Below are 42,043 nucleotides of genomic sequence, written 5' to 3' on the forward strand. Positions count from 1 at the left end.
CAACATGATGCTCATCAAACGGATGGCGATGTGGAGCGTGATTGGTGCAATGGTGGCCAGTATCGCGGCGTGTGCGCCGCTCACGCGCAGCCAGAAGGGCGCTGCGATTGGCGGCGCTGCTGGCGGCGCATTGGGTTACGTCCTGACGGGCGGGCCTATCGGGACGATCGCCGGTGCGGCGGCGGGTGGCTTGATCGGTGCCGGGGCCGGCCGCTGATGACGCGCCGCACTGACCTACTATCGTTGTCTTCCGACCACCGACCGCCATTCCGGCGGGATATCCGTGGTGTCCTGTCGCGGCGGCGGGGCGGCGTGCGGTGGATGGCTGTCGTCGGGATCGCGACGGCAGGTTTGCTGACATTGGCCAGTTCTGGCCAGGCTTGGGCCAAGCGTGCGCCACCGCCGACGTTGTTCGATAGCGCCGCGGTGGCCGTGCCTAACGCATACGCCGCCTCGGCCGCCGAGCAGATGCTCAGGCAAGGAGGCAATGCTGTCGACGCGGCAGTGGCCGTTGGTTTTGTGCTTGCCGTGACGTCGCCTGCAACGGCGGGATTGGGCGGCGGCGGCTTCATGACGCTTTACGTCGATAATCAACCCTATTTTCTGGACTTCCGTGAGCGCGCCCCGCAAGGGGCCATCGCTGGCATGTATCTGGATGCGAAGGGAAAACCGGTGCCACATGCCAGCACGGTGGGAGGTCGAGCGGTGGCGGTGCCCGGCAGCGTCGCGGGGCTATGGGAAGCACAGAAGCGATTCGGCAAGCTGAAGTGGGCGCAGGTACTTGCGCCGGCGATCCAACTTGCCCGCGACGGATTTGATGTCGATAAGTCGCTCTCGCAGCTTGCAGCCAAGGCCGCGCCGCGATTTAATGGCAAGACCAATTTTCCGTTATTTTGCTGGCCTGCATGACGGTGCGCGTTTGCGGCAGCCGGAACTGGCGGTCACGCTACAGCGCATCGCCGACGACGGGGCAGACGCGTTTTATTCCGGTCGCACCGGTGGCTTGCTGGCGGATGCAATGCGGGGGCACGGCTTGATCTCCTCCTCCGACCTTGCCGACTACCGTGCCAAATGGCGTGCGCCGTTGGTTGCGCCATGGCACGGGTATCAGGTCATCACTGCGTCGCCGCCGAGCATTGGCGGTATTGCGCTGGTGCAGATGCTACGCCTGCGTGATGGGTTGGACCACGCCTTCACTGGCGTTTCCGCCGATTCGCCGCAGTATGCGAGGCTGACGGCCGCGATCGCAAAGCGTGCGGAAAATGATCTGAAGGGCTATCCAGGTGATCCGGACAGCCCTGGCGGGCTGAATGGCGGTGGCAACCCGGACGTCGCGCAGTGGATCGGCGCCGACGCGGTGCAGCGTCGCGCCACGGAAATCGCCTCCGCAGCCGATACCGATTCCGGCAATGGCACATCCACGTCCGGTGCCGTTTCCGATGCCGCGAACGCGTCGGCCAACGTATCGCCTGCATCAAGCGCTTCAAGCGCTTCAAGTGCATCAAGTGCTTCAAGTGCTTCAAGTGCTTCAAGTGCCGCGTCTGCATCAAGTGCGTCGGGCGCATTGCCTGCTTCAAGCGCCTCGGCGACAAGCCTTGCCGCATCGACTCCCACGACGCTGTCGGAGCGCGCACTCTCCACGCAGTACGTGGTTGTCGACAAAGGGGGGAACGCCGTGGCAGTCTCCATGACGATGGATGCGTCGTTTGGCTCCGGCGTTGTCGTTCCGGGCGCGGGCTTTCTTATGAATGACGCGATGGACACCTTCGACTCGGCCCCCCCGGGTGCGCCATCGTCCAATGGGAGTAGCGGTGCATCCGGTAGCACGTCGTCCGGGAAGACGATCGCGGGCGGCCGACGTCCGGTCTCGCCGATGGCGCCGACGATCTTGACCGAGGGCGGCAAGGTTATTCTGGTGCTGGGGGCTGGTGGTTCGGGCCAGCCGGACAGTCTGGCTGGCCCGCTCGCGCAGTACCACGTCATTACTTCGATCGTGCATGAAGGCCGTCCGTTGGCCCAGGCGATGTCGGCGCCGGCTTCCGGCGTTGCTGTTCAAGCGGTCCAGGTGCGAGGCAATACGCCGGTGCCGCAGGCGGATCTCCATGGTCAGGGGGTCGCCGCTGTCGTCAAATAACGAGGAGGTGGCACGCGTTTTCGGGAGGCGCCCGCACGCGGCTGGCATGCGGGTGTCACAGTGCAGGGGGCAAACGGTATAATCAGCCGTTTGGGGCGTCTGTTGCCGCCGCCTGCTACTTACCTGATACGTCATGAAAGCCGCCGATATTCGTAGCAAGTTCCTGGGTTTCTTCGAATCGAAGGGGCATACTGTCGTCCGTTCGTCCAGTCTGGTGCCTGCCAATGACCCCACGCTGCTGTTCACGAACTCCGGAATGGTGCAGTTCAAGGACGTCTTCCTGGGCAATGACCCGCGCCCCTATACCCGTGCCACCACGGCGCAGCGCAGCGTGCGTGCGGGAGGCAAGCACAACGACCTCGAAAACGTGGGCTATACGGCCCGTCACCATACGTTTTTCGAAATGCTCGGCAATTTCTCTTTCGGTGACTATTTCAAGCGCGATGCGATCCATTTCGCCTGGGAACTGTTGACGGATGTCTTCAAGCTGCCGAAGGGCAAGCTGACGGTCACCGTCTATTTCGAGGATGACGAGGCATTCGGCATTTGGGAAAAGGAAATCGGCGTGCCGGCCGAGCGGATTATCCGAATCGGTGACAACAAGGGGGCGCGCTACGCGTCGGACAACTTCTGGCAGATGGCCGATACCGGTCCGTGCGGCCCGTGCTCGGAAATCTTCTACGATCATGGTCCGGAAATCTGGGGTGGGCCGCCCGGGTCGCCGGAAGAGGATGGCGACCGCTTCATCGAAATCTGGAACCTGGTGTTCATGCAGTTCAACCGGGATGCGCAGGGCAATATGACGCCGCTGCCCAAGCCGTGCGTTGACACGGGCATGGGCTTGGAGCGGGTGGCGGCGGTGCTGCAGCACGTTCATAGCAACTACGAAATAGACCTCTTCCAGGCGCTGATCACCGCGGCCGGCCGGGAAACCGGTGTGGCAGACCTGGGCAATAACTCGCTGAAAGTCATCGCCGATCATATCCGTGCCTGCGCGTTCCTGATCGTCGACGGCGTGATTCCCGGCAACGAGGGGCGAGGCTATGTGCTGCGTCGTATCGTCCGCCGCGCGATTCGTCACGGCTACAAGCTGGGTCGCCGCGACGCATTTTTCCACAAGCTGGTGCCTGATCTGGTACTGCAGATGGGCGAGGCCTATCCCGAACTGGCCCAGGCGCGGGAACGCGTGATCGATATCTTGCGTCAGGAAGAAGCGCGCTTCTTCGAGACGATCGAAAACGGTATGACGATCCTGGAGGGCGCGATCGGTGCCCTGGAAGCGGCCCGCAAGTCGCCCGATGATGTGTTGACGTTGTCGGGCGAGTTGGCGTTCAAGCTGCATGATACCTATGGCTTTCCGTTGGACTTGACCGCGGATGTCTGTCGCGAACGGCGGATTACGGTGGACGAGCCCGCCTTCGATCAGGCGATGGAACGCCAGCGTAACCAGGCCCGTGCGGCGGGCAAGTTCAAGATGGCCGCCGGTCTCGAATACGCGGGCGAGAAGACCGCCTTCCTCGGTTACGACGCGATCGTCTCCGACGATGCCCGCGTGATTGCGTTGTATGTCGATGGCGCTCAGGTGGATCGGGTACAGGCCGGTCAGGATGCCGTGGTGGTACTTGACCATACGCCGTTTTACGCGGAGTCCGGTGGTCAGGTGGGGGACCAGGGTCTGTTGACGACCGATGCCGTTCGCTTCGCCGTGCATGACACGCAAAAGGTGCAGGCCGACGTATCGGGTCATCACGGCACGCTGGAGCAAGGCACGTTGAAAGTGGGCGACGTGGTCGCGGCGCAGGTGGATGGCGTGCGTCGTGCGCGTACCGGCCGGAATCACTCCGCCACCCACCTGATGCACAAGGCATTGCGTGAGGTGTTGGGCGAGCACGTGCAGCAGAAGGGCTCATTGGTCGATCCGGACAAGACGCGTTTCGATTTCGCGCACCATTCGCCGATGTCGTCGGACGAACTGCGTCGCGTGGAAGAGCGTGTCAATGCGGAAGTCCTGTCGAACGCGGCGGCGGTGGTGCGCACGATGGCGTATGACGATGCGGTCAAGGAAGGCGCGATGGCGTTGTTCGGCGAAAAGTACGGAGACGAAGTCCGCGTGTTGAAGCTCGGCAGTTCGATGGAATTGTGTGGCGGCACTCATGTGACGCGGACCGGGGACATCGGCCTGTTCAAGATTACGTCTGAAAGCGGGGTGGCGGCCGGCATCCGCCGTGTGGAAGCCATCACCGGCGACAATGCGCTGCGATTCGTCCAACATCTCGATGAGCGTTTGAATGCGGCGGCGCAGGCGCTCAAAGTGCAGCCGGCGGAGTTGACACAACGCATTGCTCAACAGCAGGAGCAGGTTCGGGCGTTGGAAAAGGAACTGGGCGCGCTTAAGTCGAAGCTGGCCTCGAGCCAGGGCGATGAATTGCTCGCACAGGCGGTGGACGTGCGAGGCGTGCAGGTGTTGGCCGCGGTGCTGGATGGCGCCGACGCGAAGGTGCTGCGCGAGTCCGTGGATCGCTTGAAGGACAAACTGAAGCACGCAGCCATCGTGCTGGCGGCGGTGGTCGATGGCCGCGTCAGCCTGGTTGCCGGCGTGACGCCGGATGCCTCGAAGCAGGTGAAGGCTGGTGAACTGGTCAATATGGTCGCGCAGCAGATTGGCGGCAAGGGTGGTGGGCGTCCCGACCTGGCGCAGGCGGGTGGCACCGATGCGGCGGCATTGCCTGCCGCGCTAGCTAGCGTGACAGCCTGGGTAGCGTCCAAGTTGCCGGCGTAATCATGGGCGGCGCGAAATGCACGCTTTTACAGTGACGCGTTGCGGGCATCGGTGGCGTGCGGATGGCGTGCCGGAATGCCAGCAATGACATGGCGCGCCGTGGCACCGTGCGCATGGAAAGGACCAAACAATGAGCATGCAAGATTTTGCGTCGGACAATTACGCCGGCGTATGCCCGGAAGCAATGCGTTACATGGTGAACGCAAATGACACCGGACACGAGGTGGCTTACGGCAACGATAGCTGGACGAAACAGGTGTGCGATCGTATCCGGACTCTTTTTGAGACGGACTGCGAAGTGTTTTTCGTATTCAACGGCACCGCGGCGAATTCGTTGGCACTGGCGTCGCTGTGTCAGTCGTATCAGTCGGTGATCTGCCATGAATTGTCTCATGTTGAGACCGATGAATGTGGTGGTCCGGAGTTTTTCTCGAACGGATCGAAGTTGATCACGTCGCGCGGACCGCTTGGCAAACTCGACCCGGTGGCGGTCGAGGCAGTGATCACCCGCCGCAACGACATTCACTGGCCTCGGCCGAAAGCAATGACGTTGACCCAATCCACCGAGGTGGGAACGGTCTACAGTATTGCCGAGATTCGCGCGTTGACGGATATTGCTCATCGACATGGCTTGGCGGTGCATATGGATGGCGCGCGTTTCGCGAATGCCGTGGCATCGCTGCAGGTCACTCCCGCGGAAATGACCTGGAAGGCGGGCGTCGATGTGCTGTGTTTTGGTGGTACGAAGAACGGGCTGCCCGTGGGCGAGGCCGTCGTCTTCTTCGACAAGGCGCGCGCCGAGGATTTTGCTTATCGCGTGAAGCAAGCCGGGCAATTGGCATCCAAGATGCGCTTTATTTCGGCACCGTGGCTCGGCTTGCTCGATAACGACGTCTGGTTGCGCAACGCTCGTCATGCGAACGAGATGGCACGGCGCCTTGCGCAGGAAGTAGCGTCAGCCGGTGTCAAGGTGGCGCACCCGGTGCAGGCCAATGCGGTCTTTGCCGATATGACGCCGGCAACGAGCGCGGCCATGCGTGCGAAGGGCTGGGTGTTCCACGATTTCATCGCGGCCGGAGGATGCCGGTTGATGTGCGCATGGGATACACCGGAAGCGCTGGTCGAGCGCTTTGGCACGGACCTGCGTGCGGCGACGGCCACGGCGTGAGCGTGTGAGTGGCGGCACGGAAAAAGACGGGTGGCCACGGCGGAGTTTGCCGAAGTGCCCGTAACGCAAGCGATATCACGGAGGCGCTGGAAACCCCATCCGGCCTGGACACATGACGGTAGCAGCAGATAAGGAAGTGGATGCAACGGGCCTGAACTGTCCGTTGCCGATCTTGCGGGCAAAAAAGGCTTTGTCCGATATGACCACCGGGCAGATCCTCAAGGTGACGGCCACGGACCCCGGCTCACAACGTGACTTCGCCGCATTCGCGAAGCAGACCGGCAACACGATTGTCGAGAGCACCGTGCATGAGAAGGTTTTCACCTTCCTGCTACGGCGCCGTTGACGTGGACTTTTTCCCGGCACCATGAAACCCGTTCTTTATCTCAATATTCCGATCGCTGGTGAGTACATGCCGTTGCTTACCGACGCATTCGATGTCGTCATGGCCACGAACAAGGAAGAACGGTTGCAGGCGGATGCGCGGCTTGCCGACGTGGACATCGTCTTGACGAACGGTTCACTTGGATTCTCGCCGGCGCAGATCGACGCCGCGCCGAGGCTGAAGCTGATCAGTGCCTTTGGGGTGGGCATCGAAAATCTCCCGGTGGATCACGCGAGGGCGAAAGGGATCTTGTTGAGCAGCGGTGCAGGCTCGAATGCGACCACGGTGGCGGACCATGCGTTGGCATTGATGCTTGCTGCCATGCGACGGGTGCCAGTGTTCGATCGCGCCGTGCATAAGGGCGAATGGCGCGACGCATATGCCTTGCCACCCATTCTGAGCGGCAAGCGAGTGGGCATTGTCGGCATGGGCCGTATCGGGGAAGGCGTTGCCAGGCGTGTGCTGGGATTCGATTGCGCTGTGGGCTATCACACCCGTAACAAGCGTGATGCATTACCGTACACGTATTTCGATAATGTGATGTCGCTGGCGACATGGTGCGACATTCTCGTGTTGGCGATGCCGGGTGGCGCGCAGACCCGACATATGGTGAACGCCGACGTGCTGGCGGCGTTGGGTGCGCACGGCTTTCTTGTCAATGTGGCGCGCGGTAGCGCGGTGGATACGTTGGCTTTGGCCGAAGCCCTGAAGAACAGGACGATTGCGGGCGCCGGGCTGGATGTGTACGAATCGGAGCCCGCCAAGCCAGAACCTTTGCTGGGCTTTGATACGTTGGTCATGTCGCCGCACGTGGCGGGATATTCCCATGAGGCGGTCCACGGTGCGGTCGTCTTGTTTCTTGATAACGCGCAACGCGTGTTGCGTGGTGAGCCCGTGACCTCGCCAGTCTGAGGACTTGCCCCAGGCGGGAAGGCAAAGTAATAGGGTGGCATAAAGCGGATGACCGTATAAAAAAAGGAATCCATGCGATTCCTTTTTTTATGCACCGTAACGATTTAGGCATAGTCACCCCAAAAGGGGCAATGGGGGCTGCCATTTTTCGTGAGATCGATCCGATTTTCGGGTATCCCTTCAATTCATATCAATCGTCATCGTTTTGTCCACTGAACCATGTAATAATTCGCGCCATTTGAGCAGTAACACGATGAATGGGTCTGGAGTTGGTGCGCGTGATGTCATCTCGCTTGTGATCCCTTTTCACAACGAAGCAGCGGTCGTGGCAGCATTGTTCCACGCGCTGGTGCCGGTGCTCCGGAATCTTTCGCATGCCGATTATGAGATCGTCTGCGTCAATGACGGCAGCACCGATGCCACCTTGCGCGAGTTACAGGCCATATGTGCAAGCGATGCACGCGTCAAGATTGTCGACCTGTCTCGGAATTTCGGCAAGGAAGCCGCGCTGACCGCAGGCATCGATGCCGCTTCGGGCAATGCGGTGATTCCGTTCGATGCTGATCTACAGGACCCACCTGAAGCGATTCCACTGTTATTGGCAAAGTGGCGTGAAGGCTTTGATGTCGTGCTGGCGAGACGCGCGGAAAGACCGACGGACTCTTTTGCCAAACGTATTACGGCAGCGCTCTTTTATCGCGTACATAACGCGATCTCCGATATCTCGATTCCTGAAAACGCTGGTGACTTTCGGCTGATGTCGCGGCAAGTGGTGGATGCGTTGAAGGCGTTGCCTGAAAATCGTCGCTTCATGAAAGGGCTGTTCGCATGGGTTGGTTTTCGAACGGCGGAGATCACCTACGCCCGTCGCCCACGCGCCGCCGGCAAGTCGACGTTCTCCGGCTGGCGGCTATGGAATTTCGCGCTGGACGGTATGACGAGCTTCGGCACGTTGCCGCTGCGCGTCTGGAGTTATCTTGGTGGCATGACTGCCGTTTTTGCCATCCTGTATGCGGTGTATCTGCTGTTTCGAACCGCCAGGCATGGCATCGACGTGCCCGGCTATGCATCCATCATCACTGCGATACTCTTCCTGGGTGGTGCACAGCTCATCGGAATCGGCGTGATTGGCGAGTATGTAGGCCGTATGTATATGGAGGCCAAACGCCGCCCCGTCTATATTGTCCGACAGGTATATCAGCATGATGGCTCGACGATTCGCGACCTGCCGTTGTCTGCGACACGGCCTGTGTTGCGAAGCGTGTCGGACCGGTCGCATCTGATCTGGCTGTTGCCCGTGCATGCCCTGGTCTGGACGATTGCCGCATGGTTGTCACGCGGTAATCTCGACATGCCAGGTGATATGGTCGAGAACTATGTATGGGGTATCGAATGGCAGGCGGGCTATCTTAAGCATCCGCCGCTGTTTGCGTGGATCGCCGCTGCGTGGTTTCGCGTGTTTCCGCATGTCGACATTGCGTATTTCGCGCTTTCCGCGGTCAATGCGATGGTGGGCCTGCTTGGGATTGTCGCGCTTGCCGGACGGTTCCTGCCGCGTCCGCTTGCGGTGGTCGCGGGCCTGGCGATGGCGGTGTCACCGCTATATTCGAACCTCGCGATCAAGTTCAATGCGAATGCGGTGCTTCTCTCCGTGTGGCCGTGGACCGCGTTTTTCTTCGTGCGTTTCATGCAGACCGGGACATGGCGACAGGCACTGGCGCTTGGCGTGCTGGCAGGGGCGTCACTGCTCGGGAAGTACTTTTCAGTCGTGCTGCTGCTCTCGTTGTCGCTGGCGGCACTCGTTCGTCCGGCATGGCGTGCACGGTTGTTTAGCACGAAGACGCTTGGTGCGGTGCTCGCATGCGGCGTTGTCCTGCTGCCGCATCTTCACTGGTTAGTGGTCAACGATTTCCCGACTTTTGGTTACGCCGAGGATCGTACGGGCGGAACGCTGTTGCCTGCTGTCATGCGACTCGGAAAGTACACCGCCGCCCAGCTCGCCTACCTGTTGCCAAGTGCCGTTTTCGTCGTGCTATTGCTTAGGGGAGAGAGACTGCAAGCGCTACGGTTGATCGCGTGCAGTTATCTTCGACCATCGACATCCACGGACCTCTGGTGGTTGGCAATGGGGCCGTTGATCGTTGTCGGCACGATTGCCTTCATCATGAAGACGCAGATGGCATCGGTATGGGGCATGGCGCAGTGGTTTGCCATCGTGCCGCTATGGCTGACCGTGATAGGTCGTGCTGGTGGGGTCGTGAGACCAGAGCGTGCGGTGCGCGTAATGGGTGGTTATTGGCTGATCGTGCTGGCGGCCACTGCCGCCGTCGGCTATATGGGGGTCGTGCGCAAGACCGACGATGCCACGGCGCCGCGCGCCGAACTGGCGGCAGCGGCGGATGCCCTTTGGCAGCAGCGTACCGGGAGCAGTATCCCGATTGTCGTCGGACCGATGGCGGATGCAGGATCGATCGCGTTTTATGGCAACCCCAACACACGGTATTGGAACGTGTTGACGCAGGCGGAAACGCCCTGGTTCAACGTTTCGTCGGTCCGCCGAGAAGGGGCGTTGTTCGTTTGCCAGAGTGATGAACCGGCATGCATCGACGATGCCGCGTCGTTTTCCGGCGTGGCGCCGGTGTCAATCTCCGTGTCCAAACAAGCATGGGGAATGACGTTGCCAGCACGGCGGTATGTGCTCTTTCCGATGTTGCCGCACGCGCGTGTCAGTCCGTAAAGAATGTGGCGACAGGCAACGAAAAGCAGGGCAAGAGCATTCCCTTTTCGTGATACTTGCGACGGTACGAGAGCGGGGCCCCGCCGTCCAAGGCAACTGGCAATACCGCGGGGGGCATCGTGACCGGTATTAGAAGTCGGTTGTCAGCGAGAGCCAGAACGTACGCGGATTGCCAAGGGTCAAATAGCCGCCATAGGTCGACGCCCAATAGGCACGATTGGCGACGTTCTGAACGGTTGCGCGTACCGTCACGTCCTTACCGAAGACTTGGGTCGCATAGCGCGCGCCGACGTCAAAGCGGCTCCAGGCACCAATCGACAGCGAATTCGCTTGATCGAGATACTGCCGACTCGTATAAACCCATTGTCCGGTGAACGTCAGGCCTCTCACGCGTGGAATGTCGTATTCAACACCGATGTTCGCCAACCAGCTTGGAACACCGACGGCCGTATTGCCGTCGTTCGCGGTGTCGCTGGCTTTGACCAGCTTGGCATTCGTGTAAGACGCACCGGCGATCAAGCGAACACCCTTGATCGGTTCGCCGTGTAGCCCCAGTTCGACGCCGCGATTACGTTGTTTGCCTGACTGACTGTAGATATTCGTCGTTGGGTCCGTATAGGCGCTCGGCTGCTCGATCTGGAACAGCGCGAAATCAGCCCCAAAGGCACCCAGGTCGTACTTGGTGCCGGCTTCCCATTGCTTTGAGCGATACGGCGCGAAGACCTGGCCAAAGTTCGCCGATGTCGAGCCAGCGGTGCCGCCTTGAACCAGTGCCTCGGTACGGTTGGCGTATATTGACCAGTTATTCGTCGGCTTCAACACGATGCCGAAAACAGGTGTCGTGATTGCCTGATCGTACGTGCTCGAGCGCACGCCATCATAGCCGTACGCATCCTGACGCAGCTCCTGGCGGCGCGCGCCTATGGTGAGCAATATGCGATCGTTCAGGAAGCCAACGGTGTCCGATATCGATACGCTGCGATTAACGACTTGCGAGGTCGTGCCTGGATTGCTCATGTCCCCACCGGACGACGTGGTCGCCGGATAAGGGACCGCGGCCGAATTCGACAACGTGGTCGTGTAGGCCCCATAGCCGAACGTGTAGGCTGCTGATTGATCGACACTGACGATCGAGCCGCCAACGTTGACTTGATGCGAGACTGGGCCCGTGTCGAACTTGCCCCGAATACCACCCATTGCCGAAGTTGAATCCTCCTTCAGTACGGTGTTCAAGCGATAGGCCGAAGACAATCCGGTGAGACCATCATAGGCCGGACTTGAAAAACTGCCCCATTCGTTGCCGTGATGCGCGCCACCCTTCACATAGGCGGTCCAGCCTGGCGCAAAATCATACTCCACGCCCACGATGCCGACGGTATCCTCGAGATTGGAATACGTCCATGGCTGGGCGAAGGTCGAGGTTGCCGATGGCGCGCTGGGTATGGCACCTGTTGCAGTGTATGTCGTACGGCCGGAATCGGTCTTCGCGCGTTGGTAGAGAAAGTCCGCGGTCAGGCGCAGCTTGTCGCCTCGCCAGTCGATGCCAACCGCTGTCGTTTTCCCATAACGCTTTTCCTTGTCGATCGCTGTTGGGCCATCGTCCACCGACTGGTTAAAGCGGATGCCGAATTGATCGTTGTCACCGAAACGCCGCCCGATATCCACTTGCGCGCCGACCTGGCCGGACCCCGAGACCTTCGTTGTCAGCTCGGTCAGCGGCTTGTCGTCAGCGTGCTTCAGCTCGACATTGACGCCGCCGCCCACGCCGGTTCCTGATGCGGGCGCGCCATTGATGAATGCATTCGCTCCCTTGAACAAATCGATCCGGCTGATGTCCACCGTCGACACCATCTGCCGCGGCGTTACACCGAAAAGACCGTTCATGGACACATCATCCGAATATAACTGGAAGCCTCGGATCGTATAGTTCTCAGCGAACTGGCCCGAGTTGAACGAAACACGTACATTCGGGTCGGTTGCCTGCAAGAATTCGCCAACTGTCTGCGACTGCTTGTCCTTGATGGCTTTCTCGGTATAGCTGCTGACGCTGAACGGAACGTCGATCAATTGCTGGGTCCCAAGCACACCCAGGGATGTCGCCTTGGCTACTTGTCCACCACCAAACGTTTGCTTTTCCGGTGCGACTGGCGCGCTCTTGGCGGACACCGAGACGGCGGGCAATGCAGTTTGTGCCCTTGTGTTTGTGGCCGTGGCGGAATCAATACTTTCCTGTGCGTTTGCGACGCCTGCCGCACCGAATGCCATCGGCATCGACAACAAAAATAATGCGTGCCGTATGGCGGAAGCGGATTTGGTCAGGACCGGTCTGACGTGCCGGTTCGAATCAATAGCAGCCATGAGATTTCGTGTGATAGTGCGTTCAGAAGGAGGGAAGATCGCGCCGCAGGATCCATGGCGGCTGAAAAAGAAGACTTCTTTTCCTCGCCAGGGAGACGGCAAGCAAATTGCTAAATGAGAATCGTTGTGATTATAGTTCGTGTTCTTTTAGAACAATAATTATTTGTGCTTGATTACGTGATCTTGAAACCGACTGTGGTACGTCGTTCACGTTGCATTGAGGGGGCTTGACGCAGCGCGTCGTCGCTACGGGACGCGGGATCAGTGGGGGAAATTCAGACGTTGCCGCGGGAAAGAGGGGGGATATCAGGAGGGCAACGATATGCCGGGGGGCGATACCGGGTTCGCTTCGTGTCGGTTTGGCGGGGTGACAACGGCGAATAAACGCGCGTCACCCCGCGTCATGCGGGAGACATCAACTTGCGGCAATCAGCTTTCCAGAACCGGCGAACGGGTCTTGAGGTATTCCGCGAACTGCTCGCGCACTTCCGGGTGTTGCAACGCGAATTCCACGGTTGCCTTCAGGTAACCCAGCTTGCTGCCGCAATCGAAGCGCGTGCCGTGGTAGCGGTAGGCCAGCACCTGCTCTTCACGCATCAGTGATTCGATAGCGTCCGTCAGTTGATATTCACCGCCGGCGCCGGGCTTCAACGCATGGAGGTGCTTGAAGATGGCCGGTTTCAACACATAACGTCCGACCACGCCTAACGTCGAAGGCGCGACTTCCGGCTTCGGCTTCTCGACGATACCCGACAGGGAGACGACATCGTCACCCAGTTGCTGGTCCGGTGTCACGATCCCGTACGACGCCGTTTCCGACGGCGGCACGTCTTCCACGCCGATGATGGAATTATGGAAGCGGTTGAATTTCTCGACCATCTGGGTCAGGACCGGGGGCTTGCCGTACAGCAAGTCATCCGCCAGGATCACGGCGAACGGGTGGTCGCCCACCAGTTTTTCCGCGCACATGACGGCGTGGCCTAGACCTAGCGCTTCGGGCTGGCGTACATAAAAGCAGTCGACGTTCGACGGCTTGATGCTGCGCACCAGCGCCAGCAGCTTGTCCTTGCCGCGCGCTTCCAGCTCGGCTTCCACTTCGTACGATTTGTCGAAATGATCCTCGATCGCACGCTTGCTGCGGCCGGTCACGAAAATCATCTCCGTGATGCCGGCAGCAACCGCTTCCTCGACCGCGTATTGGATCAATGGCTTGTCGACGATCGGCAGCATTTCCTTCGGGCTGGCTTTCGTCGCGGGCAGGAAGCGGGTTCCAAGGCCGGCGACGGGAAAAACAGCTTTTGTGACTTTTAGCATTCGTGAAACCCCCGCAGCTAATTTAAAAAGAACGATAAATACAATATCGCAAAACAAATGCGGCGGTGTTCGCGCTCACCTCGGGCGTCCGACCTTCCTAGGGTGTTCGAGGGCACTGCGGTGCGGCCCAATACGACACGGCGCGCGCCAGCGTCCATATCGACGTTGCGCGCGCGCCGAGGTGTCTCAGGTGATTCAGGAGGCGGTCAGACGACCCAACTGTGTCGCAAGCTTCGCCAACGTCGTTTCATATTCTGCCAGTCTTTTCCGCTCTTGTTCGACCACGGCTTCGGGCGCACGTGCAACAAAGCTATCGTTTTGTAACTTGGCGCGTGCTTTTTGTACTTCGTTTTCCAGCCGTGCCACTTCCTTGCCCAGCCGTTCCTTCTCGGCTGCCACGTCGATCTCGACCTCCAGCGCCAACTTGGTCGTGCCGCTCACGGTGACGGGCGCACCGTCGGCACGCGCGTCCAGGGCGGCGTCGCTGTCGAGCACCTGTACGTCCGACAGGCGGGCCAGCGCTTGCGCATACGGTGCAAAGCCGTGCAGTCGCTCGGCATTGCCGCTGGCTAACAGCGGCACGCGCTTGGACGGCGCAATCGTCATCTCGCCCCGCAAGTTACGGCACGCGTCGATCAGTCCCTTCAATTCGGCAACCCAGGCCACGGCGTCCGCATCGATCTTCTCCAACTGCGCCACTGGGTAGGCCTGCGTCATGATGGAGGCCTGCTCGGGCAGCGCACCTTCCGGATAGCGGCCGGCGAGCGGCGCGACCTTTTGCCATAACGCTTCGGTGATGAAAGGGATCACCGGATGTGCCAGCCGCAGAATCGTCTCCAATACGCGCAGTAGCGTACGACGCGTGCCGCGTTGCTGCGCCGGCGTGCCGGATTGCAGTTGGACCTTGGCAAACTCGACGTACCAGTCACAGTACTCGTCCCAGACGAAACGGTATATCGCGCTGGCGATGTTATCGAGCCGGAAATCGGCAAATCCTTTTTCAACGTCCGCTTCGGTCTGCTGCAGGGCCGAAACGATCCAGCGATCCGCCTGCGAAAAATCCAGATATCCGTCTGGCCCGCAGTCCGATTGGCAGCTATCCACGCCGCAGTCGTGTCCTTCACAATTCATCAGGACAAAGCGCGTGGCGTTCCACAATTTGTTACAAAAATTTCGATAACCTTCGCAGCGTGCCAGGTCGAAATTGATGTTTCGGCCGAGCGTCGCCATCGATGCAAACGTGAAACGCAAGGCGTCGGTGCCGGTGGCGGCAATGCCCTCCGGGAATTCCTTGCGCGTCTTCTTCTCGATCTGTTGCGCCTGCTTCGGGTTCATCAGGCCGGTAGTACGTTTCGCCACCAGCGCGTCGAGCCCGATGCCGTCGACGATATCAATGGGATCGAGGGTATTGCCCTTCGACTTCGACATCTTCTGACCTTCGGCATCGCGTACCAGGCCGTGCATGTAGACGGTTTCGAATGGCACCTTGCCGGTGAAGTGTGTGGTCATCATGACCATGCGCGCGACCCAGAAGAAAATGATGTCGAAGCCGCTCACGAGCACCGACGATGGCAGGAAATGCGTCAATTCCGGCGTTTTTTCCGGCCAGCCGAGCGAAGAGAAGGGCACCAGTGCCGAGGAGAACCAAGTGTCCAGCACGTCCTCGTCACGCCGCAACGGACCAGTCGCGCCAGCGGCGCGCGCCTGCGCCAAGGCTTCTTCCTCGGACGCGGCGACATAGACACCACCTTGGTCGTCATACCAGGCCGGAATCTGGTGGCCCCACCAGAGTTGTCGCGAGATACACCAGTCCTGGATGTTTTCGAGCCATTGGTAGTAGGTGGTTGTCCAGTTTTCCGGAATGAACTTGATCTGACCGTTACGGACGGCGTCCAGTGCGACTTCCGTGATCGATTTGCCCGGATGCAGCGTGTCGGCCGGTGCCGGCTTGGTCATGGCGACAAACCATTGGTCGGTCAGCATCGGCTCGATGACGGAATTCGTCCGGTCGCCACGCGGCACCATCAGGCGGTGCGGCTTGACGGATTCAAGGAAGCCGCTGGCGTCGAGATCGGCGACGATGCGCTTTCGCGCTTCGAAGCGTTCCAGGCCTCGATAGACCTCCGGCGCGTTATCGTTGACATGCGCATCCAGCGTCAGAATCTCGATCTGCGGCAACCGGTGACGCAGGCCCACCTGATAATCGTTGAAGTCGTGTGCCGGCGTGACCTTCACCACGCCCGTACCGAATTCGCGATCGACGTAATCGTCCGCGATGATTGGAATCTCGCGGCCGACCAGCGGCAACGTCACCGTCCGGCCGATCAGCGCCGCATAGCGCTCGTCTTCGGGATGGACCATCAACGCGACGTCGCCCAGCATCGTCTCGGGACGCGTCGTGGCAACGGTCAGCGTGCCACTGCCGTCGGTCAATGGATAGCGGATCTGCCACAGTGAGCCTTCCTCCTCCTCGGATACCACTTCGAGATCCGACACCGCCGTCAGCAGCTTCGGGTCCCAATTGACGAGGCGCTTGCCGCGATAGATCAAGCCTTGTCGATACAGTGTGACGAACACATCACGCACCGCGCGCGACATTTTCTCGTCCATCGTGAAGTATTCGCGCGACCAGTCGATTGAGGCGCCAAGGCGCCGGATCTGGCGCGTGATCGTCGAGCCCGACTGTTCCTTCCATTCATGTACGCGTTCGACGAACTTCTCGCGCCCGAGCGTATGGCGGCTCGCGCCTTGCGCATCCAGTTGCCGTTCGACGACGATCTGCGTGGCGATCCCGGCGTGGTCCGTGCCCGGTACCCACAGCGTGTTATGCCCGAGCATCCGGTGGTAGCGCGTCAGCGCGTCCATGATGGTCTGGTTGAACGCGTGGCCCATGTGCAGCGTGCCGGTCACGTTCGGCGGCGGCAACTGGATCGAGAAGTTCGGACGATCGGCGGCGAGCGTCGGGCGCGCGTAACCACGGCGTTCCCATTCCGGACCCCACGTGGATTCGATTCGTGCGGGATCGAAGCTCTTAGCCAACGCTTCCGGCGCTTCCGCCGGGCTTGCCGAGGGTGCCTGTACGGCCGCGTCGTCCGCGCGCGCGGCGCTCGGGGAGTCTGCTTGCGGTGGGCTGGCCGGCTGGCCGCTCTGCTGACCAAGGGTGTGGTCATTCGGGCGTTGATCGCTGTCGCTCATGGTGTGCCTGGAATCGGTTTACTGGTGCGGTAATGCAAAGGTAAACCGCCGATTATACGGCGTGAACAAGGTGTATAGCCGCTTCGGTGCAGCTTCGGCCCGAAAGCGGCGTCGCGCTTATAATGAAGGCCGTTTTTTCGCCGCCGTCCATCCGGCCGGTCCGCGTCCTTTTTCCGTTTCCCATCCCGCTCCGCCATGTCCGATCTGCTTGCCAACCTGAATCCCGAACAGCTCGCCGCGGTCACGCTGCCGAACGAGGCGGCCCTGATCCTGGCCGGCGCGGGGAGTGGCAAGACCCGCGTCCTGATTACCCGCATTGCGTGGTTGATCGGTCAACGTCATGCAAGCCCATCCGGCATCCTCGCGGTGACGTTCACGAACAAGGCTGCGCGCGAGATGACGTCGCGGCTGTCGACGATGCTGCCGATCAATACGCGAGGCATGTGGATCGGTACGTTCCATGGCCTTTGCAATCGGTTGCTGCGCACCCATCACCGCGAAGCGGGGCTGCCGCCGGCGTTCCAGATTCTGGATACGGCCGACCAGTTGTCGGCCATCAAACGGCTGCTGAAAGGTCTGAATGTGGATGAGGAAAAGTATCCACCGAAGAACCTCCAATACTTCATCAATGGGGCGAAGGAAGAGGCGCTGCGGCCATCTCAAGTAGAGGCGAACGATGCATTCAACCGCCGGTTCGTCGAGCTGTACGAGGCCTATGAAACGCAATGCCAGCGCGAAGGTGTGGTTGATTTCGCCGAGCTGTTGTTGCGCAGTTATGAACTGCTGCAGCGCGATCACACGTTGCGCAAGCATTACCAGAGCCGCTTCTCGCACATTCTGGTGGACGAGTTCCAGGATACGAACCGGCTGCAATATGCCTGGCTCAAGTTGCTGGCGGGAGAGCATAACGCGATCTTCGCCGTGGGCGACGACGATCAGAGCATCTACGCGTTTCGCGGTGCGAACGTCGGCAACATGCGCGACTTCGAGCGCGAATTCAATGTGCGGCATCTGATCAAGCTGGAACAGAACTATCGTTCACATGGTCATATCCTGGATTCGGCCAACATCCTGATCTCGAACAATTCGCAGCGGCTGGGCAAGGACTTGCGCACGGATGCAGGGCATGGCGAGCCCGTGCGCGTCTATGAAGCGGCGACGGACACACAGGAAGCAAACTGGATCGTCGAGGAAATACGGGCACTGATCAACCAGGGCCAGGCGCGCCAGGAAATCGCGGTGCTGTATCGGAGCAATGCGCAGTCTCGCGTGGTCGAGCATGCGCTGATGGCGGCCGGCGTGGCGTACCGGGTCTATGGTGGCTTGCGGTTTTTTGAACGCCAGGAAATCAAGCATGCGCTGGCTTACCTGCGCCTGATCGATAACCCGGGCGACGATACCGCTTTCCTGCGCGTGGTGAATTTTCCGGCACGCGGCATTGGTGCGCGATCGATCGAACAACTCAGCGACATGGCGCGGTTGTATAACTGTCCGCTGGCGGCCGCCGTGCCATATGTGACCGGCAAGGCCGGTACGGCACTGGGCAATTTCCTGCGAATGATCGCGCAGGTCCGTGCTGAGACGCAGCAGATGAATCTGCCGGATCTGGTTCGTCATCTGGTCAAGGCCAGCGGCCTGGAAACGCATTACCAGGCGGAGCGCGAGGGGCAGGAGCGGCTGGAGAACCTGGAGGAACTCGTCAATGCGGCGAGTGCCTTCATGGCGGAGGAAGGACTGCGCCGTGATGCGCCGGCGCGGATGGTGCCGTTGGCACCCGGCGCGAGCACCGCCGTGCCGCTTGCTGGTGTGCAAGAAGACGCTAGCGAGGTGTTGGATGCGCCCGTACCCGGTGCGCCGGAGCCGGTGGCAATGACCCCGCTTGCCGGTTTCCTCTCGCATGCGTCGCTCGAAGCGGGCGACAACCAGGCACAGGCGGGACAGGACGCGGTGCAGCTAATGACCGTGCATGCGGCGAAAGGGTTGGAATTCACTGCCGTCTTCATCACCGGGCTCGAAGAAGGTCTGTTCCCGCATGAGAACAGTGCGATGGAGCGGGAAGGGCTGGAGGAAGAGCGGCGACTGATGTACGTGGCCATCACCCGTGCGAAGGAACGTCTTTATCTCTCGTTCGCGCAGAGCCGGATGCTGCATGGCCAGACGCGATACAACTTGCGCTCCCGTTTCTTCGATGAACTGCCCGAGGGCGCGCTCAAGTGGCTGACGGCAAAAGTCGAGCCTGCGGCCCGATGGGGTGGACGTGCCGATAACGCGGGTTGGGGGCGGGATTGGTTTGGCCGCGGAGGCGGTGAAAAGCGTGGGGATGGGACCGAACGCATCCGTGATGACGACTATCCTGCCGACTCGGCACCGCTACCGTCGTACGCGACCAAGAACAAGGAGGCCGAGACGGGTTTTCGCGTGGGCGAGCCGGTATTTCACACGAAGTTCGGCGAAGGCAAGGTGATCGCGCTCGAAGGCGCTGGCACCGATGCGCGGGCCCAGGTCGACTTCAAGCGGCATGGCGCGAAATGGCTGGCATTGTCGGTCGCGAAATTGCAGCGAATCGACGACTGAGCGCGCGTTGTTACGGGGCCGGCTTCGCGGGGCGTCCGACCGGTGGCAAGGGCGGACCTTCGATGTCGAAACAACCGCGATACGTCGCGTACAGCGAGCAGTAGAACATCGTGATGAAGATGGCCACGATCGACATCATCAGCATGGTCATCGCGACCAGTCCGGCGCCCGACAGCGCGGACAGGATCATCGCGCCGATCCAGAGCAGAATCAGCGTTGCGAACCACAGCATGCCGTAGACGACAAAGGCCAGCTTGTTGCGCCAGATGGTATAGATGCTGAAAAACAGGGCTTTGTGTGGCGGCACGTCATGCCACGCCACCAGCACCGGCGCGAACCAGAACACGACGGCGACCAGCACATAACCCAGCATGACGATGGGCATCGCCTGCTGCGTGATCATCAATACGCCGCTGCGGATTTCCTGTTCGGACGGTGCATTGCCGAACAGCATCATCTGCGCCAACATGCCGTCGTCACCAATGGCCGAGGCCGCGAAAACGGCGCAAATGCAGGCAAAGTAGACAATTCCCAGGATCAGCAGTCGACGTACGACAACAGCCCCGCCCGCGAAGGCGCGCAGCAAAATCGTGGGGAACGCGGGTTTGCCGGACAGTACTTCGCGGCTCGCGGCAAAAAACCCGACCGTGACACCGGGGAGCATCAACAGCATGACAACCGTGCCGATGACCGGAGGCAGCGACACGATCCGCATCAACAGCAGATAGGCAAAGGACAGTGCGAGGAACAGCAGGGGACTGCGTCGGAACGTTCCCAAGCCCTGGCGGAACCAGAGTACGCCGTCCCTGGCGGTGACGTGTTTCAGTTGCATGACGTCGGGAATCAGCAAAAACAGGCGGTAATCGAGCGAAACCGGCGCGTATCGCATTCCCCTTTCAGCACAGGGGACAGGCCATCATCGCTCGGGCGGAAGACCGCACGTGAGACCTGGCATGGCGATCCGGGATGACACGGGGGATCACATGCCTTGGACAACGCTTCGGACGATCCGCAGCATAACAGGAACCGGCGCGTGATGGTCGCTTATCACGTGTACCGGCGGCGGATATGGATGCGCGCGGTCAAGCCAGTGGATCGTTGATCGTGGCATCTTGCGCGGCAATCCGGGCGCGCAACGTGCGCTCGAAGCGTTCCGGATCATGCGGTTCCAGCAGCGCCGCACTGCGCGGCAGGTGAAAATCGTACAGGCGCGAGACCCAGAAACGCAGCGCGCCGGCCCGCAACATGTCGCGCCAGTGGCGCAACTCGACCGGCGTCAACGGGCGTACCTGTTGATAGGCCCGTAGCAGGGCCGTCACGCGCGGCATATCGAGTTCACCGCTTTCCAGGTTGACGCACCAATCGTTGACCGTTACCGCGAGATCGAACAGCCACTTATCGTTGCCGGCAAAGTAAAAGTCGAAAAATCCCCCCAGCCGAGGCGTGGATGCGACAGGATCGTTGATAAACAGGACATTGTCCCGGAACAGGTCGCAGTGACAAGGACCGCCGGGTAGCGCGCGATAATCGTTCGACGCGAAGAATGCGCCTTGATGCGCAATCTCGTTCGCCAACAACTGCGCCTGGGATACGTTCAGGAATTGATGCAGCAGCGGCGTGACCTCGCGCCACCAAGGCAAGCTGCGCAGGTTCGACTGCTGGACGCCGAAGTCTTGTCCGGCCAAATGGCTGCGTGCGAGCATCGTCCCGACCTCGGCACAATGCGCCGGCGTTGGCGACAGTACGGCGCTGCCCGGCAAGCGTGTCACGATGGCGGCGGGCTTGCCGTGCAGCAAGCCGAACAATGTGCCATCCGCGCGCCGTACCGGATCGGGCACGCTGATGTCGTGGGCAGCCAAGTGACGCATCAAATTCAGATAATACGGCAGCTCGGCCGGACTCAGCTTTTCAAAAATAGTCAGCACGAACTCGCCCGCTGTCGTACTGAGGAAGAAGTTGCTGTTCTCAATACCCGACGTGATGCCGCGCAAACCCAATGACGCGCCTACCGGATAATCGGTGAGCCACGCGGCAAGATCGTGATCGGAAACAGACGTGAAGACGGCCATGCGTGTCAGAAAACCGGTGGCAGATAGAGAGGGGAGAATGCGTGTTTCGGAAACGACGTACAGCGTACCCTGTGGATCGCCCGCAAGCAATCATTGATCGGTACAGATCTCCATCGATTAGCGGTTCAGATCAATTTGGTGTGTGGAAATAAATCGGGAATCAGGCAAAACGGGATAGCGCTTCACCGTTGACACGGGAGCGTGCTAGCGCCAGAAACCCGGAATGTCAGGCTCGTTTTTAAATCAAACGATTGATCTTTCGTCGACCTATCGATGTGTATGCGAATCTCAGCGATATGTCGTGCGCCAGGCATGGCATATCGGCCGGGCAGGGCGCCCCGCCGGGATGAACACGGCACTGCCTTGGAAGCAGCGCGCGTCCATCCGCATGCTTAATACGATAAATGGATCGACGGTACGCGTCCGTTCGGCGCGCCGTTGTTTGGCACCCGCGGTGAGTTGTCGACAGGGTTCGACATCGAATAACGCGTGCCGAAATTCGAGCGGACATCGATTTCAGTGGGTTTGCCCTTGTCACGGTACTCCGTGATCTCGGTGCCCGAGCGGTCTCGCGTATGGAAGCTTGGCTCGCGGACCGTATTGAGCTCGACGCGCGACGATACCACGGCGCCCGGGCGGTTGATCTGTGCCAGATCAGGCAGGCCGGCCGCTTCGTTTGCCGACATCGGATGGGCTGCTGCTGCTTGACGCGCAGCGGCGGCGTTCTCGGCGGCCGCCGCGCGCTCGGCGGCGGAATCCGCTTGCAATGGGCTTTCAGAGAGCGTCGGTGGCGCATCGGAGACGCCCGATGTGACAGAGGTGGCGGGGGATTGTGCGAAAGCAGCACCTGAACACATCAAAGCGCCGACGATGAGGCCGGCCGCGAGGGATTTCATAGCGTATCTCCAGAAGCTTGCGGAATTCTAGCAAACTGTGGGCCTCTTGCGATGGCAGTCACGACAGCGATCAATGCCATCACGGTCAGATGTCGTGTTCGCGTCACGGTGCTACCCGGATAATGGATGGTTGGGGCTAGCACGATCTCAGTGGCTTCCGTGTTACTGTGGCGCCAGTGGGCGCCGGTGCGGGACGGTATGTCCGAGCCTGCGCAAGGCCCGCCGTGGTCGCGGGCCGGAACAAGCAAAAGCAAGGCAGAACAAGGATCATGAACCAATGAAGGAAGAGGCGCACAAGCATACGGCGATGCCCATGACATCGTCCCTCCCTGCCGTCGGCACGACCTCGAAGGGTGTCGACGCCGCTACGTCGCGAGAAACCGGCGGGGCACCACCGACCGGCGCTTGGGCACGTTTCGATGACCCGGCCAGTGCACTCGCGCGCCTGAGCGCGCTCTACGAGGAAAGCACGCACAGGCTGCAGTCTGCTTTTACGCGCTTCAAACGAGGGGAGGCGTTGCCGCCGGGCAAGATCCGGGCGTGCTATCCGATGCTGCGAGTGACCGTGGACGCGGCGAATGAGCTGGATTCGCGCCGGTCGTTCGGTTTTGTCGCCGGACCGGGTGTATTCGAGACCACGGTGACGCGCCCGGACCTGTTCGACCACTATTACACGCAGCAATTGTCATTGTTGCGACGTAATCATCCTGAAGGCCTCATCGAAGTGGGGATGTCGGATCAACCAATGCCGTTGCACTTCGCCTTCGCCGAGGGTATTCACCTCGAAGGCGAATTGGACCAGGCGCACTTGCGGACGCTGCGGCGGCATTTCGATACACCCGACCTGGCGCAACTCGACGATGCGATCGTCAACGGGACCTATGATCCAGGTCCCGACGCGCCGCGGCCACTGGCGTTGTTCACCGCGCCCCGCGTCGATTTCTCGTTGCATCGGCTGCGCCACTATACGGCCACGTCGCCAACGCATTTTCAGAACTACGTGCTGTACACGAACTATCAGTTCTATATCGACGAGTTCGTTCGCATGGGGCGCGCATTGATGGAGCGGGGCGACGATGCTGACGAGCGGTCAAGGCGTGCGGCCTACACGGCGTTTGTCGAGCCCGGCGATGTTGTTACGCCGAATGCGAACCGGATCGACGAATCCGTTCCGGCGGATTGCGAGGCGAGCGGCATGCCACCGCCGCGCTTGCCGCAGATGCCGGCCTATCACCTGAAGCGCCTGGATGGCAGCGGCATCACGATGGTCAATATCGGTGTCGGGCCATCGAATGCCAAGACCATTACTGATCATGTCGCGGTGCTGCGGCCTCATGCCTGGTTGATGCTTGGTCACTGCGCTGGACTACGCAACACGCAGCGCCTTGGGGACTACGTGCTGGCGCACGGCTACGTTCGAGAGGATCACGTTTTGGATGCTGACCTGCCGCTCTGGGTGCCGGTGCCGCCGCTCGCTGAAATCCAAGTGGCGTTGGAGCAAGCCGTGGCCGACGTGACGCGGCTCGAGGGACGAGAATTGAAGCGGGTGATGCGCACCGGGACCGTCGCAAGCGTCGACAATCGGAATTGGGAGTTACGCGATTATCGCGAGCCGGTGCAACGGCTGTCGCAAAGCCGTGCCATTGCACTGGATATGGAATCCGCGACGATCGCCGCCAATGGTTTTCGCTTCCGGGTGCCGTACGGCACCCTGCTTTGCGTCTCCGACAAGCCGTTACACGGCGAGTTGAAGTTGCCGGGGATGGCCGATTCCTTTTATCGCGAACAGGTGAATCAGCATTTGAAGATCGGCATGCGGGCAATGGAGTTGCTGCGCGAAAATGGCTTGGAAAAGCTGCACAGCCGCAAGCTGCGCAGCTTTGCCGAAGTCGCGTTTCAATAGATCAGAGATAGAACATCTGGTCGTCTTCGGACTTTGCTTTCGTGCGTTCGTTCTCGGCCTTGGCGTCCTTGCCGCTTTCGTAGAACTGCACGATGGCGGCCAGGATCTCGTCCGGCTCGTCGATGACCTGAATCAGCTCTTCCACGTCTTTTTCACCAATCAGCTTGCGTGTTTCCAACGTGTTCTTGAACCAGTCAAGCAGGCCTTGCCAGAACTCGGCACCCACCAGAATAATCGGCACGCGTCGTGATTTTTTTGTCTGAATCAGCGTCAGCACTTCGGCCAATTCATCGAGCGTGCCAAAGCCCCCCGGCATCACGATCACGGCGTCTGAATTCTTGACGAACGTCACCTTGCGCGTGAAGAAATGCCGGAAACGCAGCGAAATATCTTGAAAGGCATTGCCTGACTGCTCGTGCGGCAGTTCGATATTCAGTCCAACCGACGGCGATTTGCCGCGATGCGCACCACGATTCGCGGCTTCCATGATGCCCGGCCCGCCGCCCGAAATCACCGCGAAGCCGGCATCCGACAGCTTTTTCGCGATCTTCTCGGTGAGCTTGAAATAGGGGTCTTTCGCCTTGATGCGGGCGGAGCCGTAAATGCTGACGGCGGGACGCAATTCGGACAGGTATTCGGTGGCTTCCACGAACTCTGCCATAATCGTGAACATCTGCCAGGAGGCGCGTGCCTTCTTGGCCGTCGCGCGGTCGAGATCCGCGATGGAGCGCAGACTCGGAATCACTTTTCTATCGTTCATATGTCGGAACAACACACTCTGGACGGCAAGGTCCTGTTATTGGTCGATGGATCGAGCTACTTGTACAGGGCCTTTCACGCGATGCCTGATCTGCGCGGCCCCGGCGGAGAACCCACCGGCGCGCTGTACGGCATCATCAACATGTTGCGCCGTTTGCGGCGCGAGTACCCCGCAGAGTATAGCGCGTGCGTGTTCGATGCAAAGGGAAAGACGTTTCGCGATGTGATGTATGCGGAATACAAGGCGCACCGGCCTTCCATGCCGGAAGACCTTTCCGCGCAGATCGAACCGATCCATCATGTCGTGCGATCGCTGGGGTGGCCTCTCCTGATGGTCGACGGCGTGGAGGCCGACGACGTGATTGGTACCCTGTGCCGGCGGGCGGCGGCGCAGGGAATGAAAGTGATCGTTTCCACCGGTGACAAGGACCTGGCGCAGTTGGTCAACAGCAGCGTGACGCTGGTCAATACCATGAGCAACGAGACGCTCGACGTGCCGGGAGTCGAGCAAAAATTCGGCGTGCCGCCGGAGCGGATCGTCGACTACCTGTCGTTGATCGGGGATACCGTCGACAACGTGCCGGGTGTGGAAAAGTGCGGGCCGAAGACCGCCGTCAAGTGGCTGAGTGCGTATGGGGACCTCGATGGCGTGATCGCGCATGCCGATGCCATCAAGGGCGTGGTGGGAGATAACCTGCGGCGTGCCTTGCCGTGGCTACCCACCGCGCGCAAACTCGTCACGGTGGACACCGATTGCGATCTCGCGGCCCATATGGTTTCGATCGATGCGTCTCTGCTGGCGCGTCCCGAGGCACGCGATGAACTGCGCGACGTCTTCGGCAAATACGGTTTCCGGACGTGGTTACGGGAGGTGGAGGCGGCAGACGGCGGCACCGGCGCGGCATCGGCCGATAACGCGAAGGGTGCCGATGTCGATGCGGTATTGCCAGCGCCGATCGTCGGCGTGGAGATCGACCGTCACTATGAGACGATCCTGGATTGGGAGGCGTTCGACCGCTGGTATCACCGTATCGATGAAGCGGATCTGACCGCTTTCGATACGGAGACGACGGCGCTCGATCCGATGGTCGCGCGCTTGGTCGGCATGTCGTTCTCGGTGTCGCCGGGACAGGCGGCCTATTTGCCGCTCACTCATCGAGGGCCTGGCGCACCGGACCAATTGCCGCTCGACGAGGTGTTGGCGCGCCTCCGGCCCTGGTTGGAAGATCGGGACAAGCCGAAGGTTGGCCAGCATATGAAGTACGACGCGCAGGTATTGGCGAACTACGGCGTCGCGCTGCAAGGTGTGGTCCACGACACCTTGCTGCAATCCTACGTGCTCGAATCGCATCACAAGCACGATATGGACTCACTCGCGAGCCGGCATCTCGGCGTTACAACGATCAAGTACGAGGCCATCTGCGGGAAGGGTGCATCGCAGATCGGCTTCGACGAAGTGGACGTGCAACAGGCGTCGGACTATGCCGCGGAAGACGCCGATATTACATTGCGCTTGCATCAGGCGATGTACCCGCGGATCGCATCTCAGCCGGGCTTGGATTACGTCTATCGGCAACTCGAGGTTCCGGTTTCACGCGTCTTGCGCCGCATCGAGCGCAACGGCGTGTTGGTCGATACGGCGTTGCTCGGCAAGCAAAGCCACGAGATCGGCATGAAGCTGCTCGATCTCGAAAAGCAGGCTTATGAACTGGCCGGGGGTGAATTCAATATGAATTCACCAAAGCAGATCGGCGAGATATTTTTCACGAAATTGCAGTTGCCGGTGGTGAAGAAGACGCCTAGCGGTTCGCCCTCGACCGATGAAGAAGTACTGCAAAAACTGGCGGAAGACTTTCCGTTGCCGAAAGTGCTGCTCGATTATCGTGGCCTGGCGAAACTGAAGTCCACTTACACGGACAAGCTGCCGCGCATGGTCAATCCGGAGACACATCGCGTGCACACCACGTATGCGCAGGCGGTGGCGGTGACGGGGCGCCTGGCATCGAACGAACCGAACCTGCAGAACATTCCGGTGCGAACGGCGGAAGGGCGTCGTATTCGTGAAGCCTTCGTAGCCTCACCAGGATGCCGGATCGTTTCGGCCGATTACTCGCAGATCGAGTTGCGCATCATGGCGCATATTTCGGAGGATGAGGGACTGCTACGCGCGTTCGCTGCCGAGGAGGATATCCACAAGGCGACGGGCGCTGAAATTTTCAACGTGCCCGTGTCCGAGGTGCAGCCCGACCAACGTCGCGTGGCGAAGATGATCAACTTTGGTTTGATCTACGGCATGAGCGCCTTTGGGCTGGCGGCGAATCTGGATATCACACGAGAGGCCGCGAAGCTGTATATCGATCGCTATTTCGCTCGGTACCCGGGCGTTGCGCGTTATATGGAAGAAACGCGGATGCGCGCGCGCGAGGACGGCTTTGTGGAGACGGTGTTCGGTCGCCGTCTCTGGCTGCCGGAGATCAACGGCGGCAATGGACCACGTCGCCAGGCTGCGGAACGTGCCGCCATTAATGCGCCGATGCAGGGGACGGCCGCCGATCTGATCAAGTTGTCGATGATCGCGGTACAGGACTGGTTGGATAAGGAGCAAAGGCAGACCCGCATGATCATGCAGGTACACGATGAACTGGTCCTCGAAGTCCCGGAGAATGAGTTCGAGTCGGTCCGTACGACGTTGCCGGCGCTGATGTGTGGCGTGGCCACGCTCAAGGTTCCGCTGGTTGCCGAAGTGGGCGCTGGCGCGAACTGGGAGGAGGCGCACTGAGAGGGCGCGCGCGTGTCGGGCACTTCAGCGCGGCGTGGCGCCGGTGACAACGGGGCGGCTCGGATCGGCGATCCACTCGCTCCATGATCCGGCATAGAGCGCAGCGCCCGGAAGCCCGGCTACTTCCATTGCCAGCAGGTTGTGGCAGGCGGTCACGCCCGACCCGCATTGCATGATTGCGGCGTCCGGGGGCGTACCGTCCAATACGGACAGGAAAGCGCTGCGCAATGCGGCGGGTGACTGAAATTGACCTTGTTCGTCGAGGTTGTGCTTGAAGAAGCGATTCCGTGCGCCGGGAATATGTCCGCCCACTGGATCGATCGTCTCGTTTTCGCCGCGATAGCGGTCGGAGGCACGGGCGTCGATGACGAGATGGTCACCGCTGTCAATATTGCGCAACACGGTGGCTGTATCGACAGCCGATACCAACGGCGTGCCGGCAGCGAAATCGCCCGGCACGGTAGGGCGCGGCGCGCTGAACTCGACCAAGCCGCCATGAGACTCCCAGCGTGGCATGCCGCCGTCGAGTACCGCCACCGCTTCATGTCCAAGCCAGCGTAATAACCACCAGAGACGTGCCGCATACATCCCGCCTTGCGCGTCGTAGGCGACGACTTGCGTGTCCGCGCGCATGCCGAGCCGGGCTAACGTGGCGGCAAGCGTTTCGCGGTCGGGCAACGGGTGTCGTCCGCTACCCTGTGTCTTCGGGCCGGACAGGTCCGATTCGAGGTTCAGATGATGTGCACCCGGTAGGTGCCGTTCGGCAAAGACGCGGGGCCCCGCTTCGGGGTCCAACAAGTCGGCTCGACAGTCGATGATCAACAGCGAAGCCGCATCGGCGACGATGCGCGCGGACAGCGCTGCGGCGTCGATCAAGGTCGTGTAGCGTGGCAGGGCTTGCGTCTGGCTGCTGGGCATACGTTGTTCTCCGGTAGCGTGGCACGGCGGCGCGCTTGCACCGGGACAACGACCGATCGACGTCAGGGCATTCGACGAAGGAACGGATGCCAGCCGGCTTCGCATTGCGCGTCCACCGCGCGGTCTCAATACGTCAGGCGATTGCGCAGGTATTCATGGAAGCAGCGCATGCCGTCTTCCATCGGGGTTTGATACGGTCCCACTTCGGATTCACCGCGGTCCATCAGGGCTTTGCGGCCGGCATCCATCCGTTCGGCGATTTCATCGTCCTCGCGCGCGGTTTCCATGTAGGCTGCCCGTTCTGCCTCGACGAATTCACGCTCGAATAGCGCGATTTCCTCAGGATAATAGAACTCGACGATATTCGTCGTATGCTGCGGTCCGCGCGGAATCAGCGTGGAGACAACGAGCACGCCTGGATACCACTCAAGCATCAGGTTCGGGTAGGCGAGCATCCAGATCGCGCCGTGTGGTGGCTCCTTGCCTTGATGGAACGACAATACCGCGTCGTGCCATTTCCGATACGTTGGCGAACCGGGTTTGGATAAACTCTTGTGGACGCCGACGGTCTGGACGCTGTATTCGCGACCGAATTCCCATGTCAAGTCATCGCAGGACACGAAGCTGCCCAGGCCTGGATGGAAAGGCACCACATGGTAGTCTTCCAGATAGACCTCAACGAAGGTCTTCCAGTTGTAGCGGCATTCATGAACCTCGACGTGATCGAATCGATAACCGTCGAAGTTGAATTGGCGCACAGGGCCCAGGCCGGCAAAATCCGCATGTATATCGTGACCATTTGCCTCGAATAGCAGGCCGTTCCAGTTGACGAGCGGCGTGCTGCCCAGGTTCAGGCATGGCTTCTGCGGAAAATGAGGCGCCCCCAGGAGTTCGCCTTTCAAGTCATAGGTCCAGCGATGTAGCGGGCAGACGATGTTCTGCGCGTTGCCGCGGCCGTTGAGCATGATGGCCTGGCGGTGGCGACACACATTGGACAGCAGCGCGATCGTGCCGTCCTGATTGCGTACCAGCACACGACCTTCGTTTTCGCCTGGTAGCGCAAAGTAGTCGCCAGGTTCCGGCACCATCAATTCGTGTCCGATGTATCGGGGTGCTCTGGCGAATAACGTTTGTTTCTCCCGCTCCAGCAGTGCTGCATCAAAGTATGCCGAAACGGGAAGTTGCGACGGAACCGCTTTCAGTTCCGGGGTATTGCTGAGATTGGACATTCCCACTCCCATAAAACGTGGAAAGCAGCGAACAACCCAACCATCGAAAAATCGATTTAGGGAACCAGAGATTGTAGTCGTAATGGTGTAGATTGGCTATGTATTTCTGTCCGAAAGTGCCATGAAATGCGGTATTGCTGGATTTTTATCGGTGCTGCGGCAATATTTGTTTGTATGATGTCGCACCGTTACGCGTGGGAAGCAGGGTGAGGTCGAAATCGACTGCAATCGGTTGTTATATCGGAAAGCTTCGTGCAAACGCACGGCAAGCGCCCGTTTGCCGTAAAATGCCGGACTTATCCCTTACTATCCGTCAGGATTGCCCGTTTCCAATGACTTCGCGCTGTGATGGCGCAAGACCGATGGGAGCGCTCTATTCGGTCTGATAGTCGTCCGTCCATACGAGGCAGGCTGCGGAAACGCGCAATATACGGCGGTGCGATGCGTACGGCCGGCGCAATAAAAAACAGGCAAAAGAGGCGGTATGAGCTGCGCGACGACGCGATGCGAGCCGAGACGGGTGTGCGCACCATCGTCGACGTGGCCTACCGAAGCAACGACGAGATGACCCAAGAGACAATGCAATCCAGTGAGGCGCATACCGGCCAGTCTTTCGATGACTGGATGAAAGCGGTGCAGGCACGAACCGAGATGGCGCTGGACCGCTATCTGCCGCCGGCGGCCCAGGCACCCGAACGGCTTCATGAAGCAATGCGTTATGCGGCGCTGGGCGGCGGCAAGCGCGTCCGGCCGCTGTTGTGCCATGCGGCGGGCGAGGCGCTTGCCGCGCCTGTGGCGGCGTTGGACGCGGCAGCCGCGGCGCTTGAAATGATCCACGTGTATTCGTTGGTGCATGACGATCTGCCGTCGATGGACAACGACGCCATGCGTCGCGGCAAACCAACGGTGCATGTGCAATACGACGATGCCACTGGCCTGCTGGTTGGCGATGCGCTGCAGACCCAGGCGTTCCTGACCCTGTGCGACGAGGCGGTGCCGGCGTCGCGCCGGGCGGCGCTGGTCGCGGAGCTCGCGCGTGCCAGCGGTTCGCGGGGAATGGCGGGCGGACAGGCGATCGACCTGGCGTCGGTCGGGTTGAAGCTGCGCCGCGACGAGTTGGAAAACATGCACCGGCTCAAGACCGGCGCCCTGTTACGGGCGGCGGTCCGGTTGGGCGCAATGTGCGGGGCATTGTCGCTCGATGGCGACGATCAGGCCGCGGTAGCCAGTCGCGCCGCATTGGATGTCTACGCGGATGCGATCGGCTTGGCATTCCAGGTGGTGGACGACATCCTGGATGTGACCGCTGATTCGGCAACGTTGGGTAAGACGGCGGGCAAGGATGCCGCGGCGGACAAGCCAACGTATGTATCAATCCTCGGGCTGGATGCGTCACGCGATCTGGCCCGCCAGTTGCAGGCCGAAGCAACTCGGGCGTTGCAGCCGTTCGGCGCGCGTGCCCGGCGTTTGTCGGAACTGGCCGAATTGGTGGTTCAGCGCGCATACTAGGCGCAGATCGCCTCTTGCGGCATGTCGCCGCTGGCATATCCAGCGGCCGGCGATGTGCCATGCCTTGACAGGGTGGTCCTGCAGGTGCAGCACAACGCAGGTCCCTTGCTTTACAGCCGCCGAGACGGCGGCGTCAAACGAAAATTGTCATGTACGACTTGCTGAAAACCATCGACGACCCGGCTGCCTTGCGCCAATTGGACCGCGACGCGTTACGCCCCCTCGCCGACGAATTACGCGAATACGTGCTTCAGAGCGTGTCGCAGACCGGCGGGCATTTGTCGTCGAATCTCGGCACGGTTGAATTGACCATCGCGTTGCACTACGTTTTCAACACGCCGAATGATCGGATCGTATGGGACGTGGGGCACCAGACTTATCCGCATAAGATCTTGACCGGCCGTCGCGAGGCCATGCCGACGCTGCGTCAGTGGGGCGGGATCTCGGGTTTCCCGCGTCGGGTGGAGTCCGAGTACGACACGTTCGGCACGGCGCACTCGAGTACGTCGATTTCGGCGGCGATCGGGATGGCGGCCGCGAGCGTGCTGAAAGGCGAGGATCGACGGGCAATCGCGGTGATTGGCGATGGCGCGATGACCGCCGGGATGGCGTTCGAGGCCTTGAACAATGGTGGCGTATCGGATGACCTGCCCCTGCTGGTGATCCTGAACGACAACGACATGTCGATCTCGCCGCCGGTAGGTGCGCTGAATCGTTATCTTGCGCGCTTGATGTCCGGTCAGTTCTATGCCACCGCACGCAGAGGTGTGGAGCGGGTGCTGAGCGTGGCACCCCCGGTGTTGGAGCTTGCCCGTCGCTTCGAGGAGCATGCGAAGGGCATGGTCGGTCCGGCGACGATGTTCGAGGAATTCGGTTTCAACTACATTGGTCCGATCGACGGGCACGACCTCGATTCGCTGATTCCGACGTTGCAGAACATCAAGGCGCTGAAGGGCCCGCAGTTCCTGCACGTGGTGACCAAGAAGGGTCAGGGCTATAAGCTAGCCGAGGCCGACCCGGTGGCCTACCATGGACCCGGCAAGTTCAATCCAGCCGAGGGCCTGAAGCCGGCGCCGGCGGGCAAGAAGACGTACACCCAGGTGTTTGGCGAGTGGTTGTGCGACATGGCCGAGCTGGATAAGCGCATCGTCGGCATCACGCCGGCGATGCGTGAAGGCTCGGGCATGGTCGAGTTCGAGAACCGCTTCCCGGCGCGCTATTTCGATGTCGGTATCGCGGAACAGCACGCGGTGACGTTCGCGGGCGGTATCGCCACCGAGGGCATGGTGCCGGTTGTCGCGATCTATTCGACTTTCCTGCAGCGCGGCTACGACCAGGTGATCCACGACATCGCGTTGCAGAATCTGCCCGTGGTCTTCGCGATCGATCGCGCGGGCCTGGTGGGTGCGGATGGTGCGACGCATGCGGGCGCCTACGACATGGCCTTCATGCGGTGCATTCCGAACATCACGGTGATGGCGCCGGCGGATGAGAACGAATGCCGTCAAATGCTTTATACGGCGGTGCAGCTCGGGACGCCGGCGGCGGTGCGCTATGCGCGCGGCGCCGGCGCGGGCGTGGCCACGGTCAAGCAAATGACGGGCGTGCCTGTCGGCAAGGGGGAAGTGCGCCGCGAGTCGACTCTGCCTCAACGTGGTGCGAGCGGCAAGGCGGCAGCGCCCGTGCCGCGCATCGCGATCCTGGCGTTCGGTACGATGGTCACGCCGAGCGTTGCCGCCGGTGAGGCGATCGATGCGACAGTGGTCAACATGCGCTTCGTGAAGCCGATCGATGCGGATCTGTTGACGTCGTTGGCGGCTACGCACGATGCGATCGTCACGGTCGAGGAAGGCTGTGTCATGGGTGGGGCAGGTTCAGCTTGCCTGGAATTCTTGGCATCGATCGGTGCGGCATTGCCGGTATTACAACTCGGTCTTCCTGATCAGTTCATCGATCATGGCGATCCGGCAAAGCTGTTATCGATGGCGGGCCTGGACGCTGCCGGTATCACGGCATCCATTCGCGCGCGCTTCATCGAAACACCGGGTGCGACGGATAAGGGCGCCGATCAAGGCAAGAAAGCGAAGCTTGTCGCATGACGACCCGATCTGGGTAAGACGGGGCGCGACTGAGAAGAGGAAAGGCCGGATCGCCACGCACGATCCGGCCTTTTTCAATTGAGAGGGGGACGCGGTTGATCGCGATAACGACGTACGCGGTCTCATCGATGCATTACCGGATCCGCTCACCGGATAGTTGCATTCACCCGCGATTTTGTTCGCGCGGCTGTCCCAATTCCCATCGCGGACTGACGGAAAACCGGTAGTCGTGTACCGCTTCGTCTGGCCAGCGGGCGAGCCGAAGGGCCCCCGCCAATGCAATCATCGCGCCGTTATCGGTGCATAACGCCAACTCAGGATAATGGACGGTGAAACCGCGTCGTTTTGCCGCCAGGTTCAATCCGTCACGCAACTGCCGATTTGCACCCACGCCACCGGCCACCACCAGGCGCTTCATGCCGGTGCGCTTCAATGCGGCGATCGATTTTGCGACCAACACGTCCACTGCCGCGTCGACAAATCCTCGCGCGATGTCGGCGCGCGCCCGCGAATGGGGATGACTGTCGTCAACGGACGCCACCACGTGATCGACGTTGCCGCGGTTGTCGATCGCGCCGATGCGTTGCTTTACTTGCGTCAGGACGGCTGTTTTCAGCCCGCTGAAGCTGAAATCCAGGTCGCCTGAATGCAGCATCGGTCGGGGCAAGACGACGGCGCCAGGCGTTCCGGTCATCGCGAGCGCTGACACTGCCGGACCACCCGGATAGCCGAGCCCGAGCAGCTTGGCGGTCTTGTCGAACGCTTCACCTGCGGCATCATCCAGCGTTTCACCGAGAATCTCGTATTCCCCCACGTCGCGCACACTCATCAGTTGCGTATGGCCGCCTGATACCAGGAGGGCAACGAAAGGGAAAGCAGGGGGCACTTCCGCCAGCAGTGGTGACAGCAGATGCCCTTCGAGGTGATGGATCCCGATCACCGGCTTGCGCCAGGCAAAGCCCAGGCCATTGGCCACGCTGGCGCCTACGAGTAATGCGCCGGCCAATCCCGGCCCGGCGGTATAGGCGATTGCATCGATATCGGTGCCGGTGACGCCAGCTTCCCGCAACACGGTTTGCAGCAGTGGCAACGCGCGCCGGATATGGTCACGCGATGCCAGCTCCGGGACCACGCCGCCGTATTCGCGATGCATGTCGATCTGCGAATGCAGCGCATGCGACAGTAAACCAACCCGCATATCGGGCAGCGTCGCCGATTGCCCCGGCGCCTGCGCCTGCGTTGCGTCTACAGCGGGATGGCGGTACAGGGCGATGCCGGTCTCGTCGCAGGAACTTTCTATGCCAAGTACTAACATTGGGAAAACCGGAGCGGGGGGCAGCGAAAAAAACGAATTGGAAAGCAGAAAGAATCAAGCGTCGCCAGTATAGCAGCGGGCCACCCCGGTTTTCGTGCTTGGCGGCTACAATCCGGACATGGAATATTTTGATATCGCCGTGATCGGCGCCGGGGCGGCCGGCATGATGAGCGCCGCCGTTGCCGGTCAGCAAGGGCGGCGTGTGGTGCTGCTCGACCATGCCGAGCGCATCGGCGAGAAAATCCGGATATCGGGCGGTGGTCGCTGCAATTTCACGAACCAGGATGCGACGCCGTCGAACTACCTGTCGCGTAATCCGCATTTCGCCCGTTCCGCCTTGAGTCGCTATACGCCCGCCGATTTTCTGACATTGTTGCGCCGCCATCACGTGAAGTGGCACGAGAAACATCGTGGGCAATTGTTCTGCGATGACAGCAGCCAGGACATCATCGACGTTCTATTGCGCGAATGCGCGACCGGACGCGTGTCGGTGCGGCATCCTGTGCGGATCGCCGACGTTCGCCCAGTAGCGGCTGGCGCATCGTCGGGCGCGGCAGCGGGCGGGCGGGCGCCAGTCCGTTTCGTCATCGCCACCGATGGCGGGGAGCTGGGCGTCCATTCGGTGGTGATCGCCACCGGAGGGTTGTCGATTCCGAAAATCGGCGCGACGGGGTTTGCTTTCGCGCTCGCCACGCAATGGGGATTGCCGGTGGTGACCCCTGAGCCAGCGTTGGTGCCCCTGACGTTCACGTCCGCGCAGTGGTCCGCGTTTTCAGCGCTTTCGGGGTTGTCGCTTGAAGTGGGAATCACCGTCGTTGATGCGGGTATCCCGGACATCGCATCCGGGACGCGCCGAGGTACACGTGGCACGTTCAATGCACCCCCGCGCTTTATCGAGGACCTATTGCTGACGCATCGTGGGCTATCTGGCCCCGGCGTGTTGCAGGCGTCCAGCTACTGGCGCGCACCGGGGACATTGTCGATCGATCTGTTGCCAGGCGTGGATGCCGCCGAAGCCTTGCTCGCGCAGAAATCGGGTTCGCGACGGCAACTGGCGACGGTACTGGCCGAATGGCTGCCTGCCCGACTGGCGAATGCGTGGATAGACGACTGGCGCGGCGATGGTGTGTCCTCCGATACGCATGCAAGTCGTATCGCGAGCAGCGAGGGACGCGAGGGCGCCTGCGCGCAGGCCATGGGGCTTGCGGCTGACGCACGGCTTGCCGATATCGGGGACAAGGCGTTGCGTGATCTGGGTCGTCGGCTCAATGACTGGCGCGTCTTGCCGGCCGGCACCGAAGGGTGGCGCAAGGCCGAAGTGACGCGGGGTGGGGTGGATACAGAGGTGCTGTCCTCCGCGACGATGGAAGTCAAATCGATGCCTGGCGCTTATTTCATTGGGGAGGCGGTGGATGTCACCGGCTGGCTAGGCGGCTATAACTTTCAATGGGCCTGGGCTTCCGGCGTTGCGGCGGGACGGGCGGCGGCGGAAAGCGCCGCCGTGGCCGTGGGTCCCGTGTGATAACATAACGCGGCCTGATACCGCGCCGTGAGGGCATGGGTCACCGGTTTCCGTTGGATTTCTGTTTGCAAGGTGGATGCGCGATGAGCTTGAAGGATCAGATCACGGAAGACATGAAGGCGGCGATGCGCGCACGCGATACCGGGCGCCTGGGCACGATCCGCCTGTTGCTGGCCGCCATCAAGCAGCGCGAAGTCGACGAGCGGATCACGCTGGACGATGCGGCCGTTACGGCCGTGGTCGAGAAACTGATCAAGCAGCGCCGCGATTCGATCGCGCAATATACTGACGCCGGGCGCACCGATCTGGCGGAAATCGAGCAGGCCGAGATGGCCGTGCTGGAAGGGTATATGCCGGTCCAGCTGGATGACGCCGCGATCGACGCGGAAGTGGCGGGTGCGATTGCCGCGCTGAGCGCCGCCGGTCCGCAGGACATGGGTAAGGTAATGGGCCGCTTGAAGCCGGCGCTTGCCGGGCGCGCGGACATGACCAAGGTCTCCGCACGGGTCAAGGCCGCTCTGGCCAGTTGACTCGGCTGAAGGGTTCACTTTTTCCTGGCCCGGTGCCATTGGTTGAGACGTGATTCCGCACGCTTTCCTGCAGGATTTGATCGACCGCGTCGACATTGTCGAAGTGGTGGGCCGCTACGTGCAGTTGAAGAAGACCGGTGCGAATTACTCCGGCCTGTGCCCCTTCCATAACGAAAAAAGCCCGTCATTCACGGTCAGTCCGACGAAGCAATTTTTTCATTGCTTTGGTTGCGGCGCGCATGGAACCGCCATCGGTTTCCTCATGGATCATGCCGGCCTGCCGTTCCCTGAAGCGGTGGAGTCGCTGGCGCAATCGCTCGGCATCAGCGTGCCCAACGAGCCGGGCCCGAATCAGGGGCCTGGCTATCGAGGAGGCGGCGGTGGCGCATCGCCGAACGATAGTCGGCAGGAAGCGCGAAAGTTGTCCGATGTCATGCGCGTCGCTTGTGACTATTACCGTGCGCAACTGCGGCAGTCGCCCGTGGCGATCGATTACCTGAAGGGGCGGGGCCTGACCGGCGAAATCGCGTTGCGCTTCGGCTTAGGCTATGCACCAGGCGGTTGGCAGAACCTGGAGTCTGCATTCGATGACTACCGCGATCCTCGCTTGGTCGAGACCGGACTTGTCATTGTTTCGAACAAGCGTGACGGTCGGGATGTCGAACCGCATGCAGTCACATTGGACCATGGAGCTGGCGGCGCGGAGGCGCGCTCCGAAGGGTCGCCAGGCGATCTCGACAAGAACGGCGATCCGCACGAGGCGGCACCGCCAGACCGCAACGCACGCCGTTATGATCGCTTCCGTGAACGGATCATGTTTCCGATTCGCAATGCTGCCGGTCACATCATTGGTTTTGGCGGTCGCGTACTGCACAAAGGCGAACCCAAGTATTTGAATTCACCGGAAACGCCGCTATTCAGCAAAGGTAATGAGTTGTACGGCCTTTTCGAGGCGCGGTTGGCGATTCGCGAGCGTCGTTTCGTGCTGGTGGTGGAGGGCTACATGGATGTCGTGGCATTGGCGCAATTGGGTTTTCCCAACGCGGTGGCGACACTCGGCACTGCCTGCACGCCTGTACACGTGCAAAAGCTGGTCCGCCAGACCGAGCGCATCGTGTTCAGTTTCGATGGGGATGCGGCAGGGCAGCGTGCCGCGCGCCGGGCGCTGGAAGCGAGCTTGCCGCACGCGGCGGATAACCGGGAAATGGCGTTCTTGTTTCTGCCGAACAAGCACGATCCCGATAGCTATATCCGTGAACATGGCGCCGATGCATTTGGCGAGGCCGTGGCTCGTGCAATGCCGCTTTCCGAATTTCTGTTGTCGGAAATAAGTGGCGACAAGGACCTGAGAACGCCGGAAGGGCGCGCCAAGTCGATGTACGACGCCAAGCCGCTGCTGCAGGCCATGCCGGCGAACGCGCTACGCTTGCAGATCATGCATGCGCTGGCGGATCGCCTTGGGGTGTCCGTGGGCGAGGTGGCGGCGTTGTGTGCTGTTGACGCCCGCGCGGTGCCCGCGCGGCCGCAGGCCCCTCCCGTGTCTGCACGGCGACGCGTTACCGGCAACGAACAGCGCGCATTGCGCAATCTGGTGATGTATCCGCGTATCGCATTGGCTCTGGACCAATCGGCCCTGGACATCATCGCTGATTGTGCTCAGCATGGGGCGCTCTTTGCAGAGGTGATTACCCATGCGCGCGCGTTGGGTCCACAAGCGGAATTCCGGTTTTTATCCGATGTCTTGCGCGAGTCCGAATATGCCCCCATGTTCGATGATGTATTCAAGGAAATCCTGCATTACGACGAAAACGTCCGCGATTTGATGGGTATTGTCAGCACCGGCCGTACCGACGATGCCGACGACGACCAGTCGCTTGTGTCAGCGGCACGACGGGCGGATGCGGCGCGGGAACGCATGGAAGCGGCGGAAGCCGGGGCGCAGGCGGAAGTGATGGCGGCGCTGGCGAACATGCGCGTGGACAGCGTGGCGAAACGGCTTGATCAACTGTCCCGTCAATCGCCGCTGACACCGGAGCAGATGGCCGAAATGTCTTCATTGTTCCGGTTAATGGCGGAGTTGAAGCAGGCCGCGGCGTCGGGTGCGAACCCGGAAGGAAGCGCTTGAACGGAAGGGCATGCCAGAAAGTGAAGATCCCAATTCATGCTATATAGGCGATATGGTGCTATACTTCGGGTTTACAGTGCTGGTAAAATCACAAGCTTGCTGAATAAACCAAAGCAACTACTTGTTTTTACAGAATTTGGCACTATTTAGAACAATGCGGTTGTAGCAAGAAAGATGAACCAGAAACGCATGCTGGAACCCCGACAGCCTACAAATCAGGCCGGGTTCTTATAGGCATTGGGCGTGCCGCGGTCCCCCCGTGGCGCATCGAAGGCGTAGCAGGCGCCGCCCCGCGTTTCCGATATCTGCGAAAGATTTGCCGGCGGGCTTTGGCCTGTGTGGCGTCGTATGCGGCGTGGTCCTCGCCGGTACGGTGACCACGCGGGTCGAAGCCACTCATCAACGCAACGCGCGGACTGTCTGCGCGCCATCCCGTAAAGCGCGGGGTTGGCGACAGGTCGAGGCGCACGGCAAGTCCGTCACGCGGCGGCTGACGACGCGTGCGGCGGCACATTTTCGAATGGACGGCACAGCGGTGCGAAGCATTCGGTAAATGGGCGGCTGCAGCGATTCGCGGCACGTGCAACCCAAGGAACCCAGGGCCAATCGACGTACGCGACAGGCGTATGGAAGGCGGGCCGCTATGGCGAACTCCATGAAAAAAACGTTGAACGAAGTGTCCACTGTAGAAGATGTCGCGGCTGTTGAGGAACCCTCCAAAAGCGAAAAACCGGCATCTCCGACTCCTGCCAAGGCGCGTGATCGTCGTGCGAAAGAAAAGACGCTGCTGAAGGATGCACTGGCATCGCATCAGCCCGGCACGGCCGAGGAGCTTGAGGAAAGCCGTACGAAATTGCGCGCGCTGATCAAGTTGGGCAAGGAGCGTGGCTTCCTGACGTTCTCGGAAATCAACGACCATTTGCCTGACGGCATTGTTGAAAGCGATGCGATAGAAGGCATCATCGGCACGTTCAGCGATATGGGCGTGCGCGTGTACGAGCAAGCGCCCGACGCCGAAACGCTGCTGCTGAACGACAACGCCCCTGCCGCCAGCAGCGATGACGAAGTCGAGGAAGAAGCAGAAGTCGCACTGTCGACGGTGGACTCCGAATTTGGCCGCACGACGGACCCGGTCCGGATGTACATGCGTGAAATGGGCACGGTTGAACTGCTCACGCGCGAAGGCGAAATCGAGATCGCCAAACGGATCGAGGAAGGCCTGAAGCACATGGTGCAAGCCATCTCGGCATGCCCTACGACGATCGCGGATATTCTCGGCATGGCCGAGCGTGTGGCGAACGACGAGATCCGCGTGGACGAACTGGTTGATGGTCTGCTGGACGCGGAAGCCGCTGAAGCCGCCGCCAACGAAGCGGAGCTGGCCTCTGAAGACTCGGACGACATGGACGAGGAAGAAGAGGAGGAAGAGGACGACGCGGAAGATGACGAAGACGAGGAAGATGGCGACGAAGGGGCGCGCCAGGCATCGGCGAACGCAGCGCAGCTGGAAGCATTGAAACGCGCTGCGTTGGAGAAGTTTGGCAAGATCAGTACGGAATTCTCGGCGATGCGTGATGCTTACGAGAAGGAAGGCTATCAATCGCCGGCCTATCTGCACGCGCAGGAAGCCATTCAGCAGGAGTTGACATCGATTCGCTTTACCGCACGTACCGTCGAGCGTTTATGCGATACATTGCGTGCGCAGGTCGAGGAAGTGCGCAGCGTCGAGCGCCAGTTGCTGGCTACCGTGGTTGATCGTTGTGGCATGTCGCGCGCGGAATTCATCCAGCGCTTCCCGGGCAACGAGACAAACCTGGAATGGGCGCAAGCGATCGTTGACGAGCGTCATCCATATAGCGCGGTGCTGGAGCGGAATATTCCGGCAATTCGCGAACAGCAGCAGAAACTGATCGACTTGCAGGCCCGCGTCGTGTTGCCGCTGGGTGACCTGAAGGAAACGAACCGGCAGATGGCGTCCGGCGAGTTGAAGGCACGCCAAGCCAAGCGCGAGATGACGGAAGCGAACTTGCGTCTCGTGATCTCGATCGCGAAGAAATACACGAACCGTGGCCTGCAGTTCCTGGATCTGATTCAGGAAGGCAACATCGGTTTGATGAAGGCCGTTGACAAGTTCGAGTACCGTCGAGGCTATAAGTTCTCGACGTACGCGACATGGTGGATTCGTCAGGCGATTACGCGGTCGATCGCGGATCAGGCGCGGACTATCCGGATTCCGGTGCACATGATCGAGACGATCAACAAGATGAACCGGATCTCGCGTCAGATTCTGCAGGAGACCGGGCTCGAGCCGGATCCGGCGACGCTGGCCGAGAAGATGGAGATGCCAGAGGATAAGATCCGCAAGATCATGAAGATCGCGAAGGAGCCGATCTCCATGGAAACGCCTATCGGCGACGACGACGATTCGCACTTGGGCGACTTCATCGAGGACAGCAATACCGTGGCGCCGTCTGATGCGGCATTGCATTCCGGCATGCGTGATATTGTCAAGGATGTGCTGGACTCGCTGACGCCGCGCGAGGCGAAGGTGCTCCGGATGCGTTTCGGTATCGAAATGAGCTCGGATCACACGCTCGAGGAAGTCGGGAAGCAGTTCGACGTCACCCGTGAGCGAATCCGTCAAATAGAAGCCAAGGCGCTGCGCAAGCTGCGTCACCCGAGCCGTTCTGACAAGCTGAAATCGTTCCTCGAAGGAAATTGATGTCCGTTGTGAGCTGATGGCCGATTCGCAGAGGGAGGGCGCTTGGAAATTAGGCCTACCCCGTGCGATAATGCGTGCCCCGGGCCTCTAGCTCATGCTTGGTTAGAGCAGC

At 60.7% G+C, this 42,043-nt stretch carries 28 protein-coding genes; 18 read left to right on the plus strand and 10 right to left on the minus strand.

From position 1 onward, the window contains the following. Window positions 1–4 precede the first annotated feature (4 nt). From WM40_RS22025 to WM40_RS32355, 8 genes are all read left to right on the plus strand, one after another. Entirely contained in the window at window positions 5–217 is a 213-nt protein-coding gene (locus tag WM40_RS22025) for an ornithine carbamoyltransferase (RefSeq protein WP_096335518.1), read from the plus strand. Beyond that, window positions 217–909, plus strand: a complete 693-nt coding sequence (locus tag WM40_RS32150) for a gamma-glutamyltransferase (RefSeq protein ID WP_052738460.1) — start codon at window positions 217–219, stop codon at window positions 907–909. The genes WM40_RS22025 and WM40_RS32150 overlap by 1 nt, the downstream gene beginning before the upstream one ends. After that, on the plus strand, window positions 869–2,134 hold the full coding sequence (locus tag WM40_RS22030; protein ID WP_052738461.1) for a gamma-glutamyltransferase: 1,266 nt from the start codon (window positions 869–871) through the stop codon (window positions 2,132–2,134). The genes WM40_RS32150 and WM40_RS22030 overlap by 41 nt, the downstream gene beginning before the upstream one ends. A 133-nt stretch (window positions 2,135–2,267) precedes the next feature. Further along, window positions 2,268–4,913 carry an alanine--tRNA ligase gene (alaS, locus tag WM40_RS22035; protein ID WP_046153991.1) on the plus strand — a complete coding sequence of 882 codons (2,646 nt, stop codon included), beginning with the start codon at window positions 2,268–2,270 and terminating at the stop codon, window positions 4,911–4,913. A gap of 136 nt (window positions 4,914–5,049) precedes the next feature. Then, window positions 5,050–6,081 (plus strand): threonine aldolase family protein, encoded by a 1,032-nt coding sequence (locus tag WM40_RS22040; RefSeq protein WP_046153997.1) that lies wholly within the window; start codon window positions 5,050–5,052, stop codon window positions 6,079–6,081. A gap of 112 nt (window positions 6,082–6,193) precedes the next feature. Then, window positions 6,194–6,427 carry a sulfurtransferase TusA family protein gene (locus tag WM40_RS22045; RefSeq protein WP_024902125.1) on the plus strand — a complete coding sequence of 78 codons (234 nt, stop codon included), beginning with the start codon at window positions 6,194–6,196 and terminating at the stop codon, window positions 6,425–6,427. A gap of 21 nt (window positions 6,428–6,448) precedes the next feature. Next, window positions 6,449–7,378, plus strand: a complete 930-nt coding sequence (locus WM40_RS22050; RefSeq protein ID WP_024902126.1) for an NAD(P)-dependent oxidoreductase — start codon at window positions 6,449–6,451, stop codon at window positions 7,376–7,378. Window positions 7,379–7,631: 253 nt separating this feature from the next. Next, window positions 7,632–10,115 carry a glycosyltransferase gene (locus tag WM40_RS32355; protein WP_082103106.1) on the plus strand — a complete coding sequence of 828 codons (2,484 nt, stop codon included), beginning with the start codon at window positions 7,632–7,634 and terminating at the stop codon, window positions 10,113–10,115. A gap of 129 nt (window positions 10,116–10,244) precedes the next feature. Here WM40_RS32355 and WM40_RS22065 read toward each other — a convergent pair whose 3' ends face one another. Beyond that, window positions 10,245–12,386, minus strand: a complete 2,142-nt coding sequence (locus WM40_RS22065; RefSeq protein ID WP_413783820.1) for a TonB-dependent receptor — start codon at window positions 12,384–12,386, stop codon at window positions 10,245–10,247. Between WM40_RS22065 and WM40_RS31745 the strand changes: the two genes are divergently transcribed. Beyond that, complete coding sequence (locus WM40_RS31745; RefSeq protein WP_236693638.1) at window positions 12,271–12,591, plus strand: hypothetical protein; 321 nt, start codon at window positions 12,271–12,273, stop codon at window positions 12,589–12,591. The genes WM40_RS22065 and WM40_RS31745 overlap by 116 nt on opposite strands. 311 nt (window positions 12,592–12,902) lie before the next feature. On the opposite strand, the gene galU is transcribed toward WM40_RS31745, so the two are convergent. Both galU and WM40_RS22075 read right to left on the minus strand, forming a co-directional pair. Beyond that, window positions 12,903–13,787, minus strand: coding sequence for a UTP--glucose-1-phosphate uridylyltransferase GalU (gene galU / locus WM40_RS22070; RefSeq protein ID WP_024902128.1), 885 nt, complete (start codon window positions 13,785–13,787; stop codon window positions 12,903–12,905). Window positions 13,788–13,982: 195 nt separating this feature from the next. Next, window positions 13,983–16,982, minus strand: a complete 3,000-nt coding sequence (locus WM40_RS22075) for a valine--tRNA ligase (protein WP_024902129.1) — start codon at window positions 16,980–16,982, stop codon at window positions 13,983–13,985. Window positions 16,983–17,177: 195 nt separating this feature from the next. Here WM40_RS22075 and WM40_RS22080 point away from each other — a divergent pair, with 195 nt between their 5' ends. Further along, entirely contained in the window at window positions 17,178–19,556 is a 2,379-nt protein-coding gene (locus WM40_RS22080; protein WP_046153992.1) for a UvrD-helicase domain-containing protein, read from the plus strand. A gap of 10 nt (window positions 19,557–19,566) precedes the next feature. Here WM40_RS22080 and WM40_RS22085 read toward each other — a convergent pair whose 3' ends face one another. The 3 genes from WM40_RS22085 to WM40_RS22095 all read right to left on the minus strand — a co-directional run bounded on the left by WM40_RS22085 (window position 19,567) and on the right by WM40_RS22095 (window position 22,482). Beyond that, complete coding sequence (locus WM40_RS22085; RefSeq protein WP_052738462.1) at window positions 19,567–20,445, minus strand: BPSS1780 family membrane protein; 879 nt, start codon at window positions 20,443–20,445, stop codon at window positions 19,567–19,569. Window positions 20,446–20,638: 193 nt separating this feature from the next. Then, window positions 20,639–21,625: a homoserine kinase gene (locus tag WM40_RS22090; protein ID WP_046153993.1), complete on the minus strand. Its 987-nt coding sequence runs from the start codon at window positions 21,623–21,625 to the stop codon at window positions 20,639–20,641. Between the two features lie 392 nt (window positions 21,626–22,017). After that, a complete protein-coding gene (locus WM40_RS22095; RefSeq protein ID WP_407691565.1) occupies window positions 22,018–22,482 on the minus strand; it encodes a hypothetical protein in 465 nt (154 codons plus the stop codon). 352 nt (window positions 22,483–22,834) lie between these two features. On the opposite strand from WM40_RS22095, the gene WM40_RS22100 reads away from it, so the two are divergent. After that, on the plus strand, window positions 22,835–24,424 hold the full coding sequence (locus WM40_RS22100) for an AMP nucleosidase (protein WP_046154000.1): 1,590 nt from the start codon (window positions 22,835–22,837) through the stop codon (window positions 24,422–24,424). 1 nt (window position 24,425) lies between these two features. Here the strand turns inward: WM40_RS22100 and WM40_RS22105 are convergent, their stop codons facing one another. Then, window positions 24,426–25,184, minus strand: coding sequence for an LOG family protein (locus WM40_RS22105; protein WP_046153994.1), 759 nt, complete (start codon window positions 25,182–25,184; stop codon window positions 24,426–24,428). Here WM40_RS22105 and polA point away from each other — a divergent pair, their 5' ends adjacent. Continuing rightward, complete coding sequence (gene polA / locus WM40_RS22110; protein ID WP_024902136.1) at window positions 25,185–27,962, plus strand: DNA polymerase I; 2,778 nt, start codon at window positions 25,185–25,187, stop codon at window positions 27,960–27,962. Between the two features lie 24 nt (window positions 27,963–27,986). On the opposite strand, the gene WM40_RS22115 is transcribed toward polA, so the two are convergent. Both WM40_RS22115 and WM40_RS22120 read right to left on the minus strand, forming a co-directional pair. Beyond that, window positions 27,987–28,880 carry a sulfurtransferase gene (locus WM40_RS22115; protein WP_096349214.1) on the minus strand — a complete coding sequence of 298 codons (894 nt, stop codon included), beginning with the start codon at window positions 28,878–28,880 and terminating at the stop codon, window positions 27,987–27,989. Between the two features lie 125 nt (window positions 28,881–29,005). Continuing rightward, the gene (locus WM40_RS22120; RefSeq protein ID WP_024902138.1) at window positions 29,006–30,109 is read right to left on the minus strand and encodes an aromatic ring-hydroxylating oxygenase subunit alpha; all 1,104 of its coding nucleotides are present in this window, start codon (window positions 30,107–30,109) and stop codon (window positions 29,006–29,008) included. Between the two features lie 579 nt (window positions 30,110–30,688). On the opposite strand from WM40_RS22120, the gene WM40_RS22125 reads away from it, so the two are divergent. Together WM40_RS22125 and dxs are read left to right on the plus strand one after the other, a co-directional pair. Then, window positions 30,689–31,618 carry a polyprenyl synthetase family protein gene (locus tag WM40_RS22125; protein WP_036007790.1) on the plus strand — a complete coding sequence of 310 codons (930 nt, stop codon included), beginning with the start codon at window positions 30,689–30,691 and terminating at the stop codon, window positions 31,616–31,618. A gap of 149 nt (window positions 31,619–31,767) precedes the next feature. Then, a complete protein-coding gene (dxs, locus tag WM40_RS22130; protein ID WP_024902140.1) occupies window positions 31,768–33,717 on the plus strand; it encodes a 1-deoxy-D-xylulose-5-phosphate synthase in 1,950 nt (649 codons plus the stop codon). A gap of 163 nt (window positions 33,718–33,880) precedes the next feature. Here the strand turns inward: dxs and tsaD are convergent, their stop codons facing one another. Then, window positions 33,881–35,032: a tRNA (adenosine(37)-N6)-threonylcarbamoyltransferase complex transferase subunit TsaD gene (tsaD, locus tag WM40_RS22135; protein WP_024902141.1), complete on the minus strand. Its 1,152-nt coding sequence runs from the start codon at window positions 35,030–35,032 to the stop codon at window positions 33,881–33,883. 118 nt (window positions 35,033–35,150) lie between these two features. Between tsaD and WM40_RS22140 the strand changes: the two genes are divergently transcribed. The 4 genes from WM40_RS22140 to rpoD all read left to right on the plus strand — a co-directional run bounded on the left by WM40_RS22140 (window position 35,151) and on the right by rpoD (window position 41,931). Further along, a complete protein-coding gene (locus WM40_RS22140; protein WP_046153995.1) occupies window positions 35,151–36,554 on the plus strand; it encodes a BaiN/RdsA family NAD(P)/FAD-dependent oxidoreductase in 1,404 nt (467 codons plus the stop codon). Window positions 36,555–36,637: 83 nt separating this feature from the next. After that, window positions 36,638–37,084, plus strand: a complete 447-nt coding sequence (locus WM40_RS22145; RefSeq protein WP_024902143.1) for a GatB/YqeY domain-containing protein — start codon at window positions 36,638–36,640, stop codon at window positions 37,082–37,084. A 49-nt stretch (window positions 37,085–37,133) separates the two neighbouring features. Continuing rightward, a complete protein-coding gene (locus WM40_RS22150) occupies window positions 37,134–39,209 on the plus strand; it encodes a DNA primase (RefSeq protein ID WP_046153996.1) in 2,076 nt (691 codons plus the stop codon). Between the two features lie 655 nt (window positions 39,210–39,864). Next, on the plus strand, window positions 39,865–41,931 hold the full coding sequence (gene rpoD / locus WM40_RS22160) for an RNA polymerase sigma factor RpoD (protein ID WP_024902146.1): 2,067 nt from the start codon (window positions 39,865–39,867) through the stop codon (window positions 41,929–41,931). Window positions 41,932–42,043 lie beyond the last annotated feature (112 nt).

It is taken from the genome of Robbsia andropogonis, from assembly GCF_000970345.1.
GTDB classification, from domain to species: domain Bacteria; phylum Pseudomonadota; class Gammaproteobacteria; order Burkholderiales; family Burkholderiaceae; genus Robbsia; species Robbsia andropogonis.

Excerpts from the sequence above, each read along its gene's own strand:
- WM40_RS22125 (WP_036007790.1), top strand. The coding sequence starts at position 30,689 with ATGCAATCCAGTGAGGCGCATACCGGCCAGTCTTTCGATGACTGGATG.
- WM40_RS22105 (WP_046153994.1), bottom strand. The coding sequence starts at position 25,184 with ATGAACGATAGAAAAGTGATTCCGAGTCTGCGCTCCATCGCGGATCTC.
- dxs (WP_024902140.1), top strand. The coding sequence starts at position 31,768 with ATGTACGACTTGCTGAAAACCATCGACGACCCGGCTGCCTTGCGCCAA.
- WM40_RS22100 (WP_046154000.1), top strand. The coding sequence starts at position 22,835 with ATGACATCGTCCCTCCCTGCCGTCGGCACGACCTCGAAGGGTGTCGAC.
- alaS (WP_046153991.1), top strand. The coding sequence starts at position 2,268 with ATGAAAGCCGCCGATATTCGTAGCAAGTTCCTGGGTTTCTTCGAATCG.
- WM40_RS22025 (WP_096335518.1), top strand. The coding sequence starts at position 5 with ATGATGCTCATCAAACGGATGGCGATGTGGAGCGTGATTGGTGCAATG.
- WM40_RS22045 (WP_024902125.1), top strand. The coding sequence starts at position 6,194 with ATGACGGTAGCAGCAGATAAGGAAGTGGATGCAACGGGCCTGAACTGT.
- WM40_RS22085 (WP_052738462.1), bottom strand. The coding sequence starts at position 20,445 with ATGCGATACGCGCCGGTTTCGCTCGATTACCGCCTGTTTTTGCTGATT.
- WM40_RS22080 (WP_046153992.1), top strand. The coding sequence starts at position 17,178 with ATGTCCGATCTGCTTGCCAACCTGAATCCCGAACAGCTCGCCGCGGTC.
- WM40_RS22040 (WP_046153997.1), top strand. The coding sequence starts at position 5,050 with ATGCAAGATTTTGCGTCGGACAATTACGCCGGCGTATGCCCGGAAGCA.
- WM40_RS22140 (WP_046153995.1), top strand. The coding sequence starts at position 35,151 with ATGGAATATTTTGATATCGCCGTGATCGGCGCCGGGGCGGCCGGCATG.
- WM40_RS22095 (WP_407691565.1), bottom strand. The coding sequence starts at position 22,482 with ATGTGTTCAGGTGCTGCTTTCGCACAATCCCCCGCCACCTCTGTCACA.
- WM40_RS22120 (WP_024902138.1), bottom strand. The coding sequence starts at position 30,109 with ATGTCCAATCTCAGCAATACCCCGGAACTGAAAGCGGTTCCGTCGCAA.
- tsaD (WP_024902141.1), bottom strand. The coding sequence starts at position 35,032 with ATGTTAGTACTTGGCATAGAAAGTTCCTGCGACGAGACCGGCATCGCC.
- galU (WP_024902128.1), bottom strand. The coding sequence starts at position 13,787 with ATGCTAAAAGTCACAAAAGCTGTTTTTCCCGTCGCCGGCCTTGGAACC.
- WM40_RS22065 (WP_413783820.1), bottom strand. The coding sequence starts at position 12,386 with ATGCCGATGGCATTCGGTGCGGCAGGCGTCGCAAACGCACAGGAAAGT.
- WM40_RS32150 (WP_052738460.1), top strand. The coding sequence starts at position 217 with ATGACGCGCCGCACTGACCTACTATCGTTGTCTTCCGACCACCGACCG.
- polA (WP_024902136.1), top strand. The coding sequence starts at position 25,185 with ATGTCGGAACAACACACTCTGGACGGCAAGGTCCTGTTATTGGTCGAT.
- rpoD (WP_024902146.1), top strand. The coding sequence starts at position 39,865 with ATGAAAAAAACGTTGAACGAAGTGTCCACTGTAGAAGATGTCGCGGCT.
- WM40_RS22050 (WP_024902126.1), top strand. The coding sequence starts at position 6,449 with ATGAAACCCGTTCTTTATCTCAATATTCCGATCGCTGGTGAGTACATG.
- WM40_RS32355 (WP_082103106.1), top strand. The coding sequence starts at position 7,632 with ATGAATGGGTCTGGAGTTGGTGCGCGTGATGTCATCTCGCTTGTGATC.
- WM40_RS22075 (WP_024902129.1), bottom strand. The coding sequence starts at position 16,982 with ATGAGCGACAGCGATCAACGCCCGAATGACCACACCCTTGGTCAGCAG.
- WM40_RS22030 (WP_052738461.1), top strand. The coding sequence starts at position 869 with ATGGCAAGACCAATTTTCCGTTATTTTGCTGGCCTGCATGACGGTGCG.
- WM40_RS22115 (WP_096349214.1), bottom strand. The coding sequence starts at position 28,880 with ATGCCCAGCAGCCAGACGCAAGCCCTGCCACGCTACACGACCTTGATC.
- WM40_RS22145 (WP_024902143.1), top strand. The coding sequence starts at position 36,638 with ATGAGCTTGAAGGATCAGATCACGGAAGACATGAAGGCGGCGATGCGC.
- WM40_RS22090 (WP_046153993.1), bottom strand. The coding sequence starts at position 21,625 with ATGGCCGTCTTCACGTCTGTTTCCGATCACGATCTTGCCGCGTGGCTC.